This is a genomic window from Geodermatophilus saharensis, from assembly GCF_900188205.1.
GTDB lineage: Bacteria > Actinomycetota > Actinomycetes > Mycobacteriales > Geodermatophilaceae > Geodermatophilus > Geodermatophilus saharensis.
Genome location: NZ_FZOH01000001.1, coordinates 149702 through 205177 on the forward strand (window position 1 = coordinate 149702; position 55476 = coordinate 205177).

The 55476-nt window shown below is 76.1% G+C and carries 62 protein-coding genes (2 of these 62 only partly in view); 44 read left to right on the plus strand and 18 right to left on the minus strand.

Annotated elements, in window-relative coordinates:
* Both CHC04_RS00675 and CHC04_RS00680 read right to left on the minus strand, forming a co-directional pair.
* Positions 1–425, minus strand: the beginning of a protein-coding gene (locus CHC04_RS00675; protein WP_245816887.1) for a PP2C family protein-serine/threonine phosphatase. Its footprint begins 784 nt before the window's first position; the window shows 425 of its 1209 coding nt (coding positions 1–425); the start codon lies at positions 423–425; its stop codon lies beyond the left edge, outside the window.
* Between the two features lie 139 nt (positions 426–564).
* Positions 565–1305 (minus strand): DUF4184 family protein, encoded by a 741-nt coding sequence (locus CHC04_RS00680; protein WP_089402008.1) that lies wholly within the window; start codon positions 1303–1305, stop codon positions 565–567.
* A gap of 68 nt (positions 1306–1373) precedes the next feature.
* Between CHC04_RS00680 and CHC04_RS23835 the strand changes: the two genes are divergently transcribed.
* The 4 genes from CHC04_RS23835 to CHC04_RS00695 are packed head-to-tail and all read left to right on the plus strand — an operon-like array spanning position 1374 to position 4273.
* Positions 1374–1514, plus strand: coding sequence for a hypothetical protein (locus CHC04_RS23835; RefSeq protein WP_176449784.1), 141 nt, complete (start codon positions 1374–1376; stop codon positions 1512–1514).
* 48 nt (positions 1515–1562) lie between these two features.
* On the plus strand, positions 1563–2099 hold the full coding sequence (locus CHC04_RS00685) for a heme-binding beta-barrel domain-containing protein (protein ID WP_089402009.1): 537 nt from the start codon (positions 1563–1565) through the stop codon (positions 2097–2099).
* The gene (locus CHC04_RS00690; protein WP_089402010.1) at positions 2096–3808 is read left to right on the plus strand and encodes a DUF885 domain-containing protein; all 1713 of its coding nucleotides are present in this window, start codon (positions 2096–2098) and stop codon (positions 3806–3808) included. Before CHC04_RS00685 ends, CHC04_RS00690 begins: the two co-directional genes overlap by 4 nt.
* A gap of 9 nt (positions 3809–3817) precedes the next feature.
* Positions 3818–4273 (plus strand): TspO/MBR family protein, encoded by a 456-nt coding sequence (locus CHC04_RS00695; protein WP_089402011.1) that lies wholly within the window; start codon positions 3818–3820, stop codon positions 4271–4273.
* Here the strand turns inward: CHC04_RS00695 and CHC04_RS00700 are convergent.
* Positions 4260–4958: a TetR/AcrR family transcriptional regulator gene (locus CHC04_RS00700; RefSeq protein WP_089402012.1), complete on the minus strand. Its 699-nt coding sequence runs from the start codon at positions 4956–4958 to the stop codon at positions 4260–4262. The genes CHC04_RS00695 and CHC04_RS00700 overlap by 14 nt on opposite strands.
* Positions 4959–5086: 128 nt before the next feature.
* Here CHC04_RS00700 and CHC04_RS00705 point away from each other — a divergent pair, with 128 nt between their 5' ends.
* Positions 5087–6019, plus strand: a complete 933-nt coding sequence (locus tag CHC04_RS00705) for an NAD-dependent epimerase/dehydratase family protein (protein WP_089402013.1) — start codon at positions 5087–5089, stop codon at positions 6017–6019.
* A 7-nt stretch (positions 6020–6026) separates the two neighbouring features.
* Here the strand turns inward: CHC04_RS00705 and CHC04_RS00710 are convergent, their stop codons facing one another.
* Both CHC04_RS00710 and nhaA read right to left on the minus strand, forming a co-directional pair.
* Positions 6027–6725 (minus strand): hypothetical protein, encoded by a 699-nt coding sequence (locus CHC04_RS00710; RefSeq protein WP_089402014.1) that lies wholly within the window; start codon positions 6723–6725, stop codon positions 6027–6029.
* Between the two features lie 321 nt (positions 6726–7046).
* Positions 7047–8405, minus strand: coding sequence for a Na+/H+ antiporter NhaA (nhaA, locus tag CHC04_RS00715; protein ID WP_089402015.1), 1359 nt, complete (start codon positions 8403–8405; stop codon positions 7047–7049).
* A gap of 130 nt (positions 8406–8535) precedes the next feature.
* Between nhaA and murD the strand changes: the two genes are divergently transcribed.
* The 9 genes from murD to CHC04_RS00760 all read left to right on the plus strand — a co-directional run bounded on the left by murD (position 8536) and on the right by CHC04_RS00760 (position 16223).
* On the plus strand, positions 8536–9894 hold the full coding sequence (gene murD / locus CHC04_RS00720) for a UDP-N-acetylmuramoyl-L-alanine--D-glutamate ligase (RefSeq protein WP_176449785.1): 1359 nt from the start codon (positions 8536–8538) through the stop codon (positions 9892–9894).
* Entirely contained in the window at positions 9854–11218 is a 1365-nt protein-coding gene (locus tag CHC04_RS00725) for a MurL-like N-terminal domain-containing (protein ID WP_089402017.1), read from the plus strand. Before murD ends, CHC04_RS00725 begins: the two co-directional genes overlap by 41 nt.
* Positions 11219–11242: 24 nt before the next feature.
* Positions 11243–11698 (plus strand): Fur family transcriptional regulator, encoded by a 456-nt coding sequence (locus CHC04_RS00730; RefSeq protein WP_089402018.1) that lies wholly within the window; start codon positions 11243–11245, stop codon positions 11696–11698.
* Positions 11695–12801, plus strand: a complete 1107-nt coding sequence (ygfZ, locus tag CHC04_RS00735; protein WP_089402019.1) for a CAF17-like 4Fe-4S cluster assembly/insertion protein YgfZ — start codon at positions 11695–11697, stop codon at positions 12799–12801. Before CHC04_RS00730 ends, ygfZ begins: the two co-directional genes overlap by 4 nt.
* Positions 12798–13364, plus strand: a complete 567-nt coding sequence (locus CHC04_RS00740) for an RsiG family protein (protein WP_245816889.1) — start codon at positions 12798–12800, stop codon at positions 13362–13364. Before ygfZ ends, CHC04_RS00740 begins: the two co-directional genes overlap by 4 nt.
* Before the next feature lie 95 nt (positions 13365–13459).
* A complete protein-coding gene (locus CHC04_RS00745; protein WP_245816891.1) occupies positions 13460–14398 on the plus strand; it encodes an asparaginase in 939 nt (312 codons plus the stop codon).
* Between the two features lie 112 nt (positions 14399–14510).
* Positions 14511–15035, plus strand: coding sequence for a helix-turn-helix domain-containing protein (locus CHC04_RS00750; protein ID WP_089402582.1), 525 nt, complete (start codon positions 14511–14513; stop codon positions 15033–15035).
* Positions 15032–15757, plus strand: a complete 726-nt coding sequence (locus tag CHC04_RS00755; RefSeq protein WP_089402021.1) for a hypothetical protein — start codon at positions 15032–15034, stop codon at positions 15755–15757. Before CHC04_RS00750 ends, CHC04_RS00755 begins: the two co-directional genes overlap by 4 nt.
* A 181-nt stretch (positions 15758–15938) precedes the next feature.
* Entirely contained in the window at positions 15939–16223 is a 285-nt protein-coding gene (locus CHC04_RS00760; protein WP_089402022.1) for a DUF2516 family protein, read from the plus strand.
* Positions 16224–16236: 13 nt separating this feature from the next.
* Here CHC04_RS00760 and CHC04_RS00765 read toward each other — a convergent pair whose 3' ends face one another.
* From CHC04_RS00765 to CHC04_RS00775, 3 genes are read right to left on the minus strand one after another with little or no spacing between them, the layout of a single operon-like run.
* Positions 16237–16446: a PspC domain-containing protein gene (locus tag CHC04_RS00765; protein ID WP_089402023.1), complete on the minus strand. Its 210-nt coding sequence runs from the start codon at positions 16444–16446 to the stop codon at positions 16237–16239.
* A 51-nt stretch (positions 16447–16497) separates the two neighbouring features.
* Positions 16498–17358: a spermidine synthase gene (locus CHC04_RS00770; RefSeq protein WP_176449786.1), complete on the minus strand. Its 861-nt coding sequence runs from the start codon at positions 17356–17358 to the stop codon at positions 16498–16500.
* On the minus strand, positions 17355–18212 hold the full coding sequence (locus CHC04_RS00775) for a class I SAM-dependent methyltransferase (RefSeq protein ID WP_089402024.1): 858 nt from the start codon (positions 18210–18212) through the stop codon (positions 17355–17357). The genes CHC04_RS00770 and CHC04_RS00775 overlap by 4 nt, the downstream gene beginning before the upstream one ends.
* Positions 18213–18271: 59 nt before the next feature.
* Here CHC04_RS00775 and CHC04_RS00780 point away from each other — a divergent pair, with 59 nt between their 5' ends.
* Complete coding sequence (locus CHC04_RS00780) at positions 18272–19273, plus strand: UDP-N-acetylmuramate dehydrogenase (RefSeq protein WP_089402584.1); 1002 nt, start codon at positions 18272–18274, stop codon at positions 19271–19273.
* 81 nt (positions 19274–19354) lie between these two features.
* Here the strand turns inward: CHC04_RS00780 and CHC04_RS00785 are convergent, their stop codons facing one another.
* Entirely contained in the window at positions 19355–20140 is a 786-nt protein-coding gene (locus CHC04_RS00785; protein ID WP_089402025.1) for an SDR family oxidoreductase, read from the minus strand.
* A gap of 129 nt (positions 20141–20269) precedes the next feature.
* On the opposite strand from CHC04_RS00785, the gene mshA reads away from it, so the two are divergent.
* From mshA to CHC04_RS00810, 5 genes are read left to right on the plus strand one after another with little or no spacing between them, the layout of a single operon-like run.
* A complete protein-coding gene (mshA, locus tag CHC04_RS00790) occupies positions 20270–21553 on the plus strand; it encodes a D-inositol-3-phosphate glycosyltransferase (RefSeq protein ID WP_217897117.1) in 1284 nt (427 codons plus the stop codon).
* Positions 21550–22137, plus strand: coding sequence for a type III secretion system chaperone family protein (locus CHC04_RS00795; protein ID WP_245816892.1), 588 nt, complete (start codon positions 21550–21552; stop codon positions 22135–22137). The genes mshA and CHC04_RS00795 overlap by 4 nt, the downstream gene beginning before the upstream one ends.
* On the plus strand, positions 22134–23732 hold the full coding sequence (locus CHC04_RS00800) for an MFS transporter (RefSeq protein ID WP_089402027.1): 1599 nt from the start codon (positions 22134–22136) through the stop codon (positions 23730–23732). Before CHC04_RS00795 ends, CHC04_RS00800 begins: the two co-directional genes overlap by 4 nt.
* A gap of 10 nt (positions 23733–23742) precedes the next feature.
* Positions 23743–24042, plus strand: coding sequence for a hypothetical protein (locus CHC04_RS00805; protein WP_141233662.1), 300 nt, complete (start codon positions 23743–23745; stop codon positions 24040–24042).
* A 48-nt stretch (positions 24043–24090) separates the two neighbouring features.
* Positions 24091–24861, plus strand: coding sequence for a phosphoglyceromutase (locus CHC04_RS00810; RefSeq protein ID WP_245816893.1), 771 nt, complete (start codon positions 24091–24093; stop codon positions 24859–24861).
* Positions 24862–24903: 42 nt separating this feature from the next.
* Here CHC04_RS00810 and CHC04_RS00815 read toward each other — a convergent pair whose 3' ends face one another.
* Together CHC04_RS00815 and phoU are read right to left on the minus strand one after the other, a co-directional pair.
* A complete protein-coding gene (locus CHC04_RS00815) occupies positions 24904–25983 on the minus strand; it encodes a hypothetical protein (RefSeq protein ID WP_141233663.1) in 1080 nt (359 codons plus the stop codon).
* A gap of 157 nt (positions 25984–26140) precedes the next feature.
* The gene (phoU, locus tag CHC04_RS00820; protein WP_089402031.1) at positions 26141–26800 is read right to left on the minus strand and encodes a phosphate signaling complex protein PhoU; all 660 of its coding nucleotides are present in this window, start codon (positions 26798–26800) and stop codon (positions 26141–26143) included.
* Between the two features lie 288 nt (positions 26801–27088).
* On the opposite strand from phoU, the gene CHC04_RS00825 reads away from it, so the two are divergent.
* Together CHC04_RS00825 and CHC04_RS00830 are read left to right on the plus strand one after the other, a co-directional pair.
* Positions 27089–28225: a sensor histidine kinase gene (locus CHC04_RS00825; protein WP_425432448.1), complete on the plus strand. Its 1137-nt coding sequence runs from the start codon at positions 27089–27091 to the stop codon at positions 28223–28225.
* The gene (locus tag CHC04_RS00830) at positions 28222–28902 is read left to right on the plus strand and encodes a response regulator transcription factor (RefSeq protein ID WP_089402032.1); all 681 of its coding nucleotides are present in this window, start codon (positions 28222–28224) and stop codon (positions 28900–28902) included. Before CHC04_RS00825 ends, CHC04_RS00830 begins: the two co-directional genes overlap by 4 nt.
* Positions 28903–29062: 160 nt before the next feature.
* Here CHC04_RS00830 and CHC04_RS00835 read toward each other — a convergent pair whose 3' ends face one another.
* A complete protein-coding gene (locus CHC04_RS00835) occupies positions 29063–29284 on the minus strand; it encodes a DUF3072 domain-containing protein (protein WP_089402033.1) in 222 nt (73 codons plus the stop codon).
* Between the two features lie 10 nt (positions 29285–29294).
* Positions 29295–29501 carry a hypothetical protein gene (locus CHC04_RS00840; protein WP_089402587.1) on the minus strand — a complete coding sequence of 69 codons (207 nt, stop codon included), beginning with the start codon at positions 29499–29501 and terminating at the stop codon, positions 29295–29297.
* A gap of 81 nt (positions 29502–29582) precedes the next feature.
* Here CHC04_RS00840 and CHC04_RS00845 point away from each other — a divergent pair, with 81 nt between their 5' ends.
* Entirely contained in the window at positions 29583–30584 is a 1002-nt protein-coding gene (locus CHC04_RS00845; protein WP_089402589.1) for a helix-turn-helix domain-containing protein, read from the plus strand.
* A gap of 10 nt (positions 30585–30594) precedes the next feature.
* Here the strand turns inward: CHC04_RS00845 and CHC04_RS00850 are convergent, their stop codons facing one another.
* The 3 genes from CHC04_RS00850 to CHC04_RS00860 form a co-directional block, all read right to left on the minus strand.
* A complete protein-coding gene (locus CHC04_RS00850; protein WP_245816895.1) occupies positions 30595–31434 on the minus strand; it encodes a class I SAM-dependent methyltransferase in 840 nt (279 codons plus the stop codon).
* A 5-nt stretch (positions 31435–31439) separates the two neighbouring features.
* The gene (locus CHC04_RS00855; protein ID WP_089402034.1) at positions 31440–33641 is read right to left on the minus strand and encodes a bifunctional MFS transporter/dTMP kinase; all 2202 of its coding nucleotides are present in this window, start codon (positions 33639–33641) and stop codon (positions 31440–31442) included.
* A gap of 93 nt (positions 33642–33734) precedes the next feature.
* Positions 33735–34541, minus strand: a complete 807-nt coding sequence (locus CHC04_RS00860) for a DUF3109 family protein (RefSeq protein WP_089402035.1) — start codon at positions 34539–34541, stop codon at positions 33735–33737.
* Positions 34542–34704: 163 nt separating this feature from the next.
* Between CHC04_RS00860 and CHC04_RS00865 the strand changes: the two genes are divergently transcribed.
* Together CHC04_RS00865 and CHC04_RS00870 are read left to right on the plus strand one after the other, a co-directional pair.
* A complete protein-coding gene (locus CHC04_RS00865; protein WP_089402590.1) occupies positions 34705–35649 on the plus strand; it encodes a Ppx/GppA family phosphatase in 945 nt (314 codons plus the stop codon).
* A complete protein-coding gene (locus CHC04_RS00870) occupies positions 35649–36440 on the plus strand; it encodes a hypothetical protein (protein ID WP_089402036.1) in 792 nt (263 codons plus the stop codon). Before CHC04_RS00865 ends, CHC04_RS00870 begins: the two co-directional genes overlap by 1 nt.
* A 12-nt stretch (positions 36441–36452) precedes the next feature.
* Here the strand turns inward: CHC04_RS00870 and CHC04_RS00875 are convergent, their stop codons facing one another.
* Positions 36453–37025, minus strand: coding sequence for a type 1 glutamine amidotransferase domain-containing protein (locus CHC04_RS00875; protein WP_089402037.1), 573 nt, complete (start codon positions 37023–37025; stop codon positions 36453–36455).
* An 86-nt stretch (positions 37026–37111) separates the two neighbouring features.
* Between CHC04_RS00875 and proC the strand changes: the two genes are divergently transcribed.
* The 5 genes from proC (at position 37112) to CHC04_RS00900 (ending at position 40940) form a co-directional block, all read left to right on the plus strand.
* Positions 37112–37930 (plus strand): pyrroline-5-carboxylate reductase, encoded by an 819-nt coding sequence (proC, locus tag CHC04_RS00880; protein WP_089402038.1) that lies wholly within the window; start codon positions 37112–37114, stop codon positions 37928–37930.
* Positions 37931–38181: 251 nt separating this feature from the next.
* Complete coding sequence (locus CHC04_RS00885; protein WP_245816896.1) at positions 38182–38523, plus strand: helix-turn-helix domain-containing protein; 342 nt, start codon at positions 38182–38184, stop codon at positions 38521–38523.
* A gap of 288 nt (positions 38524–38811) precedes the next feature.
* Positions 38812–38910 carry a 30S ribosomal protein bS22 gene (locus CHC04_RS00890; protein WP_012854759.1) on the plus strand — a complete coding sequence of 33 codons (99 nt, stop codon included), beginning with the start codon at positions 38812–38814 and terminating at the stop codon, positions 38908–38910.
* A gap of 10 nt (positions 38911–38920) precedes the next feature.
* Complete coding sequence (locus tag CHC04_RS00895; protein ID WP_089402039.1) at positions 38921–40039, plus strand: NAD-dependent epimerase/dehydratase family protein; 1119 nt, start codon at positions 38921–38923, stop codon at positions 40037–40039.
* Complete coding sequence (locus CHC04_RS00900; RefSeq protein WP_089402040.1) at positions 40032–40940, plus strand: lysophospholipid acyltransferase family protein; 909 nt, start codon at positions 40032–40034, stop codon at positions 40938–40940. Before CHC04_RS00895 ends, CHC04_RS00900 begins: the two co-directional genes overlap by 8 nt.
* A 70-nt stretch (positions 40941–41010) precedes the next feature.
* On the opposite strand, the gene CHC04_RS00905 is transcribed toward CHC04_RS00900, so the two are convergent.
* A complete protein-coding gene (locus tag CHC04_RS00905; protein ID WP_245816897.1) occupies positions 41011–41925 on the minus strand; it encodes an HAD family hydrolase in 915 nt (304 codons plus the stop codon).
* Between the two features lie 152 nt (positions 41926–42077).
* Between CHC04_RS00905 and CHC04_RS00910 the strand changes: the two genes are divergently transcribed.
* The 14 genes from CHC04_RS00910 to ccsB all read left to right on the plus strand — a co-directional run.
* Positions 42078–43622 carry a class I adenylate-forming enzyme family protein gene (locus CHC04_RS00910; RefSeq protein ID WP_089402042.1) on the plus strand — a complete coding sequence of 515 codons (1545 nt, stop codon included), beginning with the start codon at positions 42078–42080 and terminating at the stop codon, positions 43620–43622.
* Positions 43615–43866 carry a glutaredoxin family protein gene (locus CHC04_RS00915; RefSeq protein WP_089402043.1) on the plus strand — a complete coding sequence of 84 codons (252 nt, stop codon included), beginning with the start codon at positions 43615–43617 and terminating at the stop codon, positions 43864–43866. Before CHC04_RS00910 ends, CHC04_RS00915 begins: the two co-directional genes overlap by 8 nt.
* 274 nt (positions 43867–44140) lie before the next feature.
* A complete protein-coding gene (locus CHC04_RS00920) occupies positions 44141–44824 on the plus strand; it encodes a redox-sensing transcriptional repressor Rex (protein ID WP_089402592.1) in 684 nt (227 codons plus the stop codon).
* Positions 44821–46176 (plus strand): glutamyl-tRNA reductase, encoded by a 1356-nt coding sequence (locus CHC04_RS00925; protein ID WP_089402044.1) that lies wholly within the window; start codon positions 44821–44823, stop codon positions 46174–46176. Before CHC04_RS00920 ends, CHC04_RS00925 begins: the two co-directional genes overlap by 4 nt.
* Positions 46173–47123 carry a hydroxymethylbilane synthase gene (gene hemC / locus CHC04_RS00930; protein ID WP_089402045.1) on the plus strand — a complete coding sequence of 317 codons (951 nt, stop codon included), beginning with the start codon at positions 46173–46175 and terminating at the stop codon, positions 47121–47123. Before CHC04_RS00925 ends, hemC begins: the two co-directional genes overlap by 4 nt.
* Before the next feature lie 77 nt (positions 47124–47200).
* On the plus strand, positions 47201–48730 hold the full coding sequence (locus CHC04_RS00935; protein WP_089402046.1) for a uroporphyrinogen-III synthase: 1530 nt from the start codon (positions 47201–47203) through the stop codon (positions 48728–48730).
* Positions 48727–49728 carry a porphobilinogen synthase gene (gene hemB, locus CHC04_RS00940; protein WP_089402047.1) on the plus strand — a complete coding sequence of 334 codons (1002 nt, stop codon included), beginning with the start codon at positions 48727–48729 and terminating at the stop codon, positions 49726–49728. Before CHC04_RS00935 ends, hemB begins: the two co-directional genes overlap by 4 nt.
* Positions 49725–50267, plus strand: coding sequence for a hypothetical protein (locus CHC04_RS00945; RefSeq protein WP_176449788.1), 543 nt, complete (start codon positions 49725–49727; stop codon positions 50265–50267). The genes hemB and CHC04_RS00945 overlap by 4 nt, the downstream gene beginning before the upstream one ends.
* On the plus strand, positions 50264–51646 hold the full coding sequence (gene hemL / locus CHC04_RS00950) for a glutamate-1-semialdehyde 2,1-aminomutase (protein ID WP_089402048.1): 1383 nt from the start codon (positions 50264–50266) through the stop codon (positions 51644–51646). Before CHC04_RS00945 ends, hemL begins: the two co-directional genes overlap by 4 nt.
* Entirely contained in the window at positions 51646–52278 is a 633-nt protein-coding gene (locus tag CHC04_RS00955) for a histidine phosphatase family protein (RefSeq protein ID WP_089402049.1), read from the plus strand. The genes hemL and CHC04_RS00955 overlap by 1 nt, the downstream gene beginning before the upstream one ends.
* A complete protein-coding gene (locus CHC04_RS00960; protein WP_089402050.1) occupies positions 52275–52850 on the plus strand; it encodes a TlpA family protein disulfide reductase in 576 nt (191 codons plus the stop codon). The genes CHC04_RS00955 and CHC04_RS00960 overlap by 4 nt, the downstream gene beginning before the upstream one ends.
* Position 52851: 1 nt before the next feature.
* Complete coding sequence (locus tag CHC04_RS00965; protein ID WP_089402051.1) at positions 52852–53667, plus strand: cytochrome c biogenesis CcdA family protein; 816 nt, start codon at positions 52852–52854, stop codon at positions 53665–53667.
* 73 nt (positions 53668–53740) lie between these two features.
* Positions 53741–55378, plus strand: coding sequence for a cytochrome c biogenesis protein ResB (gene resB / locus CHC04_RS00970; protein WP_089402052.1), 1638 nt, complete (start codon positions 53741–53743; stop codon positions 55376–55378).
* Positions 55375–55476 carry the 5' end (the start) of a c-type cytochrome biogenesis protein CcsB gene (gene ccsB / locus CHC04_RS00975; protein WP_089402053.1) on the plus strand. The gene runs 858 nt beyond the window's last position, so only the first 102 of its 960 coding nucleotides appear in the window; its start codon is at positions 55375–55377; its stop codon lies beyond the right edge, outside the window. The genes resB and ccsB overlap by 4 nt, the downstream gene beginning before the upstream one ends.

Here is a 55476-nt window from a genome sequence, read left to right on the forward strand (position 1 = left end):
CGCTGCGCGGCGTTCTGCTCGGCCAGCCGCCGCAGCTCCTCCGCCTGCCGGAGCGCGGCCAGCCGGTCAGTGAGGTCACGGAAGGAGACGACGACACCGGTCACCTCGCCGTCCTCCACCGTCGGGACGGCGATCAGCTCGACCGGTACCGCAGTGCCGTCGGCGTGCCAGAACACCTCCGCGTCGGCCGACACCGTCCGGCCGCTGGCCAGGGCCTGCCAGACGGGGCACTCCTCGCGGGGGTACGGGGAGCCGTCCTGGCGGGCCCCGTGCAGCAGGTCGTGCTGGTCGCGCCCCAGCTGCTCGGCGGCGGGGCGGCCGGTGATGCGCTCGGCGGCGGGGTTGACGAACTCGACGCGCCCGTCGCGGTCGAGGCCGTAGATGCCGTCGGCGACGTTGGCCAGGACCCGCTCGTAGCGGGCCACCGTCCGGGCCAGCTCGGCCTCGACCTGGTGCAGGGCCGGCGCGGCCCCTGGGCTGTCGATGGTGCCGTCCCCCTCCGCTGATCCGCCGGTGCGCCATCCCAGCCTGCCGCATCGCCCCGGCGGGTGCGGCCCTCCCGGCTCAGCCGCGGTGGCGGGCGGCGTGCCAGGCGGCGGCGCCGAGCACGGCCGCGACGGCCATCGCCGCCCCGCCCGCCGTGGCCCCGGCGAAGCCGGCCCGCAGCACGTCGGGCGCCCGGACGGCGGCGCCGACACCCACCGCGGCGCCCAGTGCCAGCAGCCCGGCCCACACCGCCCACGCGGTGCTGCGCAGGTCCCCGGGCCGCGACGGCGTCCGGCGCCACCACCGCACGAGCCAGGCGGTGAGGACCGCCGCCCCGAGCACCGTGCTCGCGTGCTGGGCGACGTCGTAGCCGTACCAGTCCTCGCCGGCGAAGGTGCCCACCGGTGCACCCAGCGCGGGCACGTGCCGCGTGCCCCACCCCCACCAGTGCGTGAACTGGTCCCAGCCGACGTGGGTGGCCGCGCCGGCCGCCAGCGCGGCGAGGACCGCGGCGCCTGCCCGCAGCGACCCGAGCCGGGCGTGCAGGCCCGGGCGCGCGGTCACCCGGCGGCGCAGCCCGGCGGGGGCGGCCGCCAGCGCCGGCGCGGCCAGCAGGCCGTGCCACAGGAGCCACAGCGCGGCACCGAGGGCGACGTCGAGGGTGACCACCGCGAGCGGGGTGTGCGTCGGCCACCCGGGCCGGCCGGGCAGGTAGAAGGGCAGGTCGGGTGCGAGGCTGCCCGCGACGAGCGCGGACGCCGGCAGCCCGGCCGGCAGGAGGGGCAGCACCGCGGCGGGGTGGCTCCCGGTGAACGGCACGCGCCCATCGTGCCCGCCACGGCGGGTCCGGCGGCCGGGAAGGGGCGGGCGCGCCTACCGTGGCCGCCGTGGTCGCCGCGTGGGTCCTCGTCGCGCTCGCCGCGCTGGCGGGCCTCGCCTGCCTCGGGGCCGCCCGGCGGCTGGCCCGGCCGGGCGGGCGCCCCCGCCGCGAGCGCACCCGTCCGGGCCGCAGCGCGCGGGGCCGCTGACCGGGCCCCGGCTACGGTGGCGGGCATGTCTCCCCGGGACGCCGGCCGGTGACCGGCCCGACCGACCTGCCCGTCGCCGACACCGTCGACGTCCGCTCCGGGCCGGAGGTGGCGCACGGTCTGCTGGCGGTGCTGCCGCTGCTGGGGGAGTGGCACGGCGAGGGCGTGCTCGCCGGCGGGGACGGCGGCGACCGGCGCTTCGGCCAGTGGATCCGCTTCGCCCACGACGGCCGCGACTTCCTCGCCTACGAGTCCCGCACCTGGCTCATCGGCGACGACGGCCGGGTCGAGGGCCCCGCGGTCCGGGAGTCCGGGTTCTGGCGGCCCCGCGGCGAGGACGACGTCGAGCTGCTGGTGACCAGCCCCGACGGCCTGGTCGAGCTCTACGTCGGGCGGGCGCGGACCACCACGAGCTGGGAGCTGACCAGCGACGTCGTGGCCCGCACGCCCGACGCCCCGGACGCCGCCCGCGCGGTGCGGCTCTACGGCATCGTCGAGGGGGCGCTGATGTACGCGATCGACCGGGCCGGCTCGCAGACCCCGCTGCGGCCCACGATGTCGGCCCGGCTGGAGCGGCTGCGGTGAGCGTGCCGGTGGGCGGGTCGGTCGGCACGCCCCGCCGCGTCGCCGACGGCTACGTCGACGCCGTCTGCGACCTCGACCCGATCGTCGCCACGTCGCTGGGCACCCGGCCCGGCGACGACCGGCTGCCGGACCTCGGCCCCGAGGGGCTGGCGGCCGAGGCCGACCTGACCCGGCGGACCCTGGCCGAGCTCGACGCCGTCCTGACCGCCGACCCCTCCCTCGTCGACGACCCGGTGGAGCGCCGCTGCGCCCGCCTGCTGCGCGAGCGGCTGGGCGCCGAGCTCGCCGCGCACGAGGCCGGGGAGGGCTTCCGCGCGCTGTCGAACCTGTTCAGCCCGGTGCACTCGGTCCGCCAGGTCTTCCTGCTCATGCCGACGGCCACCGACGACGACTGGGCGGTGGTCGCCCGCCGCATGGCCCGGATCCCCGAGGCCTATCGCGGCTACCTCGACACGCTGCGCGAGGGTGCCCGGCGCGGGCTGCTCGTCGCGCCGCGCCAGGTGTCCACCGTCGTCGGGCAGCTCGACGAGTGGCTGACCGGCCCGTTCTTCGGCGGTGTCGCCGCCTCCGGCCCGGACGCGCTGCGCGGCGAGCTCGACGCCGCGGCCCGGTCGGCCGACGCGGCGGTGGCCGAGGTCCGCGACTTCCTCCGCGACACCTACCTGCCGCAGGCGGAGGGCACGCCCGACGCGGTGGGCCGCGACCGCTACGCGCTGGCCGCCCGTCGCTGGAACGGCTCCGACCTCGGCACCGGGGACGGCCTGGAGGAGGCCTACGCCTGGGGCTGGGCCGAGCACCGGCGGATCCTGGCCGAGCAGCGGGCCGAGGCCGAGGCGCTGCGCCCCGGGTCCGGCCCCCGCGAGGCCATGGCCTGGCTCGACGAGCACGGCCCCGCGGTCGACGGCGTCGAGGCCGTCCGGCAGCGGCTGCAGGCGATGATGGACGAGGCGATCGCCGCCCTCGACGGCACGCACTTCGACCTCGCCGAGCCGGTGCGCCGGGTGGAGGCGATGATCGCGCCGCCGGGCAGCGCCGCGGCGCCGTACTACACCCGCCCCGCGCTGGACTTCTCCCGGCCCGGCCGCACCTGGCTGCCGACGCTGGGCCGCGAGCGCTTCCCGCTGTGGGACCTGGTCTCGATCTGGTACCACGAGGGCGTCCCCGGCCACCACCTGCAGCTGGCCCAGTGGGTCTACGTCTCCGGCGACCTGTCCACCTACCAGACGTCGCTGGGGTCGGTCAGCGCCAACGTCGAGGGCTGGGCGCTCTACGCCGAGCGGCTCATGGACGAGCTCGGGTACCTCACCGAGCCGGGCGCGCGGATGGGCTACCTCGACGCCCAGCAGCTGCGCGCGATCCGGGTGGTCATCGACATCGGCATGCACCTGGGGCTGCCCGTCCCCGACGACGCCGAGGGCGCGCTGGCCGGGCACCGCGGCCGACCGTGGACGCCGGAGCTCGCGCGGGCCTTCGCCGGCGACCACCTGGGCAGCGACCCGGCCTTCCTCGACAGCGAGCTGATCCGCTACCTCGGGTTGCCCGGGCAGGCGATCAGCTACAAGCTCGGCGAACGGGCGTGGCTGGCCGGCCGCGCCGCCGCCCAGCGCGCCCGCGGGGCGGACTTCGACCTCAAGGCGTGGCACATGGCCGCGCTGTCGCAGGGCTCGCTCGGCCTCGACGACCTCGAGGCGGAGCTGGCGCAGCTCTAGGGTCGCGTCGTGCGCGGACCCGGGAAGGAGACGCTGCTCCCCGTCGTCGGGGCGGCCGTGGCGGGCAACGCCTTCGTCGGCCGTGGGTCCCTCCGGTGGTTCCGCGGGCTCCGGCACCCGGCGCTGCAGCTGCCGATGCCCGGGTTCTACGCCGTCGGGGGCGCTTACTACGTGGTCATGGGCGTCGTCGTCCACCGGGCGGCCCGGCGCGGGGACCGGCGCTCGTACCGCCTGGCGATGGCGGTCCTGGCCGGCAACGAGCTGTGGAACGCGGTCTTCTTCGGCCGGCGGAGCACCCGCGACGGCTTCCTGGGACTGCTGGCGTTCCTCGTCCCGCTGGGCCTGCTGCAGGCCTCCGTCGCCGGGGACCGGACGTCGGCGCTGGTGCTGGGCCCCTACACCGCCTACGTCCTCGGCTACGACGTGCCGTGGACCTACCGCCTGTGGCGGCTCAACCCGTCCTGACGCCCGCGGGCCCGATCCCGACCAGCTGCGCCAGCTCGGCGGTCGCGCGCGCGAAGAACCGGTCGGCGTCCTCGACCGACCCGACCAGCTGGCCGAACAGCTCGAAGCCGACCGTGCCGAACAGCGCGCAGTAGGCGACCAGGGCGCGCACCCGGACGGCGTCGTCGATCCCCGGGCCGTCCTGCCCGAGGATCTCCACCGCGGCGTCGCCGAGCAGGCCGGGCTCCCGGCCGCCGTCGCCGGTGAGCAGCCCGGCGCGGGCGGCGTCGCCGAGGATGCGGCCGAGGACGACGCCGACCCGCGACGCCGCCGGCACGGTGTCCCGCGGCGCGGCGTACCCGGGCACCGGCGAGCCGTAGAGCAGCGCGTACTCGTGCGGGTTCGCCCGCGCCCAGTCGCGCACGGCGGCGCACACGGCCGACCACCGCTGCTCCGGCGCCGCGGTGGGGTCGTCGGCGGCCTCGGCCGCGGCGCCCACGGCGTCGTAGCCGTCGATGATCAGCCGGGTCAGCAGGTCGTCGCGGCTGGGGAAGTAGCGGTACACCGCCGACGACGCCATCCCCACCTCCCGGGCGACGGCGCGCAGCGACAGCGCCGCGGCGCCCACCTCGGCCAGCTGGCGACGCGCGGCCTCGGTGATCTCGGCGGTGATCTCGGCGCGGACGCGCTCGCGGGCGGTGGGCACGTCCCGATGGTGAGGTCTGTGAGCGGTGCGCGCAAGCGCGAGCAGTGCTCTTGACAGGATCCCAGTCGAGTGAGATCGTCGTTCTCGAACGAGAGCACCGCTCTCGCCGGATCGGAGGAGGAGCCGTCATGGCACTGCACGTGATCGTGGGCAAGGGCCCGGTGGGCACGACGACGGCGGAGCTGCTGGCCGCCCGGGGACACCGGGTGCGGGTGCTCTCCCGCAGCGGCGGCACCTCCACCGACACGGTCGAGCACCGCCGGGTCGACGCCGCCGACGCGGAGGCGCTGACCGAGGCCGCCACCGGTGCCGCGGCCCTCTACAACGCCGTCAACCCGGCCTACCACCGCTGGGTCACCGACTGGCCGCCGGTCGCCTCCGCCCTGCTGACGGCGGCCGAGCGCACCGGCGCGGTGCTGGTGACGATGTCCAACCTCTACGGCTACGGCCGTCCCACCGGGCCCATGACGCCGGAGAGCCCGCTGGCCGCCACCGACACCAAGGGCCAGGTGCGGGTGGCCATGTGGCACGAGGCGCTGGCCGCGCACGAGGCCGGCCGCGTCCGGATGACCGAGGCCCGTGCCGCCGACTTCGTGGGACCGCAGGTCCCGCCCGCGCAGTCCCACCTGGTGCGCCAGCTGGCAACGCTGCGCCGCGGCCGCCGCGCCTGGGTGGTGGGCGATCCCGACGTGGCGCGCAGCTGGAGCTACCTGCCCGACGTCGCGGCGACCCTGGCCGTCCTCGGCACCGACGAGCGGGCGCCGGGCCGGGCGTGGCACGTCCCGAGCAGCCCGCCGCGCTCGCAGCGCCAGGCACTCGCCGACCTGGCCGGCGCGATGGGCGTCCCGCCGGTGCCGGTCAGCGGCATCCCCTGGCCGGTGCTGTCGGCCGTGGGCGTCTTCTCGCCGATGATGCGCGAGGTCGTCGACGTCCGGCACCAGTTCGACCAGGAGTACGTCCTGGACGCGACGGCGACGACCGAGACCTTCGGCCTGACCGCCACCCCCTGGCCGCAGGTGGTCGCGGCGACCGCCGGCGCGCCGGTGGCGTCCCGGGTCTGAGCGCGGCTCAGGCCTCGCGGTCGACGACGTTGACCGGGTCGCTGTCCGGGGTGACCGGGTCGCCGGGCAGGGCGGGGGCGACCTCCAGCCGGCTGGCCAGCAACGCGTCGACGGCGGCCACGCTGCCGCCGACGTAGGTGCTGGTCAGCGCCGGGTCGGTGACCACGCACCAGGCGCGGTCGGCCGGCCACCACAGCGCGGCGCTCTGCTCGCGCGGCTCGGGGGCGAAGTTCGCCGCGGCGCGCTCCACCGGGCCGGGCACGAGCAGCAGGTCGGCGCGGGGCAGCAGCAGCCGCGGCAGGTCGGCGGCGCCGTCGTCGTCCCACCCGAACCAGCACTCGCCGGGGGTGGTGGTCTGGTCGGCCAGCACGGCGGCGATCTCGCGGGCGACGTGCGCGGGCAGGTGCCCCTCGGCGGGGGCGTCGTTCCACAGCCCGGGCTGGTCGGCCTCGGCCAGGTACTCCCAGGAGCCGGTGATGCCGGGCCACTGCATCAGCCGGTGGGGGGTGGTGCCGTTGGCCGCGGCGACCTCGTCCCAACGGACGTGGACGTCGTCGTCGCCCTCGTAGCGGACGGCGGGGTGGAACACCCGGGCGTGCGCGGCGAAGCCGGCCGGCAGCAGCGCGGCGACGGTGTCGGGGGGAGCGCGGCGGACGGCCTCGGCGATCCAGCGGCCGGCCGGCGCGGTGCGCCCGACGATCGACACGGGGCGCTGCTCCCTCCCCGGGGAACGGACAACCCCCGGGCTGTTCCGCGGCGCCTGTCCCCGAGGGGAGGCTGCTCGCGGGCCGACTGGACAAGTGTCGGCGGCCCGGGGGTCGGGTGACTGTCCGGTTCTCGCTCGCCGCCGTACGACGGACGGGCGATCATGCCGTCGTTCGGATTCCACTCCGAACGGGCGGCCCATCTGGACGGCGGCTAGCGGACAGCCACCTCACGAGTCCGATAAGCATGCAAAGTACGGACCACCTCCTCTCTCGTGTACCTCGACGGTACGACGCGGTTCCGGGGTCGGCAACGACGTTTCTCAGCCGTCGGCGAAACCGCCGCGTGCCGCCGGTCCCCCGGGCGTGTCCGGCCCGCGCTGGTAGACGTCGGGGATGTCGTCGTGGTCGGCGTCCACCTGCTCCAGCTCCCAGATCTGCCGGTAGCGGCGGTTGCGCAGCCGCAGCACGACCGTGGCCAGCAGGGCCGACAGCAGCGTGCCGAGCAGCACGCCGACCTTGACGTGCTCGTCGCGCTCGCTGCCGACGCCGAAGGCCAGCTCGCCGATGAGCAGGGACACGGTGAAGCCGATGCCGCCGAGCAGCGCGAGGCCCACCACGTCGGGCCAGCCGAGGTCGTCGGCGAACTCGGCCCGGGTGAACCGGGTGACCAGCCAGCTGGCCCCGACGATGCCGACCACCTTGCCGACGACGAGGCCGACGACGATCCCGAGCGTCACCCGGTCACCGATCGACTCGACCAGGCCCGACAGCCCGCCGACGGTGACCCCGGCGGCGAAGAAGGCGAAGACCGGGACGGCGAAGCCCGCCGAGATCGGGCGGAACCGGTGCTCCAGGTGCTCGGCCAGCCCCGGCCCGGCGCCGGGCCCCCCGGCCGCCTCGCTGCGGACCACCGGCACGGTGAAGGCGAGCAGGACGCCGGCCACCGTGGCGTGCACGCCGGACTCGTGCACGAGGACCCAGGTGAGCACCGCGAGCGGCAGCAGCAGCCACCACGAGCGGACCCGCTTCTGCACGAGGAACCCGAAGACGGCCAGCGGCACCAGGGCCAGCGCCAGCCAGCCGGCGGCCAGCGACGTCGTGTAGAAGACCGCGATGATCGTGATGGCGAGCAGGTCGTCGACCACGGCGAGGGTGAGCAGGAAGGTCCGCAGCGCGCTGGGCAGGTGGGTGCTGATCACCGCCAGGACGGCGAGGGCGAAGGCGATGTCGGTGGCCGTCGGGATGGCCCAGCCGCGCAGGGCGTCCCCGCCGCCCAGGTTGACCAGGACGAAGAGCACCGCCGGCACGGCCATCCCGCCGACGGCGGCGGCCACCGGGAGTGCCGCCCGCCGGGGGTCGCGCAGGTCACCGGCCACGAACTCGCGCTTGAGCTCGAGTCCGGCGACGAAGAAGAAGACCGCCAGCAGCCCGTCGGCCGCCCAGGTGCCCAGGGTCAGGTCCAGGTGCAGCGAGGCCGGGCCGACGCGGGTGTCGCGCAGCGCCTCGTAGGACCCCGCCCACGGCGAGTTCGCCCAGACGAGGGCGACGACGGTGCCGACGAGGAGCAGGACACCGCCGACGGTCTCCTTGCGCAGGACGTCGGCGATGCGGCTGGTCTCGGCCCACGAGCCGCGGGCGAAGACGCGGGTGGATCCGTGCGGGCGGGAGGGGACGGTCACGGGGCGGCTCCGGGGCGGTGGGTCGGGTGCGACACCGCCGACCAGACTTCCCGGCACACCCGGGGACAGCGTAGCGGCGGGCTCCCGTCGTCGCCGTCCGTGCACGGGGGCGGTCCGTAGAGTGGTCGCCGTGGACCCCCGCCCGGCACCGCCCCCGCGGGAGCGTTCCCTCCGCCCGGCGGAGCTGGCCGGCCGGCGCGTCGGGGTCTGGGGCCACGGTCGCGAGGGCCGTGCCGCGGTGCGGGCCGCGCTGGCCGCCGGCGCCTCCGGCGTCCTCGTCGCCGACAGCCGCCCGGTCGACCCCGCGTCCCTGCCCGAGGGCGTCACCGCCACCGCCGACGTCGCCGACCTGGCCGGCTGCGACGTCGTCGTCCGCTCGCCGGGGATCAGCCCCTACCGGGAGGACGCCCGGCTGCTCGCCGACCGCACCGTGGTGACCACCGGCACCGGGATGGCGCTGGCCGAGGCCGCGGCGCAGGGGGTGCCGGTCCTCTGCGTCACCGGCACCAAGGGCAAGAGCACCACCAGCGCCCTGGCCGCCGCCGTCCTCACCGCCGCCGGCCGTCCGGCCGTGCACGCCGGCAACATCGGCACCCCGCTGCTCGACGTCCTGGCGGACGTGGGCGACCGCACCCTCGTCGTCGAGATCTCCAGCTACCAGGCCGCCGCCGTGCCGGACTTCTCCGGCCGCGGCGCGCTGACCTCGCTGGCGCCCGAGCACCTGGACTGGCACGGCGGGGAGGCCACCTACTTCCGCGACAAGCTGCGCGTCTTCACCGCCTGCCCCGAGCGGTCGGTCGTGGTCAGCGCGCAGGCCCGGCCGGTGGCCGAGCGCCACCTCGACCCCGCGCAGCTGGTCGACCCCGCCGAGGTGCTGCCGCCGGGGCTGGCCGACCGCGCGCGGCCGGTGCACCTGCCCGGCGCCCACAACCGCAGCAACGTCGCCGTCGCGCTGGCCGCCTGCGCGCTGCTCGGCCTCGACCTCGCCGCCTCCGCCGACGCGGTGACCGCCGCGGTCGCCGCCTTCCGGGCGCTGCCGCACCGGCTCGCGCCGGTGGCCACCCTGGGTGGGGTCACCTTCGTCGACGACACGCTCTCCACCACCCCGGTGTCGGTGCTGGCCGCGCTCGACGCGCTGGCCGGCCGCCCCGTCACGCTCATCGCCGGTGGCCAGGACCGCGGCCTGGACTACACCGGCCTGGCCGCGACGTTGGTGGCCCGTCGGGAGGAGGTCGCCGTGGTGACCGTCCCCGACACCGGGGCCCGGCTGGCCGACGACGTCCGCCGGGAGGCCGCCGGCGCGGCGGTGCGCCTGACCGAGACGCAGTCGCTGGCCGAGGCGGTGGCCGCGGCCATCGCCGGCACGCCCCCGGGCGGGGTCGTGCTGCTCTCGCCCGGCGCCCCCAGCTACAACCGCTACCGCGACTTCGAGGAGTTGGCAGCCACCTATGAGCACGTCCTCGCCGACGCCGGCGCCGAGCGTCTCTGACCGCCCGGGCAGCGGCGCCTTCGTCGTCGCCGGCCGGACCCTGGACCCCGCCACCGGCGAGGCCGCCTTCACCTACCGGCTCGGCGACGACGAGTTCACCGAGCGGCTGACCCTCGACCCGGCGCTGCTCGGCGGCGGGATCGACGCCGACCGGCTCGACGGCGCCCTCGACCTGGTGCACCTGGTCATGGGCACCAGCTACTACAAGCTCGCCGCGCCCGGCCGGGTCGTCGTCGAGCGGCCGGTCACCGCCGCGCAGGCCGCCGTCGCGCAGGCCGCCTACACCGACGGCCTGGGCGAGTTCGCCGCCGTCAACCGGCTGCCGGTGCCGCACCGCGTCGCCTTCGACGTCGAGGTGCGGCCGGCCGGCCCGGCGCCGTCACCCGGCACCCGGGGCGCGCTGCTGCCCGTCGGTGGCGGCAAGGACTCCGCGCTGGCCCTCGTGGTCATCCCCGACGGGACGGCGCTGGCGGTCAACCCCACCGGCGCGCAGCGCGACGTCGCCCGCGCGGCCGGCGTGCCGCTGCTCGAGGTCCGCCGCCGGCTCGACCCCCTGCTGGCCGAGCGCACCGCCCAGGGCGGCCTCAACGGGCACGTCCCGGTCACCGCGATCAACTCCGCGATCGCCACGCTGGTCGCCGTCCTCGGCGGCCACGACCCGGTGGTGTTCGCCAACGAGCGCTCCGCCGACGAGGAGACGCTCACCGTCGACGGCGTCAGCGTGAACCACCAGTACTCGAAGTCCTTCGCCTTCGAGCGGCTGTTCACCGCGGCCGCCGCCGAGCTGGGCACGGGCTACTTCAGCCTGACCCGGCAGCTGTCGGAGCTCGCGACGGTCGCCGCGGTCGCCGCGCTGCCGCTGCGCGCGGACATCCTCAGCTGCAACCGCTCCTACACCCAGCGGCACCTGGGCGGGCAGGCCGAGCAGCGCTGGTGCCTGCACTGCGACAAGTGCCTGTTCACCTTCCTGTGCTTCGCGGTGTTCCTGACCCCGGCGGAGGCGGAGGGGGTGTTCGGGGGCAACCCGCTGGCCGACCCCGCGCTCGCCGACGGGTTCCGCCGGCTGTGGGCCACCGAGAAGCCGTTCGACTGCGTCGGGGAGCGCGCGGAGAGCGCCGCGGCGATGGCGCACCTGGCCGCCGGCCGGTCCTGGGGCGACGCGCCGGTGGTGCGGCTGCTGGGCGCCGAGGCCGCCGCCGCCGCGGAGGTCACCGGCGCGACGGTGGCGCGGTTCCTGCCGCCGCGCGGTGAGCACGGGATCCCGCCCCGGTATCTGGAGTCCCTGCAGCGCGTGCTGGCCGGCTCCCGCAGCGCCGTCGCCTGAACCCGGCGCGCCTACCCTGCTGCCGTGGGATCGGAGCACGGGACGGCGCCGCTGGCCGAGCGGCTGCGGGCGCAGGGGCTGCGGCTGACGCCGCAGCGCCAGCAGGTGCTGGCCGCCGTGGCGGCGCTGGACCACGCCACCCCCGAGGCCATCGGTGCGCGGCTGCGCGAGCAGGCCGGACCCGGCGGCGCGGCACCGGACACCTCGACGGTCTACCGCACGCTCGAGCTGCTGGAGCGGCTCGGGCTGGTCTGGCACACCCACCTGGGCAAGGGGGCGCCGGTCTACCACTCCTCCGAGCACCCGCACCTGCACGTCGTCTGCGCCTCGTGCGGCGAGATCTCCTCCGCCGACCCCGGCCTGCTCGACGCCGCGGCGGAACGTCTGGCGGCCGACCTGGGTTTCACCGTGGACGTGGGGCACGTCGCGCTGTCGGGCACGTGCCGCCGATGCAGGGAAGCCGGGACGGAGAACACATGACCACCTCACCGCTGGCCGCACGACCGGGCGCCGTCGTCGCCGAGGGCGCGACCGTCGCCGCCCACCTCGGGGACCCGCTGCGCGAGCAGCGGCTGCTCGCCGAGGGCGCCGGCTGGGTCGACCGCAGCGACCGCGACGTGCTCACCGTCCCCGGCGCCGACCGGCTGACCTGGCTGCACAGCCTGACCAGCCAGCACCTCGAGCGGCTGGCCGACGGCACCGGCACCGAGGCGCTGGTGCTCTCCCCGCACGGCCACGTCGAGCACCACCTGGTCCTCACCGAGCTCGGCGGCACCACCTGGGCCGACGTCGAGCCCGGCACCGGCGCCGCGCTGCTGACCTTCCTGCAGCGGATGGTCTTCATGCTGCGCGTGGAGCCCGCGCTGGTCACCGACGCCTGGGCGCTGCTGTCCCTCGTCGGCCCGCGCGCACCCGAGGTGCTCACCGCCGCCTCGCTGCCCGCGCCCGAGGCGCCCCACGCCGTCGCGGCGCTGCCGGGCGGCGGCTGGGTGCGCCGGATGCCGTCCCTGGGCGACGGCGGCGCGACGGCGTTGGACCTGCTCGTGCCGCGGGCCGGGCTGGTGGCGGTCGCCGACGCGCTGACCGCCGCCGGCGCCGGCGCCGCCGGGCTGGACGCCTACGAGGCGCTGCGCGTGGAGGCCCGCCGTCCCCGGCTGGGCCTCGACACCGACCACCGCACCATCCCCAACGAGCTGGAGTGGCTCACCACCGCCGTGCACCTCGAGAAGGGCTGCTACCGCGGGCAGGAGACCGTCGCCCGGGTGCACAACCTCGGCCGCCCGCCGCGGCGGCTGGTGCTGCTGCACCTCGACGGCGTGAGCGAGGAGCTGCCCGTGCCCGGCACGCAGGTCCGCTCCGGCGCCCGCGACGTGGGCCGGGCCGGCACGGTGGTCCGACACCACGAGCTGGGCGTGGTCGCGCTGGCGCTGGTCAAGCAGTCGGTGGGCCCCGACGCCGAGCTCACCGTGGGCGGCTCGCGCGCCGTCGTCGACCCCGACGACGTCCCGGCCACGGTCGACGACACCCGGGCGGCCGCCCGCGACCGGGTCCGGGCCGTCCGGTCTGCCACCATCGGGCGGTGACCTCCCTGAGCCCCGAGCCGACGCCCGCCGGTGGCGCGGCCGTCGACGAGCTGCTCGACCCCGCGTTCCTCCGGGACGTCGAGCTGCGGCCCATGTCCGACGTGCGGCAGCTGCGCCGCCGCGCCGAGCAGGAGGAGGTCAACCTCTCCTACACGCGGCGGCTGCTGCAGGGCCGGCTCGACATCGTCCGCCGCGAGCTGCAGCGCCGCGCCGAGCACGACGGCCGCTCGCTGGTCGACCTGCTGCCGGAGATCCTCGCCGAGAAGGGCCGCGGCCCGGCGCACGGCCTGGGCCGGCACCAGACGCTGCAGCCGGCCTCACCCGACGTCTACGAGTCGTGGGTGCACGGCCTGACCCCCGACGTCGACCTGTCCGACGTCGCCCGGCTGCCCGACACCGACCTCGAGCGCGCCGCCCGCGCGCTCGCCGCCGCCGAGGGGTCGCTGTCCGAGCGCCGCCGCGGCGTGCAGCAGGTCATGGACGCCCTCGCCGGGGAGCTCGCCCGCCGGTACCGCAACGGCGAGGCCGACGTCGCCGCGCTGCTCGCCGCCGAGGGCCGATGAAGGACCACGCTCCCCCCCACGCCTCGCACGCTCGGCGCGGGCCCCTGGAGCGCGGCCGTTCCAGCACCTCACCATGGCCGGACGCGCCGGTCCTCGTGGAGGTCTGGCGCTCGGGCTTCCTCGAGTCGGTGCACCGCGGCGCGGTCGTCGTCGTCGACCCCGGCGGGGCGGTGACCTGGTCGGCCGGTGACGTCGGCCGCCCGGTCCTCCCGCGCTCGGCCAACAAGCCCGTGCAGGCCACCACCTACCTGGCCGCCGGCTGGCGTCCCCGCTCCGGGGTGGAGCTGGCCGTCGCGGCCGGCTCGCACGCCGGGGAGGACGGCCACCGCGACACCGCCGCCGGCATCCTCGCCGCCGCGGGCCTCGACCCGTCCGCGCTCGGCTGCCCCGCGGCCCTGCCCGGGCACGAGCCCACCCGCGCTGCCTGGCTGGTCGCCGGCCGCGCGCCCGAGCGGCTGGCGATGAACTGCTCGGGCAAGCACGCGGCGATGCTGGCCGCCTGCGTCGCCGCGGGCTGGCCCACCGACGGCTACCTGCAGCCGGAGCACCCCCTGCAGCAGGCGATCGAGGCCCGGTTGTCGGCCGCGGCCGGGGAGCCCGTGGCCGCCGTCGTCGTCGACGGGTGCGGCGCGCCGCAGCACGGGCTGTCGCTGACCGGCCTGGCCCGCGGCGTCGGGTCGCTGGTCGCCGCCCCGCCGGGGAGCCCGGAGCGGGCGGTCGCCGACGCGGTGCGGGCGCACCCCTGGTACGTCGCCGGCACCGGCCGGGAGGACACCGACCTCATGACCGCCGTCCCCGGCCTGCTGGTGAAGGGCGGTGCCGACGGCGTGCACGTCGCCGCCCTGCCCGGCCGCGGTGCGGTGGCGTTCAAGCTCGACGACGGCGGCGACCGCGGCCGGGCGCCGGTGCTGGCCGCCGCGCTGCGCCGGCTCGGCGTCGGCGAGGACGTCCTGGCCCCGTGGGCGACCACCCCGGTGACCGGCGGCGACGGCGTCGTCGGGGAGGTCCGGCCCGCGGCTCCGCTCGCCGGCTGACCTGCGCCGCGACCTGCTCCGCGACGGCGACACGCCGGGTGTGAGGCGACTCACGGGGCGGTGCTAGCAGCCGCGCTTGCAACTGCTAGCACCCCTGGTTACCGTGGAGTACGTGCAGACCCCCGGCGAGTTCGTGAGCGGTCAGGTGAGGTCGGTCCGCGAGAAGGTGGACCAGCTCGCCGGCAGCGTCGCGGAGACCGTCGCAGCCGAGGCCCAGCAGGTCTCGACCGTGCGCTCGCAGGTGGGGGAGTACATCCGGGAGCAGCGCAGCGCCGCCCGGGTGTCCCTGCGCGAGCTCGCCCGCACGGCAGGGGTGAGCAACCCCTACCTGTCGCAGGTGGAGCGAGGGCTGCGCAAGCCGTCGGCGGAAATCCTCGCCGCCATCGCCAAGGGGCTGCAGATCTCCGCCGAGACGCTCTACGAGCAGGCGGGCATCCTCGACCGGCGCGCCGGCAACCCCGACACGGTCGCGGCCATCCGGTCCGACGACCAGCTCTCCGAGCGGCACAAGGCCGTGCTGCTCGAGCTGTACGAGACCTACGTCCGCGAGCACGCCGCCGCTTCCCCCGTGCCCGCGGACGCCACCCGGGGCCGCACGCCCGGGGACCACCCGAACCCCTCCAAGGAGACCGCATGACCACCGCCACGAACCTCCTCGAGCAGGTCGCCGAGCGCGGCCGCACCCCGCTGCTGGTCGCCGTCGGCGCCGGTGACCTCGCCGTCACCCAGGCTCGCACCGTCCTCGCCACGCTGCGCTCGCGCGCCGAGGCCCTCCCCGGCGAGGCCCAGGTCCAGGTCGACCTGGCCACCCGCGAGGCCCGCACCCGCGCCGAGCAGGCCGCCGACCGCGCCCGCCAGCTGGTCACCGTCGTCCGTCCCGACGCCGTCGTCACCACGGTGAGCGGCCTGGTCGAGCAGGCCCGCACCCAGGCCGCCGGCACCGTCGAGGCGCTGGCCGAGCGCGGCGCCGACGTCCTGCAGGAGCTGCGCCGCCAGCCCGGCATCCGCCGCTTCGTGGTGCGTGCCGAGCAGGCCGTCGACACCGTCGAGGACGCCGTCGAGGAGGTCATCGAGGAGACCGCCGAGGCCGTCACCGAGGCCTCCGACGAGATCACCTCCCGCGTGCAGAAGGCCGCCTCCCGCACCACCAAGGCCGCCGCCAAGGCCGAGGCCGCCGTCGACCAGGTCGCCGACCAGGCGAAGGCCACCCTCGAGGAGACCGTCGAGGCCGCCGACGAGGCCACCGCCAAGGCCGCCCGCAAGCCGGCCAAGCGCACCCCCGCGGCCCGCTCGTCGGCCGCCAAGGGCACCTCGGCGCGCGTGACCCGCACCCGCACCACCAAGAAGACCACCGACTGAGCACGGACCCTCCTGCCCCCGCCGCTCGTACGTCCGCGGCGGGACCTGCAGGAGGGCCACGACTCAGGGTCACGATCCAGGGCCCCGGAGCTGCACTCGTGCGCTCCGGGGCCCTGTCGCGTCCGGGGGTCCTCCGGGCGGAGGGCGCCCGGCACCGCCGCGGGCGGGTACCCTCCGGGACATGTCCTTCGACGGGATGCTGCTGTTGGCGCTGTTCTACGCCACGCTGGCGCTGACCGTCTGGGCGTTCGTCGACGCCGTGATCCGCCCGGCCGCCGGCTACGTGGCGGCCGGCAAGCTCACCAAGCCGGCCTGGGCGGGCATCACCGCGCTGGCCGCGGTGGTGATCTACCTGCAGGGGCCGATGACCTTCCTGGGCCTGCCCGCGGTCATCGCCGCCGTGGTCTACCTCGTCGACGTGCGCCCGGCCGTCCGCGGCGTGCAGCGCGGCAACGGCAGCTGGTGACGCGCCGGCCGGGTCAGTACCGGTCGTCGCGGGGCATGAGCACCCACAGCACCAGGTAGGCGATGAACTGCGGCCCGGGCAGGATGCACGAGACCACGAAGGCCAGCCGCAGGGCGCCGGTGGAGATGCCGTAGCGGCGGGCGATGCCGGCGCAGACGCCGGCGATCATCTTGTTGCGGGTGTCCCGGGCGAGCGGGCGGGGAGCCGGTGCGGGGTAGGTCATGTCCCGACCCTAGGCGCGGCCGGGAGTCCGGGGCATCGGGGAAGACCCTGGTCAGCGGCTGAAGACCCCCGGAGGCGGTTCCGGGGAGGCCACCGCCCGCGCGTCCGGCACCGGCTGCGCGTCGCCGACGAAGCGGGCCAGGTCGTCGCCGGCCACCACCCGGGCGGGCATCGGGTCGCCCGCGCAGCGCCGGGTCAGGGCCGTCACCGGCAGCGGTGCGTCGGAGGCCACCGTCACCAGGTTGCCGAAGCGCCTGCCGCGCAGCGTGCCGGGCTCGGCGAGGACGCAGACGTGGGCGAACACCGCCTGCAGGGTGGCCACCTGGCCACGGGCGAAGCGCAGCGGCGGCCCGTCGGCGACGTTGGCGGTCAGGACGCCACCCGGCCGCAGCACCCGCCGCGCCTCGGCCGCGTACTCGACGGTGGTCAGGTGCGCCGGCGTCCGGGCCCCGGCGAAGACGTCGCTGACGACGACGTCGGCGCTGCCCGTCGGGAGGGCGGCGAGCCCGGCGCGGGCGTCCGCGGCGCGCACCCGGATCCGCGCCCCGCGGGGCAGCGGCAGGTGGGCGCGGACCAGGTCGGTGAGCCGCTGGTCGGCCTCGACCACCCGCTGCCGCGATCCCGGCCGGGTGACGGCGACGTAGCGGGCCAGCGTGAGCGCGCCACCGCCGAGGTGCACCGCGTCGACCGGCTCGCCCTCGGGAGCGGCCAGGTCGAGCACGTGGCCCATGCGGCGGACGTACTCGAACTCCAGGTGCGCCGGGTCGTCGAGGTCGACGTGGGACTGCGGCGTCCCCTCGACCACCAGCACCCACGAGCCGTCGCGGTCGGCGTCGCCGAGCAGTTCGGCGGTGCCGCCGTCGACCTCGGTGGGGCCGGGCGGCACCACGGGCGGGCGGGCGCCGCGGCTCACGCGGGCGCCACCGCCGACCAGCGCACGGTCAGCTCGCCGTGCCGCCAGCGCCGCGTGGAGCCGACCAGCGGCCAGCCCTCGTCGGCGAGGGTCTGCACGGCGGCGACCCAGCGCTGGCGCGGCCCGAACGTCGACAGGCCCGCCGCGGCGGCCCAGGCGGCGTCGAGAGCGCGCAGCAGGTCGTGCACGGGCTGCCCCGGGACGTTGTGGTGGACGAGCGCCTTGGGCAGCCGCTCGGCGAGGTCGGAGGGCCGGTCGAGGTCGGCGACCCGCGCGGCGAGGGTGAGGGTCAGCGGCCCGTCGGCGTCCAGCGCGACCCAGCTCGCCCGCCGTCCCCACTCGTCGCAGGTGCCCTCCACCAGCAGGCCGCCGGGCCCCAGCGCCGCGCAGGTGGTCTCCCAGGCCCGGGCCGCGGAGGCCTCGTCGTACTGGCGCAGCACGTTGAACTCGCGCACCAGCACCGGCCGCAGCCCGGCTAGCTCGAAGCCGCCGACCCGGAAGTCCACCCGCGGCGGGTCGCGGTGCTCGGCGACGGCGGCCACCCGGGCGGGGTCGATCTCCAGCCCGACCACCTCCAGCCCGGGCACCTCCGGCGCGAGGCGCTCCGCCAGCTCGAGGGTGGTCACGGCCGAGGAGCCGTAGCCCAGGTCGACCACGAGCGGGCGGGCGGCGTCGCGCAGCCGCGGCACCTGGGTGGCGAGGACCCAGCGGTCGACCCGGCGCAGCCGGTTGGCGTTGGTGGTGCCGCGGGTCGGCAGGCCCAGCGCCCGGGCGCGGCCGGCGGCCAGCCGCGGCCCGGCCCGGCGCGGGGTGAGGCTCGCCCGGCGCTTGTGCTCGCTGCCGTCCTCGCTCACCGGGCCCGAGGGTAGTCCGCCTGCCCGGGCCACCGGCGGGGCCCGTTTACCGTGGGGTGGTGCTCGTCCGCTCCGATGCCCGTCTCGCCGACCTGACCACGCTCGGGGTCGGTGGGCCCGTGGCGCGGCTGGTCGAGGTCACCGATGCCGCCGACCTGGTCGCCGCCGTCCGCGAGGCCGACGAGGCGGGCCGGCCGCTGCTGGTGCTCGGCGGCGGCTCCAACGTCGTCGCCCCCGACGAGGGGTGGGACGGCGACGTCGTGGCCGTGCGCAGCCGCGGCGTCGAGCGGCGCGGCGACGTCCTCGAGGTGCAGGCCGGCGAGGACTGGGACGACCTGGTCGCGCGCACCGTCGAGGAGCAGCTGGCCGGGATGGAGGCGCTCTCGGGCATCCCCGGCTCCACGGGCGCGACGCCGGTGCAGAACGTCGGCGCCTACGGCCAGGAGGTCGCCCAGACGATCACCGCGGTGCGCGTCTACGACCGCGCCGAGAAGGTCGAGCACACGCTGTCGAACGCCGACTGCGCGTTCGGCTACCGCGACAGCCGCTTCAAGCGCGAGCCCGGCCGGTTCGTCGTCCTCACCGTCACCTTCGCCCTCGACCCCGGCCCGCTGTCGCGGCCGGTGGGGTATGCCGAGCTGGCCAAGCGGCTGGGCGTGGACCTCGGCGGCCGGGCGCCGCTGGCCGACGTCCGCGCCGCCGTGCTCGACCTGCGCCGCGGCAAGGGGATGGTCGTCGACCCGGCCGACCCCGACACCCGCAGCGCCGGGTCGTTCTTCACCAACCCCGTCGTCCCGGCCGGGCAGGCGGTGCCCGGCTGCCCGAGCTGGCCGGCCGGCGACGGGATGCTCAAGCTCAGCGCCGCCTGGCTGGTGCAGTCGGCGGGGTTCGGCCGCGGGACGCGCGACGGGCGGGTCGGCACGTCGTCGCGGCACAGCCTGGCGCTCACTACCGAGCCCGGGGCGACGGCGGCCGAGCTCATGGCCTTCGCCGACCGTGTCGTGGCCGCCGTCCGCGACCGCTTCGGCGTGACGCTGGTCCCCGAGCCCCAGCGGCTCTGAGCCCGACCTCCCGCCGTCGAGATCACGTGATCTCGACGCGCCTGGGCGCCATGCCGGTCGAGATCACGTGATCTCGGCCGGTCACTCCTCGCGGTGGACCTTGTGCTGCGCGGCCTGGGCGCGGGGGCGGACGACGAGCAGGTCGACGTTGACGTGGTGCGGCCGGGTCAGTGCCCAGGCGATGCAGTCGGCGACGTCCTCGGCCACCAGCGGCTCGCGCACCCCGCGGTAGACGGCGTCGGCCTTCTCCTGGCTGCCGGTGCGGATGAGCGAGAACTCCTCCGTGCGCACCATCCCGGGCGCGACCACCACCACCCGCACTGGCTCGCCGACGAGCTCCAGCCGCAGCGTCTCGGCCAGCGTGTGCACGCCGTGCTTGGCCGCGGTGTAGGACGCGCCGCCCTCGTAGCTGACCATCCCCGCCGTGGAGCCGACGAAGAGCACGTCACCGGCGCCCGAGGCGCGCAGCGCCGGCAGCAGCGCCCGGGTCACCCGCACGGTGCCCAGCACGTTGACGTCGTAGGTGCGCGCCCACGAGTCGAGGTCGGCCTCGGCCACCGGGCTGGCGTCGAACGCGCCGCCGGCGTTGTTGACCAGGACGTCGACCCGCGGCAGCTCGGCGGCGAACGCCTCGACCGAGGCGGGGTCGGTGACGTCGAGCGGCAGCGCGCGGGCGCCGATCCGCTCCGCGAGCGCGGTCAGCCGGTCCAGCCGGCGGGCACCGACCACGACGTCGAAGCCCTCGGCGGCCAGCCGCTCGGCCGTCGCGGCGCCGATGCCGCTGGAGGCGCCGGTGACCACGGCGGTGCGCCCGGCTCCCGGGAAGGGGGTCGGGCCGGAGGGTGAGACGTCGGTGACACCGGGCATGTGGTCATCCTGTCGCTGTTGCAGGATGGGAAGACGACAGGGGTGCCGACACGGGCGCCCGGGACGGGGACGAGGCGGGAGGTCGGAGTGCCTGCTCGCCGCCTCCTGTCGCACCGTGCGCCGCGCCGGGTGGCGACGGTCTCGGTGCACACCAGCCCGCTCGACCAGCCCGGTGCCGGCGACGCCGGGGGCATGAACGTCTACATCGTCGAGGTGTCCCGCCGGCTGGCCGCCCGCGGCATCGCCGTCGACGTGTTCACCCGGGCCACCTCCAGCGACCTGCCGCCGGTCGTGGAGATGAGCCCCGGCGTCACCGTGCGGCACGTCAGCGCCGGCCCGTTCGAGGGCCTGGGCAAGGAGGAGCTGCCGGCCCAGCTGTGCGCCTTCACCGCCGGGGTGCTGCGCGAGGAGGCCCAGCACGAGCCCGGGCACTACGACGTCGTCCACTCGCACTACTGGCTCTCCGGCCAGGTCGGGTGGCTGGCGCGCGACCGCTGGAGCGTGCCGCTCATCCACACCGCGCACACCCTGGCCAAGGTCAAGAACGCGGCGCTGGCCGAGGGCGACCACCCCGAGCCGCGGCTGCGGGTGATCGGTGAGGAGCAGGTGGTGGCCGAGGCCGACCGGCTGGTGGCCAACACCCAGGAGGAGGCGCGCCAGCTCGTCGAGCACTACGGGGCCGACCCGCGGCGCACCCTCGTCGTCCCGCCCGGGGTCGACCTCGACCGGTTCACCCCCGGCGACCGCACAGCGGCCCGCCGCGTGCTGGGCGTCCCCGCCGACGCCGTCGTGCTGACCTTCGTCGGCCGCATCCAGCCGCTCAAGGCGCCCGACCTGCTGCTGGCCGCCGCCGCCCGGATGCTGGAGGACGACCCCGCCCTGCGCGCCCGGCTGCAGGTGCACGTGGTGGGGGCGCCCAGCGGCTCGGGCCTGGAGACGCCGCGCCAGCTCGAGGAGCTGGCCGCCTCCCTCGGCATCGCCGACCTGGTGCGCTTCCTCCCGCCGCAGCCGCCGGACCGGCTGGCGCTGTACTACCGGGCCGCCGACGTCGCCGTCGTCCCCAGCCACAACGAGTCCTTCGGCCTGGTCGCCCTGGAGGCGCAGGCCTGCGGCACGCCGGTGGTCGCCGCCGCGGTCGGCGGCCTGCCGACGGCGGTGCGCGACGGCGTCTCCGGGGTGCTCGTCGGCAGCCGCGACCCGGCGGCCTACGCCGCGGCCATCCGCGCCGTGCTGGCCCGCCGCCCGCTGCTGGCCGCCGGCGCCCGCCGGCACGCCGCGGACTTCTCCTGGGACCGCACCGCCGACGCCCTCGTCGCGGCCTACGCCTCGGCCGCCGCCGAGATGGCCGGCGCCGCCCGGCGCGCGCTGCGGCCGGTGGTCGGGCTGCCGCTCGGGACGCAGGTGGCCTGGTGACCGGGGACGGGACGGACGGCGGGGCGCGGCTCGCCCGCGCCGACGTGGTGGCCCGGCTCGACGCCGTCATCGACCGGACGCTGCGCGAGGCCGAGCTGGTGCACGAGCACCCGGCCCCGGGCCGCTGGGTGGTCGAGCTGCCCGGCACCCACAAGCTCAAGACGGTGTGCGGGCTGGTCGTCGGCGAGCACGCCCTGCGGGTGGAGGCGTTCGTCTGCCGGCAGCCCGACGAGAACCGCGAGCAGATGTGGGCGCACCTGCTGCAGCGCAACGCCCGCATGTACGGCGTGGCCTGGTCCATCGACCGGGTCGGCGACGTGTACCTCACCGGCCGGCTGCCGCACGCGGCGGTGACCCCCGAGGAGCTCGACCGGGTGCTGGGCGCGGTGCTCAGCTACGCCGACGACTCCTTCAACACACTGCTGGAGATCGGGTTCGGCTCGTCGATCCGCCGCGAGTGGGAGTGGCGGGTCCGGCGCGGGGAGTCCCTGCGCAACCTCGAGGCGTTTGCCGCCTTCGCGCAGGCCGGCCGCGCCGACCGGCCCGGCGACGGGGGAGGGGACCCCCCGGACGGCGGGGGATGACCGCCACCGAGCGGGACGGGACGGTCGCGGACGCCGAGGAGCGCCCCGGCTACGCCCGCCGCTGGTGGGTGCTGACCACGATGACCGTCTGCCTGCTGGTGGTCATCACGGGCAACACGACGCTCAACGTGGCCATCCCGACGCTGCAGCGCGAGCTGGGCGCCACGCAGGGCGAGCTGCAGTGGGCCGTGGACGCCTACATCGTCGTCTTCGCCGGCCTGCTGTTCTCCTGGGGCGTCATCGGCGACCGGATCGGCCGCCGACGCGTGCTGCTGATCGGCCTGGGCGTCTTCGCCGCCGGGTCGGTGCTCGCCGCGTTCTCCGACAGCCCGCTGGAGCTCATCGCCTGGCGGGCGGTCATGGGGGTCGGCGGCGCGGCCGTGCAGCCGACCACCCTCGCCGTCATCACCAACGTGTTCCCGGCCGGGGAGCGCGGCCGGGCGATCGGCATCTGGGCGGCCACCGCCGGGCTCGCCGTCGCCGGCGGCCCGCTGGCCAGCGGCGCGGTGCTCACCACGTTCTGGTGGGGCGCGATCTTCCTCATCGGGGTCCCGGTGGCCGTGCTGGGCATCGCCGGCACGCTGGCGTTCGTCCCCGAGTCGCGGGACCCGTTCCCGGGCCGGCTCGACGTCCCCGGGGTGCTGCTGTCCATCGCCGCCCTGGCCGGCCTGGTCTACGGGATCATCCACGCCGGCTCCGGGGTGGGCTGGGCGACGCCGGGGGTGCTGGTGCCGCTGGTCGGCGGCGCGCTGCTCCTGGTGCTGTTCGTCTGGCTGCAGCGGCGCTCCTCGCACCCGGCGCTGGACGTCTCGCTGTTCCGGCTGCCCGCGTTCTCGGCCGCGGCGGCCGCGCTGGGCCTGAACTTCTTCGCGCTGATGGGCGCCACCTTCTACCTCGTCTACTACCTGCAGGGCGCCCGCGGCTACGACCCGCTGCAGTCGGGTGCGGCGCTCATCCCGGTCGCGCTCGGGATGGCGCTCATGGCGCCGCGCAGCTCCCGGCTGGCCGAGCGGTTCGGCGCCAAGGCCGTCTGCGCCGGCGGGTTCGTGCTCATCACCCTGTCGTTCCTCGGCTTCCAGCTGCTCGACGAGGCCGCGCCGCTGTGGCTGCTGGTCACCGCGCTGAGCGTGCAGGGCCTGGGCATGGGCGCGGTCATGGCGCCGGCCACCGAGTCGATCATGTCGGTGGTGCCGCGGGAGAAGGCCGGTGCCGGGGCCGCGGTGAACAACACCGTCCGGCAGGTCGGGGGCGCGCTCGGCGTGGCCATCCTCGGCTCGCTGCTGGCCACCGCCTACGCCGCGAACGTGGGCCGGGCCGTCGACGTGCTGCCCGCGCCGGCCCGCGCCGAGGCCAGCACCTCCATCGCGGCGACCCTGGAGGCGGCCCGGACGACGGCGGCGCAGGCGCGGGCGGCCGGCGACGAGGCCACCGCCGCCGCGGCGCTGCAGCTGGAGGACACCGCGCGGGAGGCCTTCGTCTCGGCCATGCACCTGACCGCCGTCGGCACCGCGACCGCCTCCGCCGTCGCCGCCGTCGTCGTGCTCGTCTGGCTGCCGGGCCGCCGGACGGGCGCGCGGGCGCCGTCGTCGGCCTAGCGTGTGCGGCGTGCAGGAGTCCCCCGCGCAGCAGGAGCGGCTCGGCCGCGCGCTCATCGGCGTCGTGGCCGCCTCCGGCCTGGCGTACCCGCTGCTGCTGTGCGCGGTGCAGCTGGTGCTCGCCCAGCTCGTCGTCGTCGACGTCGCCGCGACCGCACTGTGGCTGGGGATCGCGGCCGCGTGCAGCGTGGCGCTGGTCGCGGCGCTGCGCTGGGGTGCGGCACGGCGGGTGCGCAGTCCCTGGCTGCTGGTCGGACTGCTGCCCGTCGTCCTCTACGAGGTGTGGGTCCTCTGGCCCCTCCTCTCCTGAGGAGACCTCCGGAGGGTGCCCGCCGGGCCGGTCGGGCAGGATGACGGTGTGACCCAGTCTGCGGTGAGCGCCCCCGGCACCCTGGTCCTGCTCCGCCACGGCGAGAGCGAGTGGAACAAGGCCAACCTGTTCACCGGCTGGGTCGACGTCGAGCTGTCGGAGAAGGGCCGCGCCGAGGCGGCCCGCGGCGGGCAGCTGCTGGCCGAGCACGGCCTGCTGCCCGACGTCCTGCACACCTCGCTGCTGCGGCGCGCCATCACCACCGCGGAGCTGGCGCTGTCCGCGGCCGACCGGCAGTGGATCCCGGTGCGCCGCTCGTGGCGGCTCAACGAGCGGCACTACGGCGCGCTGCAGGGCAAGGACAAGGCCGCCACCCTCGCCGAGTACGGCGAGGAGCAGTTCATGGTCTGGCGACGCTCCTACAGCACCCCGCCCCCGCCCATCGAGCCCGGCAGCGAGTTCTCCCAGGACGGCGACCCGCGCTACGCCTTCCTCCCGCCGGAGGTGCGCCCCGCCACCGAGTGCCTGGCCGACGTCGTCGTGCGGATGCTGCCGTACTGGTACGACGCGATCGTGCCCGACCTGCGCAGCGGCGCCACCGTGCTGGTGGCCGCGCACGGCAACAGCCTGCGGGCGCTGGTCAAGCACCTCGACGGCATGGGCGAGGACGAGGTGGTCGGGCTCAACATCCCCACCGGCGTGCCGCTGCGCTACGACCTCGACGCCGACCTGCGGCCGGTGAAGCCGGGCGGGGAGTATCTCGACCCCGAAGCCGCCGGGGCCGCGATCGAGGCGGTCCGGAACCAGGGCAAGAAGTGAGCCTGGTCTGCAGCGCAGATCTCTCGCTTCGGAATACTCGCATCAGCCGGTGCACGACGGGCAGGCGTCGCCGCTGACTTCAAGGTCCGCAATCAAGCTCCCATATGCGTCCTGGTACAGATCGAAGTCATCAGACGGCGCTTGGGCTTCGATCGTGACGAAGCGCCCAGAATCGAGCACCGTTCGGCTCAGGATGGTGACGTCATCGCTGGCGCCATCGCTCGGAAGTGAATAGCGGAGCAACCATCCTGGCGCATCCGTCAGCACCCTGGCGCCGTTCTCCGAAGACATCACCGTCGCTCGGGCTTGTTCATCCTCGATTATCTTGCCACCGGAGCGCTCAATGTCCTCCCGTCTGGCGTCGATGTACGTCCCGAGTTCGGTGTACAGCGCTGTCGTGGACCCGAACGTGCGGACTTCAACGTCCTCTTCCCCGGGCGCTGTGAAGGTGTAGCCATCCAGAGCTTCACCTTGGCTCAACCATGTTTTCGGTCGAGTGAAGCTGTAGCCGTATCGAACATCGACCTCCGACCGGAGGTCGTCCGCTGTGTAGGCGATGGACTCTTCCACCAGTCCAAGAGTCTCCCGCACATCGGCTGAGAACGTGAGGATCGTCGTGGCGCCACTGGCGACCACTACCGAAGCCGCTAGCACGGCGGTGAGTCGAGATCTCTTCAGGTGCCTCAGCCACTGGGGGGAGGTGTCGTCCTCATGCGTAGCTGCCGTTCTGCTCGGGTCCCCCGAGGAATGATGGAGGATGTTGGATCCGTGAGTAGCGACGGAATGTCCGTGACCGCTGACGGTGATAGTCGTGCGATTGATGGGCGCTTGTGCCGGCAATGGTGCGTCGTTGACTGACGCGCCGGAAGCCGCGAACCTCTCCCCCTGAGCCGTGAAGCGAGGCTGCGCGAACACCCCTGTCATGTATCCAGCGTCTGTCAGCCACGCGAACGCCGCCCTGACCTCGTCGAGTGTGAACTCCGTGCCAGGAGCTTGGTTGAACGAACTCGCCAAGAACGTCTCGACGTAAGGAAAGAACGTCCCGTTGACAGCGCGAGAATGGTCGAGCCACTGCATGAGCGCGTCCCGGGCGAGCTCATGCCTTGCGTGCGGACGCGTCACGATCACGAGTCTATGAACACTCCGCCTGCAGGATGGGGATCCTCGCCCACGCTGTGCCGAGTCGTGGCCAGGCGCGTCGAGCGGTAGCTCCGGGGTGTGCCGACCGCTCGACAGCTGGCGTCGCGGGAAGCGTGTGTCGAATCGACCAGTGGCTCGCTCAGTTCGAGATGGCGGTCATCTCCCGCTCGCCGGTGACCAGGTAGACGACCCGGCGGGCGACGCTGACGGCGTGGTCGGCGAACCGCTCGTAGTAGCGGCCCAGCAGCGTGATGTCGATGGCCGACTCCATGCCGTGCGGCCAGCCCGGGCTCAGCAGCTCGGTGAACAGCTGCCGGTGCAGCGCGTCCATCAGGTCGTCGTCGCTCTCCAGCTCGGTGGCCGCGCGCACGTCGAGCTCGGCGATCACCGCGCCGGTCTTGGTCACCAGGCTCTGCGCGACGTGGCCGGCCTCGAGGAAGATCGGCCGCACCTCGGCCGGCACCGCCGACTCGGGGAACCGCATCCGGGCCAGCTTGGCCACGTGCACCGCGAGGTCGCCCATGCGCTCGAGGTCGGCGACGATCCGCATCGCGGTGGTGATGGTGCGCAGGTCGGTGGCCACCGGCTGCTGCCGGGCGAGCAGGGTGAAGCAGCGCTCCTCGATGCTCTCGCGCACCGCGTCGACGTGCTCGTCGCCGGCGATCACCAGGTCGGCCAGGGCGACGTCGGCGTCGAGCAGGGCGGTGGTCGCCTTGCTCATCGCCGAGCCCACCGAGTTCGCCATCTCCACCAGGCAGGTGTTGATGTCCTCGAGCTCTTCGCGGTAGTGCTCGCGCACGGGTCCTCCTCGTCGGCCGGCCGCACGCCGGGCCCCCGCCGTCCGGACACCGTCTGCTCGGTGCGCCGTCCCTGCACCCGAGGGTAGGTCGTGCGCGGGAGGGTGCAGGTCCGGACCGGTGAACGCGGGGGCACCCGGGCGTGAACAATCGCCCCGAGTGGTTCGGCAGCCACTCACACGGGGGATGACCGGCCCGGAGTGCGGCCTAGCATCGGCGACGTGATCCTGCTGGCCGCCCTCGGCGGCCTCGTCGTCGGCGCGGTCCTCGGGGCCGTCGTCGCCCTGGCGATCCGCCGGCGCGCCGCCGCGGAGCCGGCCGACGCCGACCCCGGGGACGCCGCGCGCGAGGCCGCGCTGGCCCGCCGGCTGCTGGACCTCATGGACCCCGCCGTGCTCATCCTCGACAAGGACGACGCCGTCGTCGTCGCCAACCCGACCGCGCGGGCGCTGGGGGTCGTGCGCGACCGGCGGCTGCTCGTGCCGGCACTGCAGGGGCTGGTCCGCGAGGTGCACACCGCCGGCAGCCGCCGGGCCGACGTCGCGCTGCCCGGGGAGATCGTCGGCGGCGGCTCGCGGCTGGTCGGCGCCCACGGGATCTCCCTCGACGCCGCCCCGACCGTCGTGCCGGGCCCGGTCGCGCTCGTGCTGCAGGACGTCACCGAGGCCCGCCGGGTCGAGGCCGTCCGCCGGGACTTCGTCGCCAACGTCGGCCACGAGCTCAAGACGCCGGTGGGCGCGCTGGGCCTGCTCGCCGAGGCCACGCAGGGCGCCGCCGACGACCCCGAGACGGTGCAGCGCTTCGCCGCCCGCATGGCGCACGAGGCCGACCGGCTGGCCAAGCTGGTGCGCGAGCTGATCGACCTGTCCCGGCTGCAGGGCGCCGAGCCGCTGCCCGAGCTCGTGCCGGTCGACGTCGACACCGTGATCGCCGAGGCCGTGGACCGCACCGGCCTGGCCGCCGCCGCGAAGGGCATCACCATCGCCGTCGGCGGGCGGCGCGGGCTGGTGGTGCGCGGCGTCGAGTCGCAGCTGACGACGGCGGTGACCAACCTGCTGGCCAACGCCGTCGCCTACAGCCCGGAGAACACCAAGATCGCCGTCGGGGCGCGGGCGCGCGGCGGCTCGGCCGAGATCGCCGTGACCGACAGCGGCATCGGCATCCCCCGGGCCGACCGCGAGCGGGTGTTCGAGCGCTTCTACCGCGTCGACCAGTCCCGGGCGAGCAGCACCGGCGGCACCGGACTGGGGCTGGCGATCGTCAAGCACGTGGCCAGCAACCACGGCGGCTCGGTCAGCGTGTGGAGCGAGGAGGGCCTCGGCTCCACGTTCACCCTGCGCATCCCCCTGGCGGTCGAGGACTCCGCCGACCGCCGTGACCTCACCGACGCTGCTGCCGGGCAACTCCAGGAGGAAGGACACCGATGACCCGCGTGCTGGTGGTGGAGGACGAGGAGTCCTTCTCCGACGCGCTGTCCTACATGCTCGGGCGGGAGGGGTTCGAGGCGGTCGTCGCGGCCACGGGGCCCGAGGCGCTCGCCGAGTTCGACCGCGCGGGGGCCGACATCGTCCTGCTCGACCTCATGCTGCCCGGCCTGCCCGGCACCGAGGTCTGCCGGGCGCTGCGCTCCCGAAGCAACGTCCCCATCATCATGCTCACCGCGAAGGACTCCGAGGTCGACAAGGTCGTCGGCCTGGAGTTGGGCGCCGACGACTACGTCACCAAGCCCTACTCCGCGCGCGAGCTGGTGGCCCGCATCCGGGCCGTGCTGCGCCGCCGCGGCGACGTCGAGGCCCCGGCCGACGGCGCGCTGGAGGCCGGCCCGGTGCGGATGGACGTCGAGCGGCACGTGGTGGCCGTCGACGGCGAGCCGGTGGCCCTGCCGCTCAAGGAGTTCGACCTGCTCGAGCTGCTGCTGCGCAACGCCGGCCGGGTGCTGACCCGCGGGCAGCTCATCGACCGGGTGTGGGGCTCGGACTACGTCGGCGACACCAAGACCCTCGACGTCCACGTCAAGCGGCTGCGGGCCAAGATCGAGCCCGACCCGGCCAACCCCAAGTACCTGGTGACCGTCCGCGGCCTCGGCTACAAGTTCGAGACCTGACGAAGGACCCCCTCCTCCCCACCCCTTGCACGCTCGGGGTGGGACCCGGGAGGGGACCGTTCAGCACGTCACCAGGCCCCCACCCCTCGCTCCGCTCGGGGCGGGCCCCTGCGAAGGGGCCGTTCCAGTCCGTCACCAGGCCGGGGGCCGGCCGGGGCCGTCAGTCGCCCCGGCCGGTCTCGTCCTGCAGCTCGTCGATCTTGCGGGAGGCGTCGGCCTTGGTGAGGTCCTCCGGGACCTCCTCGCCGGCCTGGCGGGCCAGCGTGTGCAGGTAGCTCTTCTGGGCGCCGGTGGCGGGCTCGTCGCCGGTCACCCAGTCCGACGGGTCCTTCTCCGCGGTGGGGTCGCCGGCCTGCCCGGTGTTGACGTTCGATTCGCTCATGTGTTCGATCCTAGGCGCGGGCGAGCTCCGGCGCAGGTCGAGCCGCGGTAGCGGTCCGGGACTCCCAGCGGCGTCCGGTCCGGTAGACGTGCACGCTCCCGCAGGAGGGGCACTCCACCCCCAGGGCGATGTGCGTCGGGTGGTTGGTGACCGACCGGATGCGCCGGTCGGCGACCAGCTCGTCGGTCCGGGTCACGGGGCAGGTGATCAGCAACATGCGACGAGCCTGCGCCGCGGACCCTGCGCCGACGAGTGGCAGGAACGACACAGTGCGCGTCTTTTCTGCCATGCTGTGCGCGTGACCGGATCCGACCGCCCGCTCGTCGTCAGCCTGCTCGCCGGGGACGGCGTCCTCGGCGCCTTCGGCCTGGGGGTCGCCGCCGAGGTGTTCGGCTACGACCAGCGCCGCTTCGGCATGCCGCTCTTCGACTTCGCGGTGGTCACCGACCGCCCGGGCGTCGTGCGCACCGACACGGGCCTGGCGCTGTACGTCGAGCACGGCCTCGAGCGGCTCGCCGTCTCCGACATCGTCCTGGTGACCGCCTGGGAGAAGCTGTCCCGGCCCGTCCCGGAGACGGTCCTGGACGCGCTGCGCGCCGTGCACGCCCGCGGCGGGCAGATCGTCAGCCACTGCACCGGCGCCTTCGTCGTCGCGGCGGCCGGCCTGCTCGACGGGAGGCGGGCCACCACGCACTGGCGCTACGCCGGCGAGCTGGCCGCCCGGTACCCGGCCGTCGACGTCGACCCGCGGGTCCTCTACGTCGACGAGGGCACGATCATCACCGGTGCCGGGACGGCCAGCGGCGTCGACGCGCTGCTGCACCTCGTCCGCCGGGAGTGGGGCGCCGCGGCGGCCAACGCCCTGGCCCGCGAGATGGTCGTGCCGCCGCACCGTGACGGCGGGCAGGCGCAGTACATCGACGAGCCGGTCGCCCGGTGCGAGGACGACCTGCTCGGCGTCGTCCTGGACTGGGCGCGGGCGCACCTGGCCGAGGACATCAGCGTCGAGGCCCTGGCCCGGCGCGCGCTCATGAGCCCGCGCAGCTTCGCCCGCCGGTTCAAGGCCACCACCGGGACGACGCCGCACGCCTGGCTGCTGGCCCAGCGGCTGGCCGCGGCCGAGGCGCTGCTCGAGGAGAGCGACGCCCCCGTGGAGGAGATCGCGCGGCTGGTCGGCTTCGGCACGGCGGCCGGGTTCCGCGAGCAGTTCGCCCGCCGCCGGGGCGTGTCCCCGCGGGCCTACCGGCAGACGTTCCGGGCCGCGGCCGCCGTGCCGGCGGGGGAGGGCTCCGCGGCGTAGGACCGGCCGGTCAGCCGAGCGGGATCGGGCGGGCGACGCCGACCAGGGAGTCCAGCCGCCCGGCGTTGCTCGGCGCCAGCGGGCTGCGCACCACCCGGGTGAGCGCGAAGCCGGCCCGGGCCAGCAGCATCGCGTGCGTGCGCGGGGTGAAGTGCCAGATGTGCTCGGCCGGCTTGAGCGTCCACCAGCGGGTGCCCAGCAGCCGGGCCGGCAGCGAGGACACGTAGGGCGTGGAGAACAGCACGACGCCGTCGTCGGCCACCAGCGAGCGCGCCGTCCGCCAGAACGCGAGGGGGTCGGGCACGTGCTCGACGGTGTCCCACGCGCACACGACGTCGAAGCCCGGCGTCAGCGGCGCGTCGGCGAGCTGGCCGCAGAAGACGTCGAGGCCGAGGGTCTCGACGGCGTGCCGGGCGCCGGTGCGGGACAGCTCGACGCCACTGGTGTCCCAGCCCGCCGCCCGCGCGGCGTCGAGGAACAGCCCGTAGCCGGCGCCGACCTCGAGCAACCGGCCGCCGGCCGCGCGCCCGCGGACGCGGTCGAGCAGCGCCAGCCGCCCGGCGGTCCAGGTGCGCTGCAGCAGCATGGCGGGGTCGAGCCGGCGGGGCTGCTGGGCGGCGTCCCCGTACACCCCGCCCTCGAAGTAGCCGACGTCGTCGTAGAGCCGCTGCAGCGCCTCCGGGCGCAGCCGCGGGCTGACGAACACCAGCCCGCAGGACGGGCAGCGGACGACGCCGAAGGGCGCGAGGTCGTGCACCGGCCGGCCGCGCACGCCGCACAGGCAGCAGTCGACCTCCTCGGTGTCCTCGGCGGTCCACGTCACCGGCTCGGAGGTCACCGGGGCAGTCACGCCGGTCAGCCTACGGAGCGACCGGTGCTGCCCCCGGGAGCGGTGCGGCCCGCACCGACCGGCGGGTCGCCCCCGTCGCCGGGCTCGTCGGCGCCGCTGCCGGTCCCCCCGGGAGCGGTGTCGGGGTAGCGCTGGGCGATCAGGGTGGCGAGCCGGCGCCGGACCACCGGTGACACCAGCCCGTCGCCGTCGGCCGGGGTGTCGGTGTCGAGCAGCTCCCCGGGGACGACGACGTAGCGGTCGGGGGCGGCGTCGGCCTGGGCGAGGAACCCCGCGCGCACCGCGTCGGCGTCGACGCCGGCCGGGCCGGCGGTGACGGCGGAGTCGACGACGACGGTGAGGTCGGGCAGCAGTCCGCGGGTGGCCCACAGCGACGTGCGGGTGATCCGGTCGGCGTCGAGGCCCTGACCGGCGCCGTGGAAGGCGATCGAGGTGTCGACGTAGTGGTTGCACACCACGACCTGGCGCCGCTGCAGGGCCGGGCGGATCACCGTGGCCACGTGCTCGGCGCGGTCGGCGGCGGCCAGCAGCGCGGCGGTGTAGGCGGCCACCGGGCGGCCCTCGTCGTCGGTGACCCCCTGCCCGGGGGTGGCCTCCGGCGCCGGCGGGAAGAGCAGCTGGCGCACCTGGCGGCCCAGCGCGGTGTCGCTGGGCTCGTGGGTGGTGACGACGGGGTGGCCGTACCCGCGCAGCACGCGGGCGAGGTCGGCGGTGTAGCGGCGGGTGAGGTCGCGGTCGGCGCCCTCCACCACGACGAACAGCCCGACGCCGCTGGAGGAGGCCGAGAGGATGTCCGAGCTGCCCCACAACAGCCGCAGCATGTCCCGCGGCCGGGTGTGCGACCGGCCGCGCGGCGCCACCTGCCGGACGGCGTAGGCGCTGACCAGCAGCGCGAGCACGCCGCCGATGAGCAGGGTCAGGCCGGGGCCGCTGAGGCTGAGCACCAGCTCGCCCACCCGCAGCTCGTGCGCGCCGAGCAGGCCGGCCAGACCGGGGCCGACGGCCACGGACAGCAGCAGCACGATCCGCACCGAGGAGACGACGAAGGCGAACACCCGCCCCCGCAGCCGGTCCTCCACCTCGAAGCCGATGAGGGTGTACCCGATGATCCAGGAGACCCCGGCGAACAGGCCGACGAGGAAGGCCGCCGCGGTGGCCAGCACGAAGTCCTGCAGCAGCGACATCGCCAGCAGCGCGACGCCGGCCAGCCCGATCGAGCGGGCGAACAGCGCCCGCCGCGGCACCGTGGGCAGGATCCGCGGGCCGGTGAGCATGCCCAGCGCCAGGCCGGTGAACACGGTGCCGAACACCACGCCGTAGCCGGCCGCACCGGCGTCGAGCGTGGCGATGTAGAGCTGGGCGACGCCGATGATCAGGCCGCCGGCGCCGAACGCGCCGATGACGCCGACGTAGAGGGCGCGCATGAGGGGCTGGCCGCGCAGGAACGAGACCCCCTCGACGACGAGGGAGAACACGTTCGCCGGCGCCGTGCGGTCGGTGGCCGTGGGCGGGATGAGCCGGCGGGACAGGAAGACCGTGCACGCCGAGATCGCGAAGCTCACGGAGTTGAACACCAGGGCGATGACGATCGCGGTGCGCGCGTCGCTGCCCTCCTCGCTGCCGGGGAACACCCGCGCCACGGTGGACAGCAGCGCGAACAGCAGCGAGGCCACCGGGACGGCGCCGTAGACGCTGAACAGCGAGATCTGGTTGGCCACCGCGAGCCGCTCCCGCGGCACGATCGCCACCCAGATCGCCTGCTTGGCGGGGTTGGTGAACAGCCCGACGGCCTCGACGAGGAACTGGGCGACGTAGAGCCAGGTCAGCTCGTAGCTGACCGCGATCGACAGGTACAGGCCGCAGGCCAGCAGCTCACCGACGACGACGGTGGTGCGCCGGTCGAGCCGGTCGGCCAGCGCACCGGCCAGCGGGCCGAGCAGCAGGTCGGGCAGCAGCCGGGTGAGGATCACGCCGGAGATCGCCACGCCCTGCACCGCGGTGGACTGGTCGCGGGTGAGCTGCTGCGCCATCGCGGTGGTGGCGAGCAGGCCCAGCCAGTCGCCGAGGCTGGACACGGTGATCGACGCCCACAGCCGGCGGAACACCGGGATCCGCACCAGTGCGAGCAGCGCGTTGTCGGCGCGGTGCCCGCTCGGTGACGACCCCGACCGGGTCGTGCCCGGGTGCGCCGCCTGTCCGTCGCTCACTGTCCTCGCCGTCCGGTCGTCGCGGTCGTCCTGGGAAGGGTAGTGGCGCCGGGGGACGTCCGGGGACCGCCGCACCCGGACGGAGGAGGACGGTCAGGAGCCGGGCGGGCGCCGCCGCAGCGTCAGGGGCACCGGTGCCGGGCTGGCCGGGTGCGGCGCGACGAGACCCAGGTCCAGCCGCGCCTCGGTCAGCCGGCGCAGCTCGGCGTAGGCGGCCGGCCCGACCAGCGCGGTCAGCTCCGCGGCGTAGGTCACCACCAGCGGCTCGGGGGAGACGTGGGCGGCGGGGGAGCCGGTGCACCACCAGTGCAGGTCGGCGCCGCCGGGCCCCCAGCCGCGGCGGTCGAACTCGCCGATCGTGCTCACCAGCACGGTGGTGCCGTCGGGCCGCTCGACCTCCTCCTGCTCGCGGCGCACCGGCAGCTGCCAGCACACGTCGGGCTTGGTGTAGAGCGGGTGCAGCTCCTCGCGCAGCGCCATCCGGTGCAGCGCACAGCCGGTCCCGCCCGGGAAGCCGGGCCGGTTGAGGAACACGCAGGCGCCGTCGACCAGCCGGGTGCGCAGCGAGCGGACGCCGCCCTCGTCGTCGGCGGCGTCCTCCTCGGTCCAGGCGCCGCGCCCGAGCGGCGCCAGCTGCCAGTCCTCGTCGGTGAGGTCGGCGACGGCGGCGGTCACCCGGGCGAGGTCGTCCTCGTCGCTGAAGAACGCGCCGTGGCTGCAGCAGCCGTCGTCGGCGCGGCCGGGGACGACGCCCGCGCAGCCGCGGCCGAACACGCAGGTCCAGGCCGAGGACAGCCAGGTGAGGTCGGCGCGCACCCGGTGCCGCGGGTCGGCCGGGTCGGGGAACTCCACCCACTCGCGGGCGAAGTCCGGGTCGACCTCCGGCGGTACGTCCTCCACGGCGCCAGGCTAGGTCGGGGGTGGGGCGACGGTGTGCGGGCCGGCCGGCGCACCGTGTGCACGCGACGCGGTGCCGGCGCCCGGCGGACCGCGACGGGTGCCCACACCGCGCCGGTCGTCGACCGCGTCGGCCGACCGCCGGGCCGCCCGGCAGACTGGGCGCATGCGGCTCGGGGTGCTGGACGTCGGCTCCAACACGGTCCACCTGCTCGTGGTCGACGCCCACCGTGGCGGTCACCCCACCCCCACCTACGACGACCGCGCGGTGCTGCGGCTGGCCGAGCACGTCGGCCGCGACGACGTGCTGTTCAAGGCGGGGGAGAAGGCGCTGGTCAGCGCCGTGCGCAAGGCGTGCAAGCGGGCCGAGGAGCAGCGCTGCGACGAGGTGCTGGCGCTGGTCACCTCCGCCATCCGCGAGGCGGTCAACGGCATGGAGGTGCTCGACCGGGTGCGCCGGCAGACCGGCGTGGACCTGCAGGTCACCACCGGGGAGGAGGAGGCGCGGCTGACCTTCCTCGCCGTCCGCCGCTGGTACGGCTGGAGCGCCGGGCGCCTGCTGGTCCTCGACATCGGCGGCGGCTCGCTCGAGCTGGCCAGCGGCGTGGACGAGGACCCCGAGGTCGCCCTGTCGGTGCCGCTGGGGGCCGGCCGGATGACCCGCCGCTTCCTGCCCGAGGCCGCGACCGGGGGCCGCCCCGACCTCGCCGCGCTCACCGCGCTGCGCGAGCACGCCGTCGACGTGCTCAGGCCGGCGGCGAAGAAGCTCCGCGCCGACGGCCCACCGGACCTCGTCGCGGCCACCAGCAAGACCTTCCGCACGCTGGCCCGGCTCACCGGCGCCGCGCCCTACTCCGCGGGCCTGCGGGTGCCGCGCGAGCTCAGCGCCGACGGGCTCGACCAGCTCATCGGCTTCGTGTCCCGCATCGAGTCCCGGGCGCTGGCCGAGCTGCGCGGCGTGTCGCCCGACCGCGCCCACCAGGTGCCCGCCGGCGCCGTGGTGGCGCAGGCCGCCATGCAGGCTCTGGATCTACCCTCCGTCCGGATCTGCCCGTGGGCCCTGCGGGAGGGCGTCATCCTCCGCCGGCTCGACACCTTGGGAGGCGCGTGATGGCACTGCCCCGCCGGGAGCCCGGTGCCGGGCCCGGGCCGGAGACCGGCGGGCGGCCGCTGGCCGACATCCTCCGCGAGGCCGGCATCGAGGCACCGCGCAGCGCCCGGCGGCGCAGGGGTGACACCGGCGACCTCCCGATCAAGCAGCGCCAGCGCGACCCCGACACCGACGCCGACCGGCCCAACCCGGGACGGCGCGCCAGCGACACCGGCCGGGTGTCGGACACCGGGCGGGTCTCCGACACCGGCCGCGTCGGGCGCGAGACCTCCCGCCCCGCCCGCGAGACCGGCCGGGACACCGGCCGTGACACCGGCCGTGACACCGGGCGCGTGCCGCCGTCCCCGGCCGACCGCGGACCGCAGGGGCCCTCGACGGCGGCCATCCCGGGGATCCGCCCCTCGCGCAAGCCCGGCGTCCCCGGCGCCGACGAGCCCGCCCCCGCCACCGGGCCCATCCCGGTCACCCGCGCCCGCGAGACCCGGGTCCTCGACGAGCCCCTCGGTGCCCGCGAGGGCGCGCTGGCGTGGCTGCGCTTCGCCGGGGAGCTCGTGCTCGCCCTCGCCGCCGGCGTCGGCATCTACTTCCTGTCCACCGTGGTGTGGGAGCAGCTGCCGCAGCTCGCGGTGGTCCTCGCCCCGCTGGCCGTCGCCGGCCTGGTCGCCGGCGTCGGCGCGTGGCGACGCCGCACCGGCCACGAGTCGCCCGGCCCGCGGCTGGTCGCGGTGCTGGTGTTCGCCGGGACGCTGCTCACCATCGCCCCGGCCGCGGGGCTGCTCGCCGCCACCTGAGGCGGCCCGGGCTCACTCGTCGTCGTCGGCGGCGTCGTCCTCGGCGGCCCGGGCGAAGAGCTCGACGAGCGCGGCGCAGAACGCGTCGAGGTCGTCGGGGTCGCGACTGGTGACCAGGTTGCCGTCGACGACGACCTCCTCGTCCACCCACCGCGCCCCGGCGTTGCGCAGGTCGGTCTGCAGCGAGGGCCAGGAGGTCATCCGGCGTCCCCGCACCACGTCGGCCTCCACGAGCACCCACGGCGCGTGGCAGATCGCCGCCACCGGCTTGCCCGCCTCGAAGAACGCCGCCACGAAGGCCACGGCGTCGGCGTCGGCCCGGACGAAGTCGCCGTTGATCACGCCCCCGGGCAGGACCAGCGCGGCGTAGTCGTCGGGGTCGGCGGCGCCGACCGTCGTGTCGACCTTCTTGCGGTCGCCCGCGTCGATGTGCTGGTAGGCGGTGATCGTGCCGCCCTCCAGCGACACCAGCTCGGGCTCGGCACCGGCCTCCTCCAGCGCCTGCCACGGCCGCTCGAGCTCCACCTGCTCGACGCCGTCGGTCGCGAGCACGGCCACCTTCATCCCGTCCAGTTCTCCTGCCATGCGGGCGCGGCTACCCGTGCCCCCGGGACAGCACACGCGGGCGCACTACGGTCCGGACCGGGTACCTCGACAGGCGGGAGCGGGCGATGGACGGGCGACGGGGTCTGGCGGTCCTCGGCGGCGGCAAGATGGGCGAGGCGCTGCTGGCCGGGCTGGTGCGGCGGTCGGGTCCCGACGGCGTCGTCGTCTCCGAGCGGCACCCGGAGCGGGGCGCCGAGCTCGCCGCGCGCTACGGCGTCGACGTCGTCGACGTCACGGAGGCCGCCGCGCGGGCGCGGGTGCTGCTGCTCGCGGTCAAGCCGCAGGACCTGCCGGGGCTGCTGCAGCAGCTCGCGCCGTCGGTCGACCCCGGGCACCTGGTGGTGAGCATCGCCGCCGGGTTCCCCACGGCCGCGATCGAGGCGGCGCTGCCGCCGGGGGTGCCGGTGGTCCGGGTCATGCCCAACACCCCGGCGCTGGTCGACCAGGGGATGAGCGTGCTGTCGGCCGGGGCGTCGGCCGGCGACGCCGAGCTCGACGAGGCAGAGGCGCTGCTGTCGACGGTGGGCCGGGTGGCGCGGGTGCCGGAGTACCAGCAGGACGCGGTGACGGCGCTGTCGGGCAGCGGCCCGGCCTACTTCTTCTACCTGGTGGAGGCGATGGTCGACGCCGGCGTCCTGCTGGGCCTGCCGCGGGCGCTGACCAGCGAGCTGGTCGTGCAGACGGCGCTGGGGGCGGCGGTGATGCTGCGCGAGTCCGGGGAGCACCCCGCCCAGTTGCGCGACGCCGTCAGCAGCCCCGGCGGGACGACGATCGCCGGCATCCGGGAGCTGGAGCGCCACTCGGTCCGCTCGGCGCTGATCGCGGCCATCGAGGCGGCCGCGCAGCGGTCGGTCGAGCTCGGCCGGTCCGACGGGAGCCGGTGAACCTACCGCCGCTCACCCCACGGCGGTCGGACGCTGCGTAGTCGTGTCGACACATCTCCTCGTCGACGCGCCGATACGGCTGTGAAGCGAGTTGCACACGTGTAGTTATGACGAGGACGGACCGTTCCGCCTGTCCGTTTCTTCCATCGCTTCCGTCACGCGGGTCCCCCTACTCTCTGTGTCAGCACGTGTGAGTCCCGTAGTCGGTGGGGAAGCCGACGCTCGACTCGTGCTAGGTCCGGAGACTTGAGATGACCATGCCCCAGCGCAGCACCGCCGCCTACGTCCGCCCGGCCGTCCCCGGCCCGCGCCCGATGGCCCGCCCGATCCCGGCCGCCGCCGTCGCCCGCCCCGTGGGCCCGCAGCACCCGGCCGCCGTGCCGGTCGGCCGCCCGGTCGTCCCGCAGCCGCGCGCCGCGGTCACCTTCCTGACCGTCGCCGAGGTCGCCAGCATGATGCGCGTCTCCAAGATGACCGTGTACCGCCTCGTCCACGCCGGCGAGCTCTCCGCCGTCCGCGTCGGCCGCTCCTTCCGCGTGCCCGAGCGTGCCGTGCAGGACTACCTGCGCGACGCCTACACCGACATCGCCTGATGAAGGACCCCTCTGCCCCCCACCGCTCGCACGCTCGCGTCGGGACCCTGCAGAGGGGCCGTTCCACCGCGTCACCACGCGCCTCCACCCGCTCCGCCGGAGTGGATCCGTCCGGCCCGTTCCCGCGGCAGCGTCGCCGCGGGGGCGCCGGGTAGGCTCGGGGCCGAGCGACATCCCCGGCCCCGCCGGAGCCGTCGCACACGAGCTGATCCACACTCGCGTGGCGTCCGGTTCCGACCCCTGCGGTCACCGGCCGACGCCCCGCGGACACGACGTCGGGAGCAGGACATGGGTTCGGTCATCAAGAAGCGCCGCAAGCGGATGGCGAAGAAGAAGCACCGCAAGCTGCTGAAGAAGACCCGCGTGCAGCGTCGCAACAAGAAGTGAGCTGAGGCTCGTGCCGCCCGCGGTCGTCCTGGTCACCGGTGTCAGCCGGTGGCTCGGTGGTGCGCTGGCGGCCGAGCTCGCTCGCGACCCGGCCGTCGACCGGGTCATCGGGGTCGACACCGTCCCCCCGTCCGCGGAGTCGCTGCGCCGCCTCGGCCGCACCGAGTTCGTGCGGGCCGACATCCGCAACCCGCTGATCGGCAAGGTCATCAGCACCGCGGCCGTCGACACGGTCGTGCACATGAACATCAGCTCCACCCCCGCCGGGTCCGGCGGGCGGGGGCCGATGAAGGAGCTCAACGTCATCGGGACGATGCAGCTCCTCGCCGCCTGCCAGCGCGCGCCGTCGGTGCGCCGGCTCGTGCTCAAGTCGACCAGCGCCGTCTACGGCGCCTCGCCGCGCGACCCGGCCGTGTTCACCGAGGCCATGCAGGCCCACCGGGTGCCCTCGGGCGGCTTCGCCAAGGACAGCCTCGACATCGAGGGCTACGTCCGGTCCTTCTCGCGCCGCCGGCCCGACGTCGGGGTCGCCGTCCTGCGGTTCACCAACTTCATCGGCCCGGGCATCGACTCGGTGATGACCGGGTTCCTGCGCATGCCGGTGGTCCCCACCGCGCTCGGCTACGACGCCCGCGTCCAGCTGCTGCACGAGGACGACGCCCTGGGCGTGCTGACCCGCGCCACCACCGGCGACTTCGCCGGCACGGTCAACGTCGGGGGAGAGGGCACCTTGCTGCTGTCGCAGGTCATCCGCCGGCTGGGGCGGCTGCAGCTGCCGGTGCCCTCACCGGCGCTGGGGTCGCTGGGCCGGCTCACCCGGCGCTTCGGCGGCGTCGACTACTCACCGGAACAGATGCGCTTCCTCAACTTCGGCCGCGTCGTCGACACGACGGTGCTGCGCACCGAGTTCGGCTACACGCCCCGCTACACCACCGCCGAGGCCCTGGCCGACTTCGCGCGCACCGTCCCCCCGGTGGTGCCGCCGGGTCTGGTCGCCGACGCCACCGCGCGGGCCCAGCAGGTCGTCTCCCGGGCCGGCTCGGTCGCCTCCTCGGTGGGCACGACCGTGCACGGCCGGCTGCGCCCGGCGCCGGCCCCGCCGGGGCTGCGGGCGGTGCGCGATGCCTGAGGCGCGCGTCATCCCGCTGCGTCCCGACGACGAGCAGCCGCACGTCCCGCCGCCGGGGGACCCGGGCTGGGACGAGCAGGTCGCCGGCGGCCTGGAGTTCCTCCGCCGCCGCCTCACCGGCGAGTACGAGACCGACGAGTTCGGCTTCGACCCCGACCTGACCGACCACGTGCTGCTGCCGCTGCTGCGGCCGCTGTTCTCCCGCTGGTTCCGGGTGGAGACCCACGGCGTGGAGAACGTGCCCACCACCGGCGGCGCGCTGGTGGTGGCCAACCACTCCGGCACCGTTCCGGTCGACGCGCTCATGACCACCGTGGCGCTGCACGACGACCACCCGGCGCAGCGGCGCTTCCGGCTGCTCGGCGCCGACCTCGTCTTCGAGCTGCCGGCCGTCGGCTCCCTGGCCCGCAAGTTCGGCGCCACGCTGGCCTGCAGCGAGGACGCCGAGCGGCTGCTGTGCGGCGACGAGCTGGTCGGCGTCTTCCCCGAGGGGTTCAAGGGCATCGGCAAGCCGTTCCGCGAGCGGTACACCCTGCAGCGGTTCGGCCGCGGGGGTTTCGTCACGGCGGCACTGCGCACCGGCAAGCCGATCGTCCCGTGCGCCATCGTCGGCGCCGAGGAGATCTACCCGATGATCGGCAACGCCCGGACGCTGGCCCGGCTGCTCGGCCTGCCCTACTTCCCGGTGACGCCGACCTTCCCCGCGCTCGGCCCGCTCGGGCTGGTGCCGCTGCCGTCGAAGTGGCTCATCGCCTTCGGCGAGCCGATCGAGACGGCGTCCTACGGGCCCGCGGCCGCCGAGGACCCGATGCTGGTGTTCAACCTGACCGACCAGGTCCGCGAGACCATCCAGCAGTCGATCTACCAGCTGCTGCTGCAGCGCTCCTCGGTCTTCAGCTAGACGAAGGACCCTCGTCCCCCCACGCCTCGCCCGCTCGGCGCGGGCCCCTGACGAGGGCCGTTCCGTCGGCTCACCACGGCCAGGCGTTGCGACGGCGGAGGGCGACCGCGCCGCCGACCACCCCACCGGTCAGTGCGGCCGCGGCGACCGTCGGGACGCCGATCCGCGCCGCCTTGCGGCCGGTGCGGAAGTCGCGCACGGTCCACCCGCGCGAGCGGGCGACGGCGCGCAGCTCGGTGTCGGGGTTGACGGCGATCGACGTGCCGGTGAGGGAGAGCATCGGCAGGTCGTTGGCCGAGTCGCTGTAGGCGGTGCAGCGCGACAGGTCCAGCCCCTCGCGCTCGGCCAGCGCCCGCACCGCCTCGGCCTTCGCCTCCCCGTGCATCAGCTCGCCGACCAGCCGCCCGGTGTAGCGGCCCTCGACCACCTCGGCCACGGTGCCCAGCGCCCCGGTCAGCCCCAGCCGGTGGGCGATGATCCGCGCCAGCTCCACCGGGGTCGCGGTGACCAGCCACACCCGCTGCCCGGCGTCGAGGTGCTGCTGGGCGAGGTTGCGGGTGCCCGACCAGATCCGGTCGGCCATCAGCTCGTCGTAGATCTCCTCGCCGGCCTGGGTGATCTCCTCGACCTCCCGGCCGGCGACGAAGGCGAGCGCGTTCTCGCGGATGTTGTGCATGTCGCCGGCGCTCTCGTTGCCGGCGACGCGGAACTTGGCCTGCTGCCAGGCGAACCGCGCGATGTCGCGCGAGCTCAGGTACTTGCGGGAGGCCAAGCCGCGGGCGAACCAGAACAGCGAGGCGCCCATCATCATCGTGTTGTCGACGTCGAAGAAGGCGGCGGCGGTGCGGTCGGCGACGACGACCGGCACCGGCTCGACCTCGGCGGCCGCGGCCGACGCCAGACCCGCGACGTGCGCGCGGATCTCGTCCTCCGACGGCGACCCGGCGTCCTCGTCCCGGCGACGCCGGAACGGCAGTCCCGGCACGGGCACCCCCCTGGTTCCAGCGGCCCGCCGCGCGGGCGGCCCGCCCGACCCTATCCGCACCCGTGCGGGGGAGACGGCCGGTCGCGGGTGCTGCGGACCGGCACCCGCGGTGACAGCATCGCGGGGACCAGCCCACCCGCCAGGAGGTGCCCGTGACAGGGCCCGATCCGGAGTCCGGAGCCGGGGCCGCGGCCCCGACGGGGCTCGCTGCGCTGGTGCGCGCCGCGGCCGCCGCCCGCCCCGATGCCCCCGCCGTCGTCGACGGCGCCACCCGGCTGACCTGGGCCGAGCTCGACGCCCTCGTCGACCGGACCGCGGCCGGGCTCGCCGCACGCGGGCTCACCCGCGGGGACCGGGTGGCCGTGCAGCTGCCCAACGGCGTCGACTGGCTGCGCGCGGCGCTCGGGGCGCTGCGCGCCGGTCTGGTCGTGGTCCCCGTCAACACCGCCTACACCGACCCGGAGCTCGAGCACGTGCTGCGCGACTCCGGCGCGGCACTGCTCGTCGCGGCCACCGCCCGGGAGCCACTGGCCGGGGTGCCGGTCGTGGCCGGACCGCCCGAGGCCGACGGCCCGCCACCCGCGGACGACGACGACCCCGCCGCGCCGGCCCTGCTCGCCTACACCAGCGGCACCACGGGCCGGCCCCGCGGCGCGGTCCTCACCGCCGCCGCCCTGCGCGCCAACCAGCTGCAGTGCCTGGCGCTGGACCCGCCGCCGGTGCGCCCCGACGACCGCGTGCTGCTGGTCCTGCCGCTGTTCCACGTCTACGGCCTCAACGCCGGCTTCGGCCTGGTCGCGGCCGCCGGGGCCTGCGCGGTGCTGGTGCCGGCCTTCGACCCGCGCGCCACGCTCGCCGTCGTGGAGCGCGAGCGGGTCACCGCCGTCCCCGGCGCGCCGCCGCTCTACCAGGCCTGGCTCGCCGTCGCCGACGCCGAGGGCGGCGACGCCGGCCTGCGCCGCGCCCTCGCCTCGGTGCGCACCGCCTCCTCCGGGGCAGCGCCGCTCCCGGAGGCGACCTGGCGGGCGGTGCGCGACCGCGCCGGCGTGCAGGTGTGGGAGGGGTACGGCCTGACCGAGGCCGGTCCCGTCGTGGCCAGCACGCTGGCCACCGGCCGGGCCAAGCCGGCGTGCATCGGCGGCCCGCTGCCCGGCGTCGAGGTGGCGCTGCGGGAGACCGGCGGCGGCGGGGACGCCGGCGAGGGGCCGGGGGAGCTGTGGGTGCGCGGCCCCAACCTCTTCTCCGGCTTCTGGCCCGACGGCGCCGACTGGCCCGACGCCGACGGCTGGCTGGCCACCGGCGACCTCGCCTACCGCGACGCCGACGGCGACCTGCACCTGCTCGACCGGCGCAGCGACCTCGTGCTGGTCAACGGCTTCAACGTCTACCCGGCCGAGGTGGAGCGGGTGCTCGACGCCCACCCCGCCGTCGCCGAGAGCGCGGTCATCGGCGTGCCCGACCCGCGCACCGGCGCCGCCGTCGTCGCCGTCGTGGTGCCCACGCCGGGTGCGGAGGTGGACGCCGCGGAACTGCGCGCGCACGCCGCCGCGTCGCTGGCCCGGTACAAGGTGCCGTCGTCAGTGGTGGTCCGGCCGGCGCTGCCGCACTCGCTGACCGGCAAGGTGAGCCGGGCGCGGCTGCGCGAGCTCGGCCTGACCCTCGACGAGGCCGCACCGGCGGAGGTGTCCCGTGGCTGACCCGGCGCCGCGCCTGGAGCTGCTCACCCGCGCCGGCTGCCACCTGTGCGTCGCCGCCGCCGAGACGCTGGCGCGGATCGCCGCGGAGGCCGGCGTCGGCAGCCGCGAGGTCGACGTCGACGCCGATCCGGAGCTGCAGGCCGAGTACGGCGACCGGGTGCCGGTGGTGCTGCTCGACGGCCGCGAGCACTCCTACTTCACCGTCGACGTGCCCCGCCTGCGCCGCGACCTCGGCATCGGCTGACCCACCCGGCGACGTGCTGGGACGGCCCCGCGTCAGGGGCCCGCGCCGAGCCTGCGAGGCGTGGGGGGACGCGGGGTCCTTGTATGGTGTCGGACACAGCGGCGCGCATCCGTGCAGGCCGGGGGCCCGTCGGGCTGCCTGCGACTTTGTTCGTGCGTTCACAAGCGGTTACCGTGGGAGTCGCCGGGCGGCCGACCGCCCGGATCCCCGATGTCGCCCGCCCCCCTCGGCTCCCGCCGTCGCCCGGGCGCGACCGCTGTGGAGTAGGCCCGTGATGCAGTCGCGGCCCCGGATCCCGGAGGCCACCGTCGCCCGGCTGGCCGTGTACCTGCGGGTGCTCGGCGGCCTCGCCGACACCGGTCGCGGCACCGTCTCCTCCGGCGAGCTGGCCTCGGCGGCCGGCGTCAACCCGGCGGGCCTGCGCAAGGACCTCTCCCACCTGGGGCCCTGCGGCACCCGCGGTGTCGGCTACGAGGTCGCCACCCTGCGCGACCGCATCGCCGCCGTGCTGGGCATGGAGACGGCCCACGCGTGCGTCCTGGTCGGCATCGGCAACCTCGGCGCGGCGCTGGCCGGCTACGGCGGGTTCGGCACCCGCGGCTTCGAGTTCGTCGGTCTCTTCGACGCCTCCCCGGCCCGGGTGGGCCAGCGGATCGGCGGCCTGCCGGTGCGGCCGGTCACCGAGCTCGAGGAGGTCGTGACCGCCACCGGGGCGACGATCGGGGTCATCGCGACCCCCGCCGAGGTGGCCCAGGGCGTCGCCGACCGGCTCACCGCGGCCGGGGTGAGGAGCATCTTGAACTTCGCGCCGGTCACGCTGACCGCGCCGGCGGGGGTCGACGTCCGCCAGGTCGACCTCTCCGTCGAGCTGCAGGTCCTGGCCTTCCTCGACAAGCAGCGCGGCGCCGTCCCCGGCGCCCCGCTGGAGTCCCTCGCCCCCGCCGGGGGGATGGCATGAGCCTGCTCGCCGTCGGCATCAGCCACCGCACCGCGCCCGTCGCGCTGCTCGAGCAGTTCGCCATGACCCGCGACGACCAGGTCAAGGCGCTGCACGAGCTCGTCGGCAGCGACCACGTCAGCGAGGCGCTGGTCCTGGCCACCTGCAACCGGGTCGAGGTCTTCGCCGAGGTCGACCGCTTCCACGGCGGCGTCGCCGAGGTCAGCCGCGTGCTGGCCCGCCAGTCCGGGGCCGGCGTCGAGGAGCTCACCCCCTACGTGACCGTGCACTACGAGGACCAGGCCGTCGCCCACCTGTTCACCGTGGCCGCGGGCCTGGACTCGATGGTCGTCGGCGAGACCCAGGTGCTCGGCCAGCTGCGCGCGGCCTACGCCCTCGCACAGGAGGAGGGCACCGTCGGCCGGTCGCTGCACCCGGTCGCCCAGCACGCCCTGCGGGTGGGCAAGCGCATCCACTCCGAGACCGGCATCGACCGCGCCGGCGCCTCGCTGGTCACCGTCTCGCTCGACCACGCCGAGGACCGCGTCGGCCCGCTCGCCGGCCGCCCGGCCCTCGTCGTCGGCGCCGGCTCCATGGGCGCCCTCGCCGCCACCACGCTGTCGCGCCGCGGCGCGCTGGTCACCGTCGCCAGCCGCTCCCCGGAGTCGGCCGCCCGCCTGGCCGCCGCCGTCGACGGCGGCACCGCCGAGATGGCCGAGCTCCGGTCGGCGATCGCCGACGCCGACGTCGTGGTCACCTGCACCGGCGCCACCGGCCTGGTCGTCGGCACCGACGTCGTCGCCGCGGCGATGACCGACCGCGCTGGGCGCCCGCTGGCCGTCGTCGACCTCGCGCTGCCCCGCGACGTCGACCCCGGCGTCGCCGCGCTGCCGGGCGTGCACGTCGTCGACCTCGCGCTGCTGCAGGGCGAGCGGTCGGCCGCCGGGAGCACCGGGCCGGTCGCCGCCGACGACGTCGCCGCCGCACACGCGCTCATCGAGGCCGAGACCGCGCTGCTGCGCGCCGAGCGGCAGGCCGCCGCCGTCGCGCCCACCGTCTCCGCGCTGCGCAGCCAGGCCGCCGAGGTGGTCGACGCCGAGCTGCTGCGCCTGGCCGCCCGGCTGCCCGACCTCGACGCCCGCGCCCGCAACGAGATCGCCCGCACGGTGCGCCGCGTCGTCGACAAGCTGCTGCACGAGCCGACCGTGCGGGTCAAGGAGCTGGCCAGCACCCCCGGCGGGGTCGACTACGCCGACGCCCTGCGCGCGCTGTTCGGCCTGGGCCTGGGCACCGAGGTGCCCGCGGACGGCCCGCGGCTGGCCGAGGCCGTCGCCGTCGACCCCGACGAGCTGCGCCCCGGGGGCGCGTCGTGACCTCACGGACCAGCGCACGGTCCACCGCGACGCTGCGGCTGGGCACCCGGGCCAGCCGGCTCGCCCACACCCAGTCGCAGACCGTCGCCGACGCGGTCACCGCCGCCAGCGGCGTGCCGGTCGAGCTGGTGCACATCAGCACCGAGGGCGACCGCTCCGCCGCGGCGATCGCGCAACTCGGCGGCACCGGCGTGTTCGTCACCGCGATCCGCCGGGCGCTGCTCGAGGGCACCGTCGACGTCGCGGTGCACAGCTACAAGGACCTGCCCACCGCGCCCGAGCCCGGCCTGGTCGTCGCCGCCGTCCCGCCGCGGGAGGACCCGCGCGACGCGCTGGTCGCCCGGGACCGGCTGACCCTCGGCGAGCTGCCGCCCGGCTCCCGCGTGGGCACCGGGGCGCCGCGCCGCGTCGCGCAGCTGCGCGCCCTCGGCCTGGGCCTCGAGGTCGTGCCGATCCGCGGCAACGTCGACACCCGCATGGCGCGGGTGGTCCCCGGCGACCTCGACGCCGTCGTCCTCGCCCGCGCGGGCCTGGCCCGGCTGGGCCGGCTCGACGTGGTCACCGAGGTGCTCGACCCGCTGCAGGTGCTGCCCGCGCCCGCGCAAGGCGCGCTGGCCGTCGAGTGCCGCGCCGACGACGAGCGCACCCTGCAGCTGCTGGCCGCGCTCGACGACCCCGGCACCCGCGCCGCCGTGCTCGCCGAGCGGACCACGCTGGCCGCGCTGGAGGCCGGGTGCAGCGCCCCGGTCGCCGCGCACGCCGAGCTCGCCGAGGGCGAGGACGGCCCCGAGCTGTACCTGCGCGCCTCGGTGACCGCACTCGACGGCAGCGACGGCGTCCGCGGCTCGGTGACCGGCCCGGTCGGCGACGCCGAACGGCTCGGCCGCGAGCTCGCCGCCGACCTGCTCGACCGCGGCGCCGCCGCGCTCGTGGCGGCCGCCCGGTGACCCGCCGGGCCCCCACCCCAGACCCCGCACACGCCCTCCCGAGGGCCTCGACACCAACAAAGGACCAGGAGCTCGTGATGACGCGCTTCCGCAAGACCCCCGGCCGCGTCGTCTTCGTCGGCGCCGGCCCCGGTGACCCGGGCATGCTCACCGCCCGGGCCACGGCCGCACTGGCCGAGGCCACGGTCGTGCTCGTCGACCCGGACGTCCCCGCCGCCCTCGTCGACGCCGTCCGCGACGGCCGCCCGGAGGTCGACCCGACCCCGGTCAGCGGCGAGCCGGCCGACGTCGCCAAGAGCGCCGTCGCCGCCGCCAAGAACGGCGACGTCGTCGTCCGGCTGGTCGCCGGTGACCCCTACACCGCCGAGCGCGCGGTCAAGGAGGTGCTCGCCGTCGGCCGCACCTCGGTGCCCTTCGACGTGGTCCCCGGCGTCGCGCCGTCGACCGCGGTGCCGGCGTTCGCCGGTGTCGCCCTCGGCGGCACCTCCCTGACCGCCGACCTGCGCGACGGCGACGTCGACCTGCCGGCCCTCGCCGGCGCGGCCGCGACGCTCGGCGCCCCCGTGGTGCTGCAGGCCGGCGCCGAGCAGCTCCCCGACGCCGCCGCGCGGCTGGTCGAGGGCGGGCTGTCCGGCAGCACCCCGGTCGTGGTGACCGCGGGCGGCTCGGGCACCGGGCAGAGGAGCGTCGTCGCCAAGCTGGGCGCCGTCGCCGAGAAGACCGCCGACCTCGGCGGCCTCACCGGCGCGGTCGTGGCCACCGTGGGCTCGGCCGTCGACAAGCGCGGCAAGCTCTCCTGGTGGGAGAGCCGGCCGCTGTTCGGCTGGCGGGTGCTGGTGCCGCGCACCAAGGACCAGGCCGGCGAGATGAGCGAGCGGCTGCGGGCCTACGGCGCGGTGCCGGTCGAGGTGCCCACCATCGCCGTCGAGCCGCCGCGCAGCGCCGCCCAGATGGACCGCGCGATCAAGGGCCTGGTCACCGGCCGCTACGGCTGGATCGTGTTCACCTCGGCCAACGCCGTGCGCGCCGTCCGGGAGAAGTTCACCGAGCTGGGCCTGGACGCGCGGGCCTTCGCCGGCGTCAAGGTCGCCTGCGTCGGCGAGCAGACCGCCGACGCGGTGCGCGCCTTCGGTATCGTGCCCGAGCTGGTGCCCACCGGCGCGCAGTCCAGCGAGGGCCTGCTGGCCGACTTCCCCGAGTACGACGACGTCCTCGACCCGATCAACCGGGTGCTGCTGCCGCGCGCCGACATCGCCACCGAGACCCTCGCCGCGGGCCTGGTCGAGCGCGGCTGGGAGATCGACGACGTCACCGCCTACCGCACCGTGCGGGCCGCGCCGCCGCCGGCGCCGGTGCGCGAGGCGATCAAGGGCGGCGGGTTCGACGCGGTGTGCTTCACCTCGTCGAGCACGGTCCGCAACCTGGTCGGCATCGCCGGCAAGCCGCACGCCAAGACCGTCGTCGCGGTGATCGGCCCGGCCACCGCCGCCACCGCGCAGGAGTTCGGGCTGCGCGTCGACGTGCAGCCCGAGACCGCCGCCGTCGCCCCGCTGGTCGACGCGCTGGCCGCGTTCGCCGAGGCCCGGCGCGCCGAGGCCGGGCAGTGAGCCCGGCGCAGGGCGGGTCGAGCCCGGGCTTCGCGCGTGGGCGCCGGCTGCGGTCGACGCCCGCCCTGCGCCGGCTCACCGCGCAGACGCGGGTGGCCCCGGCCGACCTGGTGCTGCCGGTGTTCGTCAAGGAGGGCATCGACGAGCCGGTGCCCATCGGCTCGATGCCCGGCGTGGTGCAGCACACGCCGGACTCGCTGCGCAAGGCCGCGCACGAGGCGGCCGAGGCCGGCATCGGCGGCCTCATCCTGTTCGGCGTCCCGGCCGAGAAGGACGAGGTGGGCTCGCAGGCCGACGCCGCGGACGGGATCGTCAACGTCGCGCTGCGCCGGCTGCGCGAGGACCTCGGCGACGAGCTGGTCCTCCTCGCCGACCTGTGCCTGTGCGAGTACACCTCGCACGGGCACTGCGGGCTCGTGACGCCGGCCGGCGTCGTCGACAACGACCCGACCCTGGACCGCTACGCCGCGGTGGCGATCGCGCAGGCGCAGGCCGGCGCCCACGTCATCGCCCCCAGCGGGATGATGGACGGGCAGGTCGCGGCGATCCGCCGGGCGCTCGACGGCGCGGCGTTCACCGAGACGCCGATCCTCGCCTACGCCGCCAAGTACGCCTCGGGCTTCTACGGCCCGTTCCGCGAGGCGGCCGAGGGCGCGCCGCAGTTCGGTGACCGCTCGACCTACCAGATGGACCCGCCCAACGCCGACGAGGCGCTGCGCGAGGTGGCCCAGGACCTCGCCGAGGGCGCCGACGCCGTCATGGTCAAGCCGGCGCTGCCCTACCTCGACGTCGTGGCGCGGGTCGCCGACGCCGTCGACGTCCCGGTCAGCGCCTACCAGGTCAGCGGCGAGTACGCGATGGTCGAGGCGGCCGCCCGCAACGGCTGGATCGACCGCGAGCGCGCCATCGTGGAGACCCTCACCGCCATCCGCCGCGCCGGCGCCGGCCAGGTGCTCACCTACTGGGCGGTCGAGGCGGCGCGCCTGCTGCGCCGGTGAGCTACGTCGAGCCCGGCGGCAGCCGGCGGCCGTTCTGGCTGGCCGCCGCCGCGCTCGCCGTCCTCGGCCTGCTCGACGGCCTCCTGCCCGGTCCGGACCTGCCGCCGCTCGGGTGGGCGCTCGGGGTGGTGGTCGTCCTCGGCGTCGCCGCCGCGCTGTGTTCGGTCGCCCGCCGCGCGTGGACGGTGCGGATCGGCGGCCGGGGACCGGAGAGCGCGCTGACGGTGGGCCGGGAGCGGGTGCCGCTGGCCGACGTCGACGCCGCCCACCTGCGCGCCGTGCGGGAGGGGACGGCGGGCGTCGACGCCGGCGCCCCGGTGCTCGGTGGCGGCTGGTCGCTGCCGCGCGGGCGCACCGGGCTGCCGCTGCGACTGGCCGACGGGCGCACCGTCCTGGTGCCCACCCGCGACCCCGCCGCGCTGAGCGGCGCCCTGCTCGCCGCTCTGCCCGCCGCCGTGCCGGGGAGTGGCACGTCACAGGCCGCCGACCCCCACGCCCCCGACGGGCGGTCCCGGGACAGGGGGACACTGGGGCCGTGACCTCGCTGGACACCACCCGGTACGACTACGCGGCACCGGTCTCCGCCGGCCTGTTCGACCGCGCGAAGCGCGTCACCCCCGGCGGGGTCAACTCGCCGGTGCGCGCCTTCCGCGCCGTCGGCGGCACCCCGCGGTTCATGGCGCAGGGCTCCGGCCCGTGGCTCACCGACGCCGACGGCCGCCGCTACGTGGACCTGGTGGCCTCCTGGGGGCCGATGATCCTCGGCCACGCCCACCCGGCCGTGGTCGAGGCGGTCACCGCCGCCGCCCGCCGCGGGTTCTCCTTCGGCACCCCCACCGAGGGCGAGCTGGACCTGGCCGAGGAGATCGCCGCCCGCGTCGCCCCCGTCGAGCGGGTGCGGCTGGTCAACTCCGGCACCGAGGCGGTGCTCTCGGCGGTGCGGCTGGCCCGCGGCGCCACCGGCCGCCGGATCGTCGTCAAGTTCGCCGGGTGCTACCACGGCCACGTCGACGCGCTGCTGGCCTCGGCGGGCTCCGGCGTGGCCACCCTCGGCCTGCCCGACACCCCCGGCGTCACCACCGGCGCCGCCGCCGACACGATCGTGCTGCCCTACAACGACGTCGCCGCCGTCGAGGCCGTCTTCGCCGAGCACGGCCCCGACATCGCGGTCGTCGTCAGCGAGGCCGCCCCGGGCAACATGGGCGTCGTCCCGCCGCTGGACGGCTTCAACGCGCAGCTGCGCCGCATCACTGCCGAACACGGCGCGCTGCTGCTGCTCGACGAGGTCATGACCGGCTTCCGGGTGTCCCGCTCGGGCTGGTACGGCCTCGACCCCGTCGACGCCGACCTGTTCACCTTCGGCAAGGTCATGGGCGGCGGGCTGCCGGCCGCGGCCTTCGGCGGGCGCGCCGACCTCATGGAGCAGCTCGCGCCCAACGGCCCCGTCTACCAGGCCGGCACGCTGGCGGGGAACCCCGTCGCCGTCGCCGCCGGGCTCACCACGCTGCGGCACTGCACCGACGACGTCTACGCCCGCTGCGACCGGGTCGCGGTCACCCTGCGCGGCGCGACGAGCGCGGCGCTGTTCGCCGCCGGCGTGCCGCACCGCGTGCAGCAGGCCGGTTCGATGTTCTCGGTGTTCTTCGTGCCCGACGAGCGCCAGGTGCGCGACTACGACGACGCCCGCACCCAGGACACCGCGGCCCACCGCGCGTTCTTCCACGAGATGCTCGCCCGCGGCGTCTACCTGCCGCCGTCGGCGTTCGAGTCCTGGTTCGTCAACGCCGCGCTCGACGACGAGGCACTCGAGCGGGTGCTCGACGCGCTGCCCGCCGCCGCCCGCGCGGCCGCGGCCGCCGACCGCGCCGACGCGCCGTCCGACGCCGACGCCGAGGACGCCCAGGAGCTGCAGCCCTGATGGAGACCACCGTCGTCCACCTGCTGCGGCACGGTGAGGTGCACAACCCCGACGGGGTGCTCTACGGCCGGCTGCCGGGCTACCGGCTGTCCCCCGCTGGAGAGGCCATGGCGCAGCGGGCCGCCGAGTGGCTCACCGGCCGCGGCGTCACCCACCTGGTGTCCAGCCCGCTCGAGCGCGCCCGGCAGACCGCCGCGCCCGTCGCCGAGGCGCTGGACCTGCCCCTCGACGTCGACGAGCGGCTCATCGAGGCGGGCAACGCCTTCGAGGGCCTGCGGGTGGCCGGCGGCCGCGGGGTGTTCCGGTCGCCGGCGAACTGGTGGCGGCTGCGCAACCCGGTGCGGCCGTCGTGGGGCGAGCCCTACGTCGAGATCGCCGCGCGGATGCTGGCCGCCGTCGAGGCCGCCCGCGACGCCGCCCGCGGGTCGGCCGCCGTCTGCGTCAGCCACCAGCTGCCCATCTGGACGCTGCGGCTGCACCTGGAGGGCCGCCGCTACACCCACGACCCGCGCCGCCGGCAGTGCGGTCTGGCCAGCGTCACGTCGGTGACCTACGAGGGCGACAAGGTGGCGCGCATCGACTACGCCGAGCCCGCCGGTGCCACCGACCCCGACGCGGTCCCCGGCGCATGAGGCGCGCACTACCTGCCGCGCTCGCGGCCCTCGCCCTGCTCTCCGGCTGTGCCACCGGCGAGGGCCGGGCCGACGTCACCAACGGCGGCGAGTACCGCTTCGTCGCGGCCACCCCGGCCGGTGAGGTCATCCCGGCCGCCGAGCGGGCGGCGGCTCCCGACTTCGGCGGCACGCTGCTCGGCGGCGGCGAGTGGACCTCCGAGGAGCTCGCCGGGCAGGTCGCCGTCCTGAACTTCTGGGGCTCGTGGTGCCCGCCCTGCCGGGTGGAGACCCCGGAGTTCCAGGAGGTCTACACCGAGGTCCGCGACGAGGGCGTGGCCTTCCTCGGACTCAACGTCAAGGAGGCCGACGAGCAGTTCGCGCAGGCCTTCGTCGACAGCCAGGGCATCGAGTTCCCCTCGCTCTACGACCCCGCCGGCGAGGTCGCGCTCGCCTTCCGGGACTACCCCGCGACCGCGATCCCGTCCACGATCGTCCTGGACCGCGACGGCCGGGTGGCCGCCGTCTACACCGGGGCGGTCGCGCAGGACGACCTGCGCGCCGTGCTCGACGCGCTGCTCGGGGAGGGCTGAGGTGGGGCAGGAGTTCGCCGCGCTGGTCACCGACGGCCCGCTGCTGGTGGCCGCCGCGGTGGCCGCGCTGGTCGGGCTGGTCAGCTTCGCCTCGCCGTGCGTGCTCCCGCTGGTGCCCGGCTACCTGTCCTACGTCACCGGGCTGGTGGGCAGCGGCACCCGCGCCCCGTCCCCGGCGCCGGCCGGCGGGGGAGCGACGGCCACCGCCGTGCGCACCGACGAGCGCTCCCCGCGCGGGCGGATGGTGCTCGGCGCGCTGCTGTTCGTCCTCGGCTTCACCGCCGTCTTCGTGGCCGTGGGCACCGCGTTCGGCGGCCTGGGCCGGCTGCTGGTGCAGTACGACGACGTCATCACCCGCGTCATGGGCGTCGTCGTCGTCGTCGTCGGCCTGGCCTTCCTGGGGAGGCTGCCGTTCCTGCAGCGCACCGCGCGGCTGTCGGTGCGCCCCGCCGCGGGGCTGGCCGGCGCGCCGCTGCTCGGCGTCGTCTTCGGGCTCGGCTGGACGCCGTGCCTGGGCCCGACGCTGTCGGCGGTCTACTCGCTGGCCTACACCGAGGCGACCGCCGGCCGCGGCGCGCTGCTGTCGGTCGCGTACTGCCTGGGCCTGGGCGTGCCGTTCGTGCTGGTCGCCCTCGGCGCGCGGTGGGCGGTCGGGGCGACGGCGTTCCTGCGCCGGCACGCCCGCGCCGTCACCCGCGTCGGCGGCGCGGTGCTCGTGGTCGTCGGGCTGCTGCTGGTCACCGGCGCGTGGACGGAGATGATGGGCTGGCTGCGCTCCTGGCTGGCCGTCACCGGGCTGGGGGAGTCCGCACTGTGACCGAGCTCGCGAGGTCACACGGGTGCAGAGCACGACCGGGCACAGCTCCGACGAGCGCCAGCGAGGAGGCGCTGTGACCACGACCGCCCCGCCGCGGCCCGAGGCCGCGCCGACCCCGCCCGCGCGCCCCTCCGCCGCCCGCCGCCTGGGCGCCTTCGCGCTGCGCCAGTGGCGCCGGCTGACCGCCATGCGCACGGCGATCGTGCTGCTGTTCCTGCTCGCGCTCGCCGCCATCCCGGGCTCGCTGCTGCCGCAGCGGTCGCTGTCGCAGAGCGCGGTGGGGCAGTACTTCGCCGACCACCCCACCCTCGCGCCGGTGCTCGACCGGCTCTACCTCTTCGACGTCTTCAGCTCGCCGTGGTTCGCCGCGGTCTACCTGCTGCTGTTCGTCTCGCTCATCGGCTGCGTGCTGCCCCGCGCGCTCGAGCACGCCCGGGCGCTGCACACCCCGCCGCCCCCGGCCCCGCGCCGGCTGACCCGGCTGCCCGACTCCGCGCGGCTGCCGACGCCGCTGCCGCCGGCCGCCGCGCTCGACGCCGTCGAGGAGGAGCTGCGGGTACGCCGCTACCGCGTCGTGCGCCGCGAGCGCGAGGGCGGCGCCGAGCTGTCGGCCGAGAAGGGTCTGCTCAAGGAGACCGGCAACCTGGTGTTCCACCTGGCGCTGGTCGCCCTGCTGCTCGGACTGGCCGGCGGCAAGCTGTGGGGCTACGAGGGCAGCATCCTGGTGACCGAGGGGCAGCGGTTCTGCAACGCCTTCCAGCAGTACGACACCTACTCCGCCGGCGCGATGGTCGAGAGCGGTGACCTCTCCCCGCTGTGCGTCGGCCTGGAGGACTTCCGCGCCGAGTACGAGCAGGACCTCACCGCCGCGTCGTTCACCGCCGACGTCACCTACGGCGCCCCCGGCGAGGAGGGCCGGTCGACGACGATCGGCGTCAACGACCCGCTGCGCGTCGACGGCGACCGCGTCTACGTGACCGGCCACGGGTTCAGCCCGCGGTTCACCGTGACGCTGCCCGACGGCACCACCTTCGACGACGTCTCCGCGCCGTTCCTGCCCACCGAGCAGTCGACGATGGCCAGCGAGGGCGCGCTCAAGCTGCCCGACCTCGGCGCCGGCGCCGACGACCAGCTCGCGCTGCAGGGCTTCTTCGCGCCCACCGGCCTGGTGCAGGCCGGCGTCCTCACCTCGATCGACCCCCGCCCCCTGGCGCCGCAGGTCGCCGTCGTCGCCTTCCGCGGCTACCTCGGGCTGGACTCCGGGCTGCCGCAGTCGGTCTACTCCCTCGACGCCTCGCAGATCGAGCGGGGCCGGCTGGCCGAGGTCGGCCGGGCCAACCTGTCGGTCGGGGAGTCGATGACGCTGCCCGACGGCACGACGGTGGCCTTCACCGGCTACTCGGAGTTCGCCGCGGTGCAGGTCTCGCACGACCCCGGCCAGCTGTGGGTGCTCGGCGCCGCCGTCGCGGTGCTGGCCGGCCTGCTCGGCATGCTGCTGCTGCGCCGTGAGCGCGTCTTCGCCCGCGCCGCCGCCGATCCCGGCGGCGGTACCGTGCTGGACGTCGGTGCGCTCACGCGCGGCAGCGGCGACGGCGCGCCGCGGTTCGCGGCCCTCACCGACGACCTGCGGGCGGTCCTCGCCGCCCGTGCCCCGACCCGCACCCCGCCGTCCGACGGGGCCGCACCGCAGACCGGAGGCGCACCCGCGTGAGTGCCGACCAGCTGTCCGCCCTGTCGGACACCCTGTTCTCGACCAGCGTCGGTCTCTACTCGCTGGCCGTCGTCGCGTTCTGCGCGCAGCTGGCCTTC

Excerpts from the sequence above, each read along its gene's own strand:
- CHC04_RS00800 (WP_089402027.1), top strand. The coding sequence starts at position 22,134 with ATGACCGCCACCGAGCGGGACGGGACGGTCGCGGACGCCGAGGAGCGC.
- CHC04_RS00875 (WP_089402037.1), bottom strand. The coding sequence starts at position 37,025 with ATGGCAGGAGAACTGGACGGGATGAAGGTGGCCGTGCTCGCGACCGAC.
- CHC04_RS00870 (WP_089402036.1), top strand. The coding sequence starts at position 35,649 with ATGGCACTGCCCCGCCGGGAGCCCGGTGCCGGGCCCGGGCCGGAGACC.
- CHC04_RS00890 (WP_012854759.1), top strand. The coding sequence starts at position 38,812 with ATGGGTTCGGTCATCAAGAAGCGCCGCAAGCGGATGGCGAAGAAGAAG.
- CHC04_RS00900 (WP_089402040.1), top strand. The coding sequence starts at position 40,032 with ATGCCTGAGGCGCGCGTCATCCCGCTGCGTCCCGACGACGAGCAGCCG.
- CHC04_RS00705 (WP_089402013.1), top strand. The coding sequence starts at position 5,087 with ATGGCACTGCACGTGATCGTGGGCAAGGGCCCGGTGGGCACGACGACG.
- CHC04_RS00830 (WP_089402032.1), top strand. The coding sequence starts at position 28,222 with ATGACCCGCGTGCTGGTGGTGGAGGACGAGGAGTCCTTCTCCGACGCG.
- CHC04_RS00840 (WP_089402587.1), bottom strand. The coding sequence starts at position 29,501 with ATGTTGCTGATCACCTGCCCCGTGACCCGGACCGACGAGCTGGTCGCC.
- CHC04_RS00835 (WP_089402033.1), bottom strand. The coding sequence starts at position 29,284 with ATGAGCGAATCGAACGTCAACACCGGGCAGGCCGGCGACCCCACCGCG.
- CHC04_RS00925 (WP_089402044.1), top strand. The coding sequence starts at position 44,821 with ATGAGCCTGCTCGCCGTCGGCATCAGCCACCGCACCGCGCCCGTCGCG.
- CHC04_RS00785 (WP_089402025.1), bottom strand. The coding sequence starts at position 20,140 with ATGCCCGGTGTCACCGACGTCTCACCCTCCGGCCCGACCCCCTTCCCG.
- CHC04_RS00765 (WP_089402023.1), bottom strand. The coding sequence starts at position 16,446 with ATGACCTACCCCGCACCGGCTCCCCGCCCGCTCGCCCGGGACACCCGC.
- proC (WP_089402038.1), top strand. The coding sequence starts at position 37,112 with ATGGACGGGCGACGGGGTCTGGCGGTCCTCGGCGGCGGCAAGATGGGC.
- CHC04_RS00725 (WP_089402017.1), top strand. The coding sequence starts at position 9,854 with ATGAGCACGTCCTCGCCGACGCCGGCGCCGAGCGTCTCTGACCGCCCG.
- CHC04_RS00865 (WP_089402590.1), top strand. The coding sequence starts at position 34,705 with ATGCGGCTCGGGGTGCTGGACGTCGGCTCCAACACGGTCCACCTGCTC.
- CHC04_RS00955 (WP_089402049.1), top strand. The coding sequence starts at position 51,646 with ATGGAGACCACCGTCGTCCACCTGCTGCGGCACGGTGAGGTGCACAAC.
- CHC04_RS00960 (WP_089402050.1), top strand. The coding sequence starts at position 52,275 with ATGAGGCGCGCACTACCTGCCGCGCTCGCGGCCCTCGCCCTGCTCTCC.
- ygfZ (WP_089402019.1), top strand. The coding sequence starts at position 11,695 with ATGACCACCTCACCGCTGGCCGCACGACCGGGCGCCGTCGTCGCCGAG.
- CHC04_RS00885 (WP_245816896.1), top strand. The coding sequence starts at position 38,182 with ATGACCATGCCCCAGCGCAGCACCGCCGCCTACGTCCGCCCGGCCGTC.
- CHC04_RS00755 (WP_089402021.1), top strand. The coding sequence starts at position 15,032 with ATGACCACCGCCACGAACCTCCTCGAGCAGGTCGCCGAGCGCGGCCGC.
- CHC04_RS00935 (WP_089402046.1), top strand. The coding sequence starts at position 47,201 with ATGACGCGCTTCCGCAAGACCCCCGGCCGCGTCGTCTTCGTCGGCGCC.
- CHC04_RS00920 (WP_089402592.1), top strand. The coding sequence starts at position 44,141 with ATGCAGTCGCGGCCCCGGATCCCGGAGGCCACCGTCGCCCGGCTGGCC.
- CHC04_RS00760 (WP_089402022.1), top strand. The coding sequence starts at position 15,939 with ATGTCCTTCGACGGGATGCTGCTGTTGGCGCTGTTCTACGCCACGCTG.